This window comes from Pseudomonas sp. MF08875 (genome assembly GCF_059862525.1).
Genome location: NZ_JCBCUW010000038.1, coordinates 1 through 56,804, shown reverse-complemented (window position 1 = coordinate 56,804; position 56,804 = coordinate 1). Strand labels below are relative to the sequence as shown.

Here is a 56,804-nt window from a genome sequence, read left to right as displayed (position 1 = left end):
TCTCCAACACCACGCATTGCAACCCGATCAACCCAGGGTAAAACCCCAGGCTGTGATGTAGAGGCAAACTGTGCAGTTGCAAGGCCAAGTCGGCACAACCGGTGAAAGTGGCTGCGAGAACGACGCTGGCGGGCAGGCGCAGGCTTTCTGTCAAGCGTGGGCGTAGCCCTCTCATTGCTACGGCATAGGCCACGACGACTGTCAGCAGCATCAGCCCCCAGCTGAGGGCATTGACCAGGCTGCCAGTAACGCCTAGCAGTGGCGCCAGGAGCAGGCTGTTGCGCAGCGTCACGGCGTTAGTCATGGGCGCCCTCGCCAAGCAGTTGGGCTCTGTGCTCGTCGAAGTAGCGCAATGCGTCATGCACGGCGCTGACGGTGGCCCGGGAGGTGAGGGTGGCGCCGGCCAATTGGTCGAACTGGCCGTTGTCTTTCTTCAGGGCCCAGGCCGGCTCGGCCGGGTTGCCAAGGGATTTGCCGGCGAAGCTCGCCAGCCAGGGGTTGGGCGTCAGCGCAATCTGCGCGCCAAGCCCTGGGCTCTCGTTGTGGGCCAGGGGTTTGATGGCCAGCAATTTGCCGTTCGCGGCGATGGCGATCAGCAGCTGGATCGGGCCGCCGTAACCCTGGACCTGGCTGTGCAAAAGGATCGCGCTGGGTCGTGCGGCCCGGGTCGCTCGATACCCGGCCAGCAGCCGACTGGTGGCCAGTTGCGGTTCGGCCAGTGCCAGCGGTTGGTCGAGGGGCTGATTGTCGTAGCTGCCTGGGAGCAGGAGCGAAAGTATTTTCTGGCTTTGCAGGGCTTTTTGCTGGGTGGCGATCAGTGGGGTGGCGAATCGTTGCAGCCACGCAGTGGCCGCGATGCCCGAGCCCGCCAGCAGCAATAGAACCAGTACGCCCCGGGCGCGGCTCATGGGGCACTCGCCGGGGCGGGAAAGAGCCGGTCCAGAGCCGGTACGCCCAGGTTCATCAGCAGCACGGCGAAGGCCAGGCCATCGGGATAGCCGCCCCAGGTGCGGATCACGTAGGTGAGGATGCCGACGCCTGCGCCGAAACATAGCCGCGCCTTGGCCGTGCGCGGCCCCGACACTGGCTCGGTGACGATAAAAAACGCGCCCAGCACAGTGGCGCCGCTGAGCCAATGAAACAGCGGCGAGCCGTTGGAGTCCGAGCCTGTGCCGTTCCAGAACAGCAGGCCCATGACGAACAAACCTGCCAGCAGGCCCACCGGCGCATGCCAGGTGATGATCCGTTGTTGCAGCAAAAACGCGCCACCGGCCAGGAATCCAAGGTTGGCCCATTCGCTGCCTTTGCCGCCCCAATGGCCGAACGCCGGGTTGCTGGCGAACAATTCATCCACCGTCAGGCTGTTGTTGATACGCAGGCTGTCCAGCACTGTGGCCTGGCTCCAGGCATCGGCCAGCGGCGCACCGAAATCGATGCCGAACACCTGTTGCATTGCTACCGGTAAGCTCACGCTGGCGAGCCCGGGCCACTGCGTCCTGGCATGGGGGAAGCACACCAGCACCAGGGCATAGCCCAACATGGCCGGGTTGAACGGGTTTTGGCCGACGCCGCCGTACAGATGCTTGCCAAACAATAAGGCGCAAGCGGTGGCGCTGACCGTCAGCCACCACGGGCAGAAGGCCGGTAGGGCGATTGCCAGCAGGGCGGCGCTGACCAGGGCACTGCCATCGCTCAGCGCAGGCATGACTGCCCGTCGCCGTAGGCGCAGGACTAGCGCTTCGACCGCCACGGCGGTGGATGCGGCCAGCAGTAGGTTGATCGCCAGCCCCCAGCCGTACAGCCACAGCAGCACCGTGAGCCCAGGGATGGTCGCCAGTAGCACTCGCTTCATGGCGTGCTGCAGGCGCGGGTCAGCCGCTTCACGGGGCAACATGGTCTTGCACCTGGCGTTCTGCTTGGGTCAATCGCGCTTGGGCCTGGGCCAGTTGCTCGGCAGAGACGGCGGGTTGGCGTTGCAGTTTGTTCAGGGCGGCGCGGGCGTAGGCCAGTTCGGTTTTCAACTGGCGCAGGTGGCTGTCGATGGGGCGTTTTTCGGTGCGCTGCAACTGCGGCGCGGGGCGGTCATTCTGGTCTTCGGCTTGGTGCAGGGCGTGTTCGGCCTGGCCCAGAGTTTCCCGTAACGCTTGCAGGCGCTCGGCGGGTGCGCCGTCGGCCTGGGCTTTTTTCAGTTCGGCACGGCGGGTGGCCAATTGGATCTTGGCTTTTTTCAGTTCGACGTCCCGCGGTGCAGGGGCGGCGGGCGTGGCCGGTTGTATGTGGGCCAGGGCCAGTTCGGCGGCTTCGAATTGTTGGGCCAGCAGCCTCAGTTGGGTCTGTTGCTCGAAGGTTGGTGGGTGGCCGAAGGCTTTCAGGGTTTTGTGCAACTGTGCGCGGCTCATGGCCAGGTCGATCTTGGCTTTTTTCAACGCGGCGTCGGCGGCCACGGCTTTTTGCGCGAGCACTCGTTCAATCGCGGCGTGTATCGGGTTGTCAGGCGTTTCGGCCGTGATGGCGGGACCTTTGGCGCGGGTTTGCTTGCGTTCTTCATCACGGCGCAAACGGGCGTTGCGTTGTTCAAAGCGGCGGCGTGCGTGGTTGCGCTTGGCGCTACGGGCCTGTTGCTCTTGCGGGCTGTGGGCCAGCCCGCCGACGATGGGTACTACGGTGGTCAAGGGCAGCGGCAGCAGGTCGATGCAGTCCACCGGGCAAGGCGCCACGCACAGGTCGCACCCGGTGCACTCGTCGATGATGACCGTGTGCATCAGCTTGGCGGCGCCGACAATCGCGTCCACCGGGCAGGCCTGGATGCACTTGGTGCAACCGATACACTCGGCCTCGCGGATGTACGCTACCTGGGCCGGGGCGCTGCCACGCTCCGGGTCCAGTTGCAGTACTGGCACCTTGAGCAGTTCGGCGAGGGCGGCGATGGTTTCGGCGCCGCCCGGCGGGCACCGGTTGATGGCCTCGCCCTTGGCGATGCCTTCGGCGTAGGGCTTGCACCCGGGGTGGCCGCATTTGCCGCATTGGGTTTGCGGCAGTAGGGCGTCGATACGTTGAATCAGGCTCATGGGTTGAACAGTCCGGTAAAACCGAGAAACGCCACGCCGATCAATCCGGCGCTAATCAGCTCGATCGGCAGGCCACGAAAGGGCAGGGCGATATCGTTGTCGCGGGTGCGCTGGCGTAAATCATCGAACAGGCTTAATACCAGCCAAAAGCCCAAGCCGCCACCTAGGCCCAGCGCCAGTGTTGCGCCGAGCCCGCGCTCTGCCTGGCTGCTCAGCAAACCTGCGCCCAGTATCGCCGCATTGCCCAGCAACAGCGGCCAGAGCCCGGCAAGCGGTAGCCGTGGTAACACCCGCGCCAGCAGCTTCAGTACCGGGCCGATCAGGCCGACGGCCAACGCCAGCAAGACAAACAGGCGCAACCCGGTCAGGCCCAGGCGGTGCAGCAGCCATTCATACAGCAGGTGCCCGAGCAGGGCGTTGCTCAGCATCAGGCAAGTGGTGGCCAGGCCTAGGGCATGGATGCGCAGGCGATCGGCGTCGGCCAGCAGCGTGTCGCTGCCCAGCGGCCAATGCAGGATGAGGTTGTTAATCAGGGCAGCGCTGGCAAGCGTGAACAGGAGGTCGGTCATGGTGGTGCCGGGTTGGGCGAGCGGATTGCCTCAAGCCTAGGGCAAGCGGGCAGGGCCGGCCAGATAAGAAAATCCCACGGCCACCGGCAAGTGGTCGTGGGATCGGGCCTGCGCGGTGCGTTACTTGATGCGCTGGCCTGGCTTGGCGCCGCTATCAGGGCTGAGCAGGTAGATTTCTTCGCCGCCAGGGCCGGCAGCCATCACCATGCCTTCAGAGACGCCGAAGCGCATTTTGCGCGGCTTGAGGTTGGCGATCATCATGGTCAGGCGCCCTTCGAGCTTGGCCGGGTCTGGGTAAGCGCTCTTGATGCCCGAGAACACATTGCGTTGCTCGTCACCGATGTCCAGGGTCAGGCGCAGCAGTTTGTCGGCGCCTTCCACGGCTTCGGCCTTGAGGATCAGGGCCACGCGCAGGTCAACGGCGGCAAAGGCGTCGAAGTCGATCTCGGCAGACAGCGGGTCCTTGGCCAGTTCGCCGTTGCCTTGTGGGGCAGCGCCGGTGTCGGTCTGGCTGGCGACCAGGTCTTCTTTGGACGCATCGGTCATCGCCTGAACCTTTACCGGGTCGATGCGGGTCATCAACGGCTTGAACTCGTTGAGCTGATGGTTGCTCAGCAAGGTGGTGTGGTCGTCCCAGGTCAGCGGCGGCACGTTGAGGAACGCCTCGGCGTCGGCGGCCAGCAGCGGCAGCACAGGTTTGAGGAAGATCACCAGTTGGCGGAACAGGTTGATGCCCAGCGCGCAGATGGCCTGGACTTCATCCTGCTTGCCTTCCTGTTTGTTCAGCGACCACGGCGCTTTGTCGGCGATCCAGGCGTTGGCGCGGTCGGCCAGGGCCATGGTTTCGCGCATGGCGCGGGCAAAGTCGCGGGCTTCATAGGCCTCGGCAATGCTTGGCGCAGCGCTAAGAAAGGCTTCGGTCAGTTCCGGCGCGGCATTGCCTGCCACCAGCACGCCGGCATTGCCCTTGTGGATAAAACCTGCGCAACGGCTGGCGATGTTGACGACCTTGCCCACCAGGTCGGAGTTGACCTTCTGCACGAAGTCTTCGAGGTTCAGGTCCAGGTCGTCCACACCACGGCCCAGCTTGGAGGCGTAGTAGTAGCGCAAGTATTCCGGCGCGAGGTGGTCAAGGTAGGTTCGGGCCTTGATGAAGGTGCCGCGGGACTTGGACATCTTCTGGCCGTTGACGGTCAGGTAGCCGTGCACGTTGATTGCGGTCGGCTTGCGGTAGCCGGCGCCTTCGAGCATGGCGGGCCAGAACAGCGCGTGGAAGTTGACGATGTCCTTGCCGATGAAGTGATACAGCTCGGCGGTGGAGTCCTTGCCCCAGAACGCGTCGAACTCCAGCTCCGGGCGGCGTGCGCAGAGGTTCTTGAAGCTGGCCATGTAGCCGATGGGCGCGTCCAGCCACACGTAGAAGTATTTGCCTGGCTCATCCGGGATCTCGAAACCGAAGTACGGCGCATCGCGGGAGATGTCCCACTGCTGCAGGCCGGCGTCGAGCCACTCAGCGAGCTTGTTGGCCACGGCTTCCTGCAGGGTGCCGCTGCGGGTCCAGGCTTGCAGCATGTCCTGGAAGTCCGGCAGCTTGAAGAAGAAATGCTGGGAGTCCCTGAGCACCGGGGTGGCGCCGGAAATCGCCGATTTCGGGTCCTTGAGGTCAGTGGGCGCGTAAGTGGCGCCGCATTTTTCGCAGTTGTCGCCGTACTGGTCTTCGGTGCCGCATTTGGGGCAGGTGCCCTTGATGAAGCGGTCGGCCAGGAACATTTTCTTTTCCGGGTCGAAATACTGGGTGATCGAGCGCGTGGCAATGTGCCCGGCATCACGCAGCTTGAGGTAGATCTGGCTCGACAGCTCACGGTTTTCTTCGGCGTGAGTGGAGTGGAAATTGTCGAAGTCCACCAGGAAGTCGGCGAAGTCGCCGCTGTGCTCGGCTTGCACGTTGGCGATCAGTTGTTCCGGGGTGATGCCTTCTTTTTCCGCGCGCAACATGATGGCCGAGCCGTGGGCGTCGTCTGCGCAGACGTAGATGCATTGATTGCCGCGTTGCTTCTGGAAGCGCACCCACATGTCGGTCTGGATGTACTCAAGCATGTGGCCAAGGTGGATGGAACCATTGGCATAGGGCAGGGCGCTGGTGACGAGGATCTTGCGTGGCTCGGACATGGGGCTCGGCTACTTGATGAAACGGAGGTCGGCCACTATAAAGCGCCGGCGCAGTTTTTTCACCCTGTCTGCGGCGTTGCGTGGCGGGTGCGGCGCCCGGGCATGTCCGCCATGGCGCTTAAACGGGTAGGATAGCCACCTGATTTTCCCTGTCCCGCTATCGGAGTAACCCATGAGCGCCGTCAATCGCGCAGCGGTGGAAGCCGTCCTTCGCCAATACACCGACCCCTATCTGAACCAGGACCCGGTCAGCGCCGGGTGTGTACGCAGCATCGAGATCGAGGGGGACCGGGTCAGCGTCAAGCTCGAAATCGGCTACGCCGCCGGCCTGTTCAAGAGTGGCTGGGCGCAGTTGCTGCAGTTGGCCATCGAACAACTCGAGGGCGTGCTGACGGCGCGGGTCGAAGTCAACAGCGTGATCGCCGCGCACAAGGCGCAGGCGCAGATCCCGGGCCTGGCCAACGTGAAGAACGTGGTGGCCGTGGCCTCCGGCAAGGGCGGCGTGGGCAAGTCCACCACCGCCGCCAACCTGGCGCTGGCCCTGGCCCGCGAGGGCGCCCGGGTGGGCATTCTCGATGCCGATATTTACGGCCCGAGCCAGGGCATCATGTTCGGCATTGCCGAAGGCACCCGCCCGAAAATCAAGGACCAGAAGTGGTTTGTGCCGATTGAGGCCCATGGTGTCGAAGTGATGTCCATGGCCTTCCTGACCGATGAGAACACGCCCATGGTGTGGCGCGGGCCGATGGTTTCCGGCGCGTTGCTGCAACTGGTGACGCAAACCGCCTGGGGCGACCTGGACTACCTGGTGATCGACATGCCGCCAGGCACCGGCGATATCCAACTGACCCTGGCGCAGAAAGTCCCGGTGGCCGGTGCGGTGATCGTCACCACCCCCCAGGACCTGGCGCTGCTGGATGCGCGCAAAGGCGTGGAAATGTTCCGCAAGGTCCACATCCCGGTACTGGGCGTGGTGGAAAACATGGCCGTGCACATCTGCTCCAATTGCGGGCACGCCGAGCATCTGTTCGGTGAGGGTGGTGGCGAGAAACTGGCCACGCAGTTTGGCGTTGAGCTGTTGGCGTCGTTGCCGCTGTCGATGCTGATCCGCGAGCAGGCCGATGCGGGCAAGCCGACGGTGATTGCCGAGCCGGACAGCCAGATCGCCATGGTCTACCAGGAACTGGCCCGCCAGGTTGGTGCGCGGATTGTGCTGCAGGAAGCCGCATCGCCGGCGATGCCGAACATCACCATCAGCGACGATTGAGATTCAAACCTGTGGGAGCGGGAGTTCGCTCCCACATGAGTGTGGCGGCGCCTAGAGGCGCAAGCCGCCATCCAACTCCAGGATGCGCCCGGTGTAGTAGTCGTTTTCGAAGATGTACGCCGCCGAATGGGCGATTTCATCGGGCTTGCCCATGCGCTTGAGGGGGATGCCCGAGGTCATTTTCTCCAGGGCTTCGGGCTTCATGCCCAGGGTCATTTCGGTTTCGATAAAGCCCGGTGCGATGCCGGCCACACGGATGCCGTAGCGTGCCAGTTCCTTGGCCCAGGTCACGGTGGCTGCGGCGACGCCCGCCTTGGCCGCGGAATAGTTAGTCTGGCCGACGTTGCCGGCGCGGGAGATCGACGAAATGTTGATGATCGCGCCGCTGTTCTTCAGTTCGACCATTTTCGCCGCCACTTCCCGGGTGCACAGGAACACGCCGGTCAGGTTGACGTCGATCACCGCTTGCCATTGGGCCAGGCTCATCTTGGTCATTTCGCCGTCCTTGACCTTGAGCAGCAGGCCATCTCGCAGGATGCCGGCATTGTTAATCAAACCGTGAATCGCACCGAAATCCGCCGCTACTTGAGCGACCATGTGGCCCACCTGTTCTTCGTCGGCAACGTTGCACAGGTAGGCGCGGGCTTGGGCGCCGGCGGCCTGGCACGCCTGGACGGCGTCATCGAGTTTGGCCTGATTCAAATCCACCAAGGCCAGCTTCGCGCCTTTGGCAGCGAAATACTCGGCCATGGCCCGGCCCAAACCCTGGCAACCGCCGGTGATAATGATTACTTTGTCAGTGAGTTGCATTCGCATGCCCCGTTGGCAGGTCTGAGTGGTTTCCTAATCCAGGGCCATCCTGCGTGCCTGTGCGGCTTGGCTGCAGATGAGAATTGCCCTGCTGGCGACACTGGAACCGCTATCCGGTCGCCCGTCCGTTTTCGACGGTTTCTATATAAGGAGTCATAAGTTGAGCGTTGAAGCTGCCAAGCATGCCCGAGAATTGCTGCTCAAGGAATACCGTGGCGCATTGGCCACGCACTCCAAGTCCATGCCTGGTTTTCCCTTTGGTTCGGTGGTGCCTTACTGCCTGGACGAGCAGGGCTGGCCGCTGATTCTTATCAGCCGTATCGCCCAGCACACCCATAACCTGCAAAAAGACCCCAGGTGTTCGCTGCTGGTGGGCGAGCGCGGCGCCGATGACGTACAAGCTGTCGGCCGCCTGACCTACCTGGGCGAGGCACAGAAGCTCGACGACGCGGCCGCCATTGAAGCGGCCGCCGAACGTTATTACCGCTACTTCCCCGACTCGGCGAACTATCACCAGGCCCATGATTTCGACTTCTGGGTACTGAAACCGGTGCGCCACCGCTACATCGGCGGGTTCGGCGCGATTCACTGGGTTGACGACTTGACCCTGGCCAACCCCTTTGCCGGCAAGGCCGAGGTGAGCATGGTCGAGCACATGAACAGCGATCACGCCAAGGCCATCGCCCATTACGTCGAACTGGCCGGGTTGCCGACCGGCGAACCGGCGCAACTGGCGGGCATCGACACCGAAGGCATGCACCTGCGCATTGGCCAGGCCCTGCATTGGTTGCCTTTTGCGCAGCCTTGCAATACGCCGACACAAGTGCGCGAGGCCCTGGTTTTGCTGGCTCATGCCGAGCAATGGCCAAAAAAGGCACAGGCTCGGGCTTGAATTCACGAAACGGCGACGTCATCTAGGTTCTACTTGCAAGGCACTCTTGCGTTGAGGAACCATTTGATGCGCCCTTTTCTATTGCTCTTTCTGCTGTTTCCGGTGCTAGAGCTGTTCGTATTCGTCAAAGTCAGCGCCGCCATCGGCTTCTTCCCGGCGCTGCTGCTGATTATTCTCGGCTCGATGCTCGGTGTGTTCGTGCTGCGCATCGCCGGCCTGGCCACCGCCCTGCGGGCTCGTGAAAGCCTGAACCGCGGTGAGTTGCCTGCCCAGACCATGCTCGAAGGCCTGATGATGGCCCTGGGTGGCGGTCTGTTGATCGTTCCCGGGTTTATCAGCAGCGTGTTTGGCCTGGTGATGCTCCTGCCGATTACCCGCCGGCTGCTGGCCAACAAAATGCGTCAACGCGCCGAGGAACAAGCGATTCGCCAGCGTGCCTTCGCCGACGACCTGCAACCGCGCGGCGGCCCGACGCCCCGTCAACCCCTGGGGCGTGAGCCGACAGTGATCGAAGGCGAATTCGAGCACCGTGACTCCAAGTAATTGCTTCCTGCCCACGGCACCTTCGGGTGCCGTGTGTCATTTTCGTTGCCTGCGGGCAAAAAAAATTCACCTTCCGGCCCTTGTAATCAGCTTCTACGCCCTTATGTAACGGTCACCGCAAGGTTTCTGGTGACGATCACCAGACAGACTTCCGCGGTTCGCTTGCCGAGCCGCACCCGGCACTGCCGGATTTGCTAACCCGCCGGGACTACACCGGCCGCTGAAAACCACAAATTAGGAGAGATCGACAATGAAGCTTCGTCCTCTGCATGACCGCGTCGTTATCCGTCGCAGCGAAGAAGAAAAGAAAACCGCTGGCGGTATCGTTCTGCCAGGTTCGGCTGCTGAAAAAGCCAACAGCGGCGAGATCCTCGCTGTAGGCACCGGCCGAGTACTGGATAACGGTGAAGTACGTGCGCTGGCCGTAAAAGTGGGTGACAAGGTTGTGTTCGGCCCTTACTCCGGCAGCAACACTGTGAAAGTAGACGGCGAAGACCTGCTGGTAATGGCTGAGAACGAGATTCTCGCTGTTATCGAAGGCTGATTTCCCGCTCAATTTCCCGCTACTACAAAGTATTTAAGGAATATCGATCATGGCTGCTAAAGAAGTTAAATTCGGCGATTCCGCCCGCAAGAAAATGCTCACCGGTGTCAACATCCTGGCTGACGCAGTAAAAGCGACCCTGGGCCCAAAAGGCCGTAACGTGATTATCGAGAAGAGCTTCGGCGCTCCGACCATCACCAAGGACGGCGTTTCCGTAGCCAAAGAGATCGAACTGGAAGACCGTTTCGAAAACATGGGCGCGCAGCTGGTCAAAGACGTTGCCTCCCGTGCCAACGATGACGCAGGCGACGGTACCACCACCGCCACCGTACTGGCTCAGTCGATCGTTAACGAAGGCCTCAAGGCCGTCGCTGCCGGCATGAACCCGATGGACCTCAAGCGCGGCATCGACAAGGCGACCATCGCTGTTGTTGCCGAGCTGAAAAACCTGTCCAAGCCATGCGCTGACACCAAGGCTATCGCTCAGGTAGGCACCATCTCCGCCAACTCCGACAGCTCCATCGGCGACATCATTGCCGAAGCCATGGAAAAAGTCGGCAAAGAAGGCGTAATTACCGTTGAAGAAGGCACTGGCCTGGAAAACGAACTGTCGGTTGTAGAAGGCATGCAGTTCGACCGTGGCTACCTGTCCCCATACTTCGTTAACAAGCCAGAAACCATGGTTGCCGAGCTGGAAAGCCCGCTGATCCTGCTGGTCGACAAAAAGATCTCCAACATCCGTGAAATGCTGCCAGTACTGGAAGCCGTGGCTAAAGCCGGCCGCCCACTGCTGATCGTTTCCGAAGACGTTGAAGGCGAAGCCCTGGCGACTCTGGTTGTGAACAACATGCGCGGTATCGTTAAAGTCGCGGCCGTCAAGGCTCCAGGCTTTGGCGACCGTCGCAAAGCCATGCTGCAGGACATCGCCGTGTTGACCGGCGGTACCGTTATCTCCGAAGAGATCGGCCTGAGCCTGGAAAGTGCCACCCTGGAAAACCTGGGCAGCGCCAAGCGTGTGACTATCTCCAAGGAAAACACCATCATCGTTGACGGTGCTGGCGTTGAAGGCGACATCCAGTCGCGCATCAACCAGATCCGCGCCCAGGTTGCCGAGACTTCCTCGGACTACGACCGTGAAAAACTGCAAGAGCGTCTGGCCAAGCTGTCCGGCGGCGTTGCAGTCATCAAGGTTGGCGCCGGTTCCGAAGTTGAAATGAAAGAGAAAAAAGCCCGCGTTGAAGACGCCCTGCACGCAACCCGCGCAGCCGTTGAAGAAGGCGTGGTACCTGGCGGTGGCGTTGCACTGATCCGTGCTCTGGAAGCTCTGGTTGACCTCAAAGGCGACAACGCTGACCAGAACGTAGGTATCGCTGTTCTGCGTCGTGCCGTTGAATCGCCACTGCGCCAGATCGCTTCCAACAGCGGCGACGAGCCAAGTGTTGTGGTTAACGAAGTCAAGAACGGTAAAGGCAACTACGGCTACAACGCTGCCACCAGCGAATACGGCGATATGGTCGAAATGGGTATCCTGGACCCAACCAAGGTGACCCGTTCGGCACTGCAAGCAGCCGCTTCGATCGCTGGTCTGCTGTTGACCACCGAAGTTGCGATTGCTGACAAGCCGAAAGCTGAAGGCTCTGCTGGCGGCGGTATGCCAGACATGGGCGGCATGGGTGGCATGGGCGGCATGATGTAACCCAGCTTCACCCCGCACGACAAAACCCCGCCGGCCTCAAGCCGGCGGGGTTTTTTATGGCCTGCACAATCGTGTGCAACCTCGTGGCAGCAAACCTGTTCTAGCCCTCAACAGGTAGACCTTTAGTGTTGGTCGACGCACTCGCTCCTTCAACCGCCGAGGCCGGCCGATACAGAACGTAGTAATACGACCCCAGGCAAATCAGCCAACAGAAAATCGCCGTCCACAGGTTGTGGGAGAAGAAGTGCGCGCCTTGCATCATGCGTCCCACAGAAAACACCGTGCCCAGGGTGAAAGCAAAGGCCAGTGCATAACGGGCCACACGTGGGCGGCGGTCGCGCAAAACAAAAAACAGCGCAAACAGGGTGAAGCCGGTTGCCGCATGGCCGCCAGGCCAGCAGCGCCCGGGTTTGTCGGTGGCCGGGCGTGGGCTAAGTAGCTCGCTGTAGGTTTCCTTGCCGCCAAACTCTTTCAGGCTCCAGGGGCATTGCACGGCGGTCACGGCTTTTATCGGCGTGACGAAGGATGTGGCCAGGGCCAGCGATAGCACCAGGCAACCCAATTCCCGTTTGAATGGCTTGAGCCGGGCGACAAAAAACGAGGCGATCAGGCCCAGGATGGCAAACACCGAAAAGGCGATGACCAATTGCTTGGCGCGGTCATGGAGGATGTTTTCGAGGAAGTAGCTGTGCTTGCCGATGAATTCGCCACTGGCCGAATCGTAGAAGTACGACGCCAGTGCCATGTCCAGGGAGGTCAACTCCAGCAGGACCAGGGCCAGCGCCACAACGGCGGGAGCGCCCAGGCAAACCCAGAGGTTCAGGGGGCGTGAAACGGGGCGGGCAAGGCTGGCGGGCATGGGAGTCCTTGGCGAGTGGAGATTGATTGCGCGCAGACTCTGCGCCGCGGGCCGTCGCCAGGGTGTGAACGGGGGGTGAAAAACTCGTCAAGCCCAGCGTTTCGCGCAAGCCCTAGCCGCAGCTGGCACTTGGCTTTAAGCTGCGCGAGCCAAACGGCCGTTACCCTGGACGCGGAGAGTGCCCATGCGAATTCTATTGGTTGAAGATAACCGCGATATTCTGGCCAACCTGGCCGACTATCTGGGCCTTAAGGGCTACACCGTCGATTGCGCCCAGGACGGCCTCTCGGGCCTGCACTTGGCCGCCACTGAACACTATGACCTGATCGTGCTCGACATCATGCTGCCCGGTATCGACGGCTACACCCTGTGCAAACGCCTGCGCGAAGACGCGCGCCGTGACACACCGGTCATCATGCTCACCGCTCGCGATCAATTGGACGACCGCCTCCAGGGTTTCAAGTCCGGGGCGGACGACTACCTGGTCAAACCCTTTGCCCTGTCGGAACTGGCGGCGCGGGTCGAGGCCGTCATGCGCCGGGCCCAGGGCGGCGGCCGCCGGGCCTTGCAGGTGGGCGACCTGAACTACGACCTCGACACCCTGGAAGTGACCCGCGAAGGGCGCTTGCTCAAGCTCAACCCCGTCGGCCTGAAACTGCTGGCGGTGCTAATGCAGAAAAGCCCCCACGTGCTGCGCCGCGAAATCCTCGAGGAAGCCCTGTGGGGCGACGATTGCCCCGACAGCGACAGCTTGCGCAGCCACGTTCACCAATTGCGCCAGGTGATCGACAAACCGTTCGCTAAACCCTTGCTGCAAACCGTTCACGGCGTGGGCTACCGCTTGGCCGAAGGTCGCGATGGAGTTTAGGCAGAGCCTTGCCCAACGGATCATCATCGCCTTTGCCTTGATGAGCGCGTTGGTGGCGGGGGCGTTTGCCATGGGCATCGTGGCGACGGTGCACCTGGTCGAAGAAAAACTCATCTCTGCCGGCCTGGGCGGTGACCTGCAACGCCTGTTGCTGATGGACAACATGGAAGACTGGCGCCATCGCCCGGAACCGGACCAGTTGTTCTACTTCAGCGGCGGGCGCGGGGACTTCGCGCTGCCCAAGGACCTGCGGCACTTGACTCCGGGCTTCCACGAAGTATTCCGCGAGCAGTTGTCCTACCACGCCATTGCCGAAGTGGTGGACGGGCGCCGCTATGTCCTGCTGCAAGACCAAAGCGATTTCGAGGAACGCGAGCGGGTGCTGTTCGCCGTGGTGCTGGTGGGCTTTGTCCTGAGCCTGGCGCTGGCGGTGTTCCTGGGTTGGGTGCTGGCGCGCAAAGTGATGGCGCCGGTGGTGCGCCTGGCCCGCCAGGTGCGCCATCGCGACCAATTGCTGGGCCTGGCACCGCCGCTGGCGCCGGACTATGCGGCCGATGAAGTCGGTGAACTGGCGGTGGCTTTTGACGCCACCCTGGGCCGCTTGCGCCAGGCGCTGGACCGCGAGCGCCTGTTCACCAGCGACGTCAGCCACGAACTGCGAACACCGCTGATGGTGCTCGCCAGCTCCTGTGAACTGCTCCTGGAAAACCCCGGCCTCGACCCGCGCGGGCGCGCCCAGGTCGAGCGCATCGCCCGGGCCTGTGAAGAAATGCGCGAGCTGGTGCAAACCTTCCTGATGCTCGCCCGTGCCCAGCATGAAGACGCCAGCATGTCGCCGAGGCTGACCCTGGGCCAAGTGGCCGAAGGCCTGATCGCCCTCTGGCGCGAGCCGATCGAAGCCAAGGGGCTGCGGCTCATCTACGACGGCGGCCACCCGCTGAGTACGCGTTACCACGCCACGTTGCTGCATGCAGTGATGGGCAACCTGCTGCGCAATGCTTTGCACTACACCGACCATGGCTTTATTCGCCTGACCCTGGAAGCCAGCGGTTTCGTGGTCGAGGACAGCGGCGTGGGCATTCCTGAAGAAAAACGCGAAGCCATGTTCGAGCCCTTCGTGCGCGGCCACGACAAACGCGGCGATGGTTTGGGCCTGGGCCTGTCGCTGGTGCAGCGGATCTGCGAGAACCAGGGCTGGACCGTCAGCCTCAGTACCATGGAGCCCAACGGTTGCCGGTTCCGGGTGGAGTTGGCGCCGGTTCTGGAGTGAGTGATCGAGGCTGAGAGGGTGTGCGTAAAATCTTGAAATACAACCCTCGTGGACCGGACGAAGTTTTCACAAAGGGATGACCTGACACCAACATTCCGACGCCTAAGGTGACGCCATCGACTCTGGAGACCCCGACGATGGCTACCCCGATCAAACTGGAATTTTCCAACAAGTACACCCCCAAGCACGCCCAGGAGTACCTGCAAAAGCATCAGGACGGCTTGGCCCGCAAACTTTCCCACCTGCGTGATGAGCAACTGGCCCGCAAGGCCCTGGCCCTGGCCGGGGAGCCCGGCTTGGTGCTCGACTTGCCCTGCGGCGCCGGGCGTTTCTGGCCGTTGCTGGCGGAAAAAACCAACCGCGTGATTATCGGCGCCGATAATTCGCCCGCTATGCTCGATGTCGCCATGGGCTCGCAACCGGCCGATGTGGTGAAACGGGTACAACCCTTGCACACGTCTGCGTTCGACATCGACTTACCTGATAACGCCGTCGATAGCATTTTCTGCATGCGCTTGCTGCACCACATCGGTGACGCCGCTCACCGCATCGCTCTATTGCGCGAGTTCCAGCGCGTCAGCCGCGACAGTGTGATCGTCTCGCTGTGGGTCGATGGCAACTTCAAGGCCTGGAAACGCAAGCGTCTGGAGCAAAAGCGCCAGGAAAAAGGTGGGCAGGGCGGTTACCAAAATAGATTTGTGTTACCTGTTGTTACTGTTGAAGATGAGTTCCGCCAGGCTGGCTTCCGCATTCAGGAACACCTGGATTTCATACCGTTATATGCCATGTGGCGGGTTTACGTACTACGCAAGGAGTAGCAGATGGCCGTTGACTATGCGTCGCCGGTGGGCCACCAGGATGTGGACCGGTTCGAGCATTTCTGGAACCAGCGCGGTGAGTGGGTCGAAGAGCCTAATGAGCGCCGTGGCGGGCAAAGTGGCGTGCAGCGCATTGTCAGCGCGCACGGCCGCTTGCTCTACGCCAAGCGTCAGGTCGGCCACTTGTACCGCAGTTGGCTGTACCCCTTTGGCCGGCCCACCGTGATGCGCGAACGCGACGCCCTTAACGGCTTGCGGATGTTGGATGTAGGCGTGCCGGAGCTTGTGTTCTGCGGCGCGCAGCAGGATCAGCACCATCAGTGGCAAGGTTTGCTGGTCACGGCAGCGCTGGAAGGTTACGTGGATATCGAGCAGTGGTACGCCGCCGGCGAGCGCGAGCGGCACGGCGAGGAAGTGCACGAACGCCTGCTCAAGCAACTGGCCGGGAACCTGGCGCGCATGCACAACGGCCGCTGGCAGCATGGCTGCCTGTACGCCAAGCATATTTTTGTGCGGGTGGTGGACGAGCAGGTGGACGTGGCCCTGCTGGACCTGGAAAAAGCCCGCCAGCGCCTGAACCGCACCCGTGCCGCGCGGCACGACATGCAGCAGTTACGCCGCCATTCGTCGTGGAGCGGGGCGGACTGGCAGAAGCTCAGCTACTTTTACGAGGCGGCGTTTGGCAGCGCTATCAAGGGTTTAACCTAATGAAGTTAGAAATTGCACGAGGTTTGTTCCTGGCAGGAGCCTTGGCAGTTGCAACCTGGGCGGTGGCGGCGTGGGAACAGCCGCGGATGCAGGTGCTCAGCGCGGCCAATGGCGATGCCCTGTGCACCCAGCCGCGGGTGGCCAAGGCCTCAATGGCCAACGAGCCCGACCACGACCTGCTGCTGTTCATGTTCGGCATGGCCCAGGGCATGCGACCGCAGAGTTGAGCTGTTAGGCACTGAAAAAAGACCTCGCCGATGCGAGGTCTTTTTATGCCTGCCGGTTCAGGCCTTTGCCTTGTCCGGCGCGGCCAGCAGGGTGTAGACGCACGGCAGCACGAACAGGGTGAACAGGGTGCCGATGGACATGCCGGTGGCGATCACGGTGCCGATATCGAAGCGGCTGACCGCCCCCGCGCCGCTGGCCAGAATCAGAGGCACCATGCCGAACACCATGGCCGCTGTGGTCATCAGCACCGGGCGCAGGCGAATGGCCGCCGCTTCTTCCACCGCCTCGCGGGCGCTCAGGCCTTTGTCGCGGCGTAGCTGGTTGGCGAACTCGACGATCAGGATGCCGTGCTTGCTAATCAGCCCAATCAACGTCACCAGGCCGACCTGGGTGTAGATGTTCAGGCTCGACCAGCCGAGAAACAGCGGAATCAACGCACCGCAGATCGACAGCGGCACCGTCACCAGGATCACCAACGGGTCGCGAAAACTCTCGAACTGCGCCGCCAGCACCAGAAAAATGATCGCCAGGGCCAGGGCGAACGTCACCCACAGGGCGCTGCCTTCCTGGACGAATTGCCGCGAAGCGCCGCCGTAGTCGAAGGCGTAGCCGGGGCCGGCTTCTTCCTGGGCGATCTGGCGCACGGTGTCGATGGCCTCGCCCATGCTCACCAGGGGGAAACCGGAAATCTTCGCCGCGTTCAATTGCTGGAACTGGTTCAACTGCCGAGGGCGGGCGCGGTCGCTGACGCTAATCAGGGTGGACAGCGGCAGTAACTGGCCCTGGGCGTTCTTCACGTAGTAAGTGTTCAGCCAGTCAGGGTTGTCGCGGTAGGCCCGCTCGACCTGGGCGATCACCTTGTAGCTGCGGCCCTCGATGGTGAACCGGTTGATTTCGGCTTCGCCCAGCAGGGTCGCCAGGGTGCCGCCCAGGTCCTGCATGGACACGCCCATCTGCGCCGCCTTGGCGCGGTCGATATCCACCACCACTTCCGGTTTGTCGAAGGCCAGGTCGATGTCCATGAAGGCGAACTTGCCCGACTCCAGCGCACGTTTTTTCACCCGGTCGGCGATTTGCAGCAGGGAGGCGTAGTCGTTGGCCGAGTTGATGATGAACTCGAACGGCAGGCCTTCGCCGGTGCCGGGCAGGGACGGCAGGTTAAAGCCGAAGATCTGTAGCCCCGTGATGGCGGCGAGTTTGCCCTGCACCTCGGGCAGGATCTGCATTTGCGTGCGGTCCCGTTCGTTCCAGGGCTTGAGCAGGAAACCGCCGATGCCCGATTGCACGCCGTTGTAGCCGTTGATCTGGAACGAGGAGTAGTACTCGGGGAACGCTTTGAAGATCGTGATGAATTCGTCGGTGTAGGTGTTGAGGTAGTCGAGGTTAGTGGGCTGCGGCGCGTTGGCCATCATGAAAATGATGCCCTGGTCTTCGTCTGGCGCCAGTTCCGTCTTGGTGAACTTGAGCAGCACCGGGATCAGGCACAGCACCATCACGGCGAACACCAGCACCACCGGCCGGGTGTTCAGGGTGCCGTGGAGCAGGCTTTGGTAGCGGCGCTTGAGGCCGTCGAAGATCAGGTCCAGGCGATGGGCCAGCCCAGACGGGTTCTCATCGTGGCGCAGGAGCAGGGCGCACATCATCGGCGAGAGGGTCAGGGCGACGATGCCGGAAATCACCACCGCCCCGGCCAGGGTCAGGGCGAACTCCTTGAACAACGCACCGGTCAGGCCTTCGAGGAAACCGATGGGGGCGTACACCGCCGCCAGGGTGATGGTCATCGATACCACCGGCATGGCGATTTCCCGGGCACCTTCGAGGGCGGCGTCCCGCGGCGTCTTGCCCTCTTCGATATGGCGGTGGATGTTCTCCACGACCACGATGGCGTCGTCCACCACCAGGCCGATGGCCAGCACCATGGCCAGCAGCGTTAGCAGGTTGATCGAGTAGCCCATCAACTGCATGAAGAACATCACGCCGATCATCGACAGCGGGATGGTAATCACCGGGATCACCACCGAACGCAGGGCGCCGAGAAACAGGAACACTACGACAATGACAATCAGCACCGCCTCGAACAGGGTCTTGACCACCTCGTCGATGGAGGCCTGGATAAACAGCGTCGCGTCGTAGGCTATTTCCGACTTGAGGTTGGGCGGTAGCTGGGCTTCCAGCTCGGGCATGATCTTGCGCACTTCCTTGATGACGTCCAACGGGTTGGCGCCAGGCGTGGCCTTGATGCCGATGTACACCGACGGCGTGCCGCCGAAGGAGCTGATGGAGTCGTAGTTTTCGGCACCCATTTCTACCCGCGCCACGTCGCGCAGCAGCACGCGGCTGTCGCCGTCGATTTTCACCGGGATCGCGGCAAAGGCTTCGGCGGACTTGAGTTCGGTGTTGGCGTTGATGCTGGTCACCGTGTACTCGCCCTTCACCTCGCCCGCGGCGGAAAGGAAGTTGTATTGGCGCACGGCGTTGGTCACGTCGGCGGCGCTCAGGCCGAAACCGGCGAGCTTGACCGGGTCCAGCCACAGGCGCATGGCAAACACCTGGTTGCCGAGGATTTCGGCCTCGGCCATGCCCGGCAGGGTGGCGAGCTTGGGCTGAATGACCCGCGACAGGTAGTCGGTGATCTGCGGGTTGCTCAGTTCCTGGCTGAAATAGCTGATGTACATCAGCGCCGAGGCGTCGGCGGCCTCTTTGCTCAGCACCGGGTCTTCGGCGTCCTGGGGCAGCTTGTTCTTGACTTCGTTGGCCTTGGCCAGCAGCTCGGTGAACAGGCGATCGCTGTTGGCGCCGATGCGCGCGTAGATGGAAATCACCGAGAAGTTCTGGCGGCTGACCGAGGTCATGTAGTCAATGCCTTCGGCGCTGGCCAGGCTTTGCTGCATCGGCTGGGTGATGTAGCCCTGGATGGTTTCGGCGTTGGCCCCGGGGTAGGCGGTGGTCACCGTGATAAGGGCGTTTTCCATTTGCGGGTATTGGCGCAGCGGCAACTTGCTGAAGGCCTGGAACCCCAGCAGCACAATCAGCAGGCTGACCACGGTGGCGAGCACCGGGCGGCGGATGAACGGGTCGGTAAAGGCCATGGGGGTTCCTTGAATCAGTCGGCGCGCGGCTGGCTGCTCTGTTCGTCAGGCAAGGTCTTGTCGGCACTGATGGCAAGGGTGGCGTTGTTGTCGAGCTTGATCTGCCCGGCGCTGACCACTTGTTCACCGCTTTTGAGGCCCTTGCTGATGAGCACCAGGCCATCACGGCGCTCGCCGGTCTCAATGAAACGCCGCTCGGCGATCAATACCGGTTGGCCGTTGGCGTCTTTTTCCACCTGGCCATCGGCGTTCTTTTTTTGCGCCACCACAAACAGCGAGTTGCCGTACAGGGTGTAGGTGATCGCGCTTTCCGGCACGACGATGGCGGGCTGCGGGTCGGGAAGCAGCACCTGGAGGCTGGCGAACATGCCGGGCAGCAACTGGCCGTCCGGGTTGGCCAGGGTGGCGCGTACCAACACATTGCGCGTGCTGTCCTCGACCTTGGGGTTGATGGCGCTGACCTGGGCAGTGAAGTCCTGTTGCGGGTAGGCCGAGACTTTAAGCTGCACCGATTGGCCCACGGTCAGTTTCGGCACCCATTGCTCGGGCACGTAGAAGTCGACATAGAGGCTGCTCAGGTCTTGCAGGGTGGCGATCACCGTGCCGCTGGCCAGGTAGTCGCCCACGTCCACCTGGCGAATGCCGATGGTGCCGCTGAACGGCGCGAGGATGCGCTTCTTGGCCAGGGACGCCTTGAGTTGGTTGACCGTGGCCTTGTGCTTTTGCAACTGCGCCGAGAGGCGGTCGAACTCGCCCTTGGAAATCGCCTGGCTGCCCACCAGTTGGCTGCCGCGGCCGTAGTCAAGTTTGGCCAGGCCCAGGTCGGCCTCGGCGGTTTCCAGCAGGGCGGCTTCCACGGCGCTGTCCAGTTGTACGATGGGTTGGCCGGCCTTGACCTTCTGCCCGGACTTGAACTGCACCTCTTGTACGGTGCCGGCGATCTCCAGGCTCAGGTTCACCCCTTGCAGGGCCTTGAGGCTGCCCACCGTCGGCAAACGACCCTGCCACGGCTGTTCGCGGGCCGTGGCCACCGCCACGCTGATGGGCGGCGGCGGCGCGGAAAACGCCTGGATCTGCTGATAAATGGAGAACGCCTTGTAGCCCGCCAGCAACAGGACGATCAGCAGGACAAGGCCCAACATGATAAGCATGCGGCGGCGCAGCATATTCCGGTTCCTTGGAGGGCGTTTGGCGAAATTGTCTGACAATCAGCGTGGCAGATTACTCCCGTTGCCGGGGAGATGACCAGATGTGTTCCGGCCATCCCCCGCCGTGTATCCGTGGGTACGCGGTTTGCCGGCGATGGCGATCTTGTGACCGTCATCGCGAGCCAGCTCTGCTCCTACAGGTAGGGGCAGTGGCCGTAGCGTTTCAGGCCATCAGGTGCAAGTGGTTGTCCCACAACCCGGCGGGCAGTTCCAGGGGCTGGGCCACCAGGTTGGGCTGGCGGCAGTCGTAGAAGCGGCAGCGGCCCTGGCCCGATGTGACGACAAAGCCATCGGCCACCGCACCCACGCCGGCACAGTCGGGCAGGGGCGCGTCGAGGCGCACCTGGGCGGTGTCCAGATCCCAGATAAAGAAGCGGTTGCCCCGTGGCGCCGTCAGGGCCACCAGGCGCAGCTCACTGTGCACGGCGACGCTGGCGGTGTAGTGCCCCATGGCCTGCAACTGTTCATCGGCCACCGGGAAGGGCACGAATGCCTGGCCGGGGCGCTTGATCGCCAGTAACTCGGAGCGCTCGTGGGACGGCCCCATGAACTGCTGCCCGGCGACGATGGTGCCGTCGCTGGCGATACCCAGGTGGCGCACGCTGTTCATCGGCTGGGCGAGGGTTTCCTTGCTCAGCAGGGTGCCGTCGCGCTGCATCAGCACCAGGCTGGGTTCCATGGCGTCGAGGTTCATCTCGACTCGGCTCTCGGCCTCGGTGCGGATGCCGCCGTTGGCCACCACCAGGGTTTCGCCGTCGGGCAGCCACGACACCTGGTGCGGGCCGATGCCGTGGGTGGAAATTTCGCCGCTGTGCACCAGGCGTTCACCCTCGAAGTGGTATACGCCGAGCAGGCCGCGCCCGGGGGCGGTGGTGTCGTTTTCCGTGGCGTAGAGCCACTGGCCGTCCTTGTGGATGACCGCGTGGCCATAAAAGTGCCGGTTCGGCTGCGAGGCGAGGGTTTGCAGCAGGGTGCCGTCGCGCAGGTCGATCAGGTAGCTTTCGGTGCCGGGGCGCCGCGCCACGAACAGCGCGATGGGCAGCGTGGGGTGGTTGATGATGTCGTGGCAGCGCTGGGTGACGCGGGTGGCGAACACCCGGGTGCCGTCCAGCCGATAGCCGACGGCGTAGTGCGCGCCGTCGCCGTCATCGCGCGCCGAGAGCAGCAGCGGGCTGCGGCCCTGGCGCTTGAACAGAGTCCAGCCACCCAGGGTCACCGCGCCGAGCAGCGCGCTGCCCAAGGCTAAAGCCTGACGTCGCAACATGGCACTTACCCTCATCAGTCACCGTCGTTGGCGTTGAAGCCCAGTTGAATGCCCAGCGCTTTGGCCAGTTCGCCTTCGTGCAGGCGATGGACCACGTTGAGGCTGTCGTAGAGGTCGTTGAGCTGCTGGCGGCCGGCATCGTCGCCGAGCATTTCGGTCAGCGAACGCTGGCTGCTGGCGAACAATGTCAGGGAGGCGGCGTAGGCGGCGTCGATCTTGTCGGCCAAGGCCTTCTGCTCGGCCGGCAACAGGCCGCGCAGGCCTTTGTTGTCCACCCCGGCCCACACGGTCTGGGCGGCGCTGAGGCTGGCTTCCAAGCCTTGCAGCGACGACTGGCTGCGCCACGCATCGGCCTGGAACGGCTGCGGGATGCCCTTGGTCTGGCGGCCCATGGGCGTGCCGAGTTTTTTCTTCAGGGTGTCCAGGGCGGTGACCTGGACGCGCAGCAGGTCGGCGATGGCTTCGTGGGAGTCGGCGTAGCGCTGGTTGGGGAACTTGCTCATCTGCGCGAGCATGCCGTCAGTGGTGTTCCAACCGGCGAGGATCTCTTCGGCCAGTTGCTTCTGGCGCTCGCCAATGGCCATCAGCAGCGGGCAGTAGCGCTCTTTTTGCGCGGCGTCGGCGAGGTCAACCTTGGCGTCGAACAGGATGTACTCGTAGGCCGACAGGCCTTGCACCACCACGCTGGATTTGCTCAGGGCCGCGGCATCGATCTGCGGCTGGGCGCTGACCAGTTGCTCGACCTGGCGGCCCACCAGGTTCTTTTTGTCTGGCCAGAACTGCACCTGCCAGGCGCGGTTGCCCTCGGCCAGTGGGCCGATCAGCAGCGGTTGCAACTGGGCCCAGGCTTTTTGCGCGTGGAGGAAATCGGCGCGGGCGGTGTCCAGGCTTGCGTTACCTTGGCAGTAGGCCAGGGCACTGGTAGCCAGTTGCCGGTCGGCGTCGACCCAGCGGCTGTAGGTCGGCAGGATCACCTGTTTGGCGATGGCCGCCGAGGTCACTGCTTGCGGGTCTTGGGGCGAGCACGCGCCGAGGGCGAGGGCGGCAAGGCTGGTGAACAACAACTTGGGACGGAACATGTCGGGCTCCCTTTGGGTGGGCAAGGCGTTTAAAGAGAATTCAGGAAGGCCAGCAACGCGGCGCGCTGCTCGGCATTAAAAGTCAAAACCTGTTGTTGTGCAGCCTGGGCCTCGCCGCCATGCCAAAGCACGGCTTCGAGCAGGTTGCGGGCGCGGCCGTCATGCAAAAACTGGGTGTGGCCGCTGACGGCCTCGGTCAAGCCGATGCCCCACAACGGCGGCGTGCGCCAGTCGCGGCCACCGGCGGTGAATTCTGTGCGGTTGTCGGCCAGGCCTTCGCCCATGTCGTGCAACAGCAGGTCGCTGTAGGGGCGGATCACCTGGTTGGCCAATTCGGGTTCGGCCGCGTTGGCTGCGGTGGTGTACTGCGGTGTGTGGCAAGACTGGCAACCGGCCTGGTAGAACAGGTTCTTGCCGGCCAGCACCTGCGGCGCCTCGACGTCGCGGCGCGCCGGCACCGCGAGGTTGCGGGCGTAGAACAGCACCAGGCGCAGGATGTTGTCGCTGACCTCCGGCTCGTCGTCGGGGCCATTGCCATTGGGCGCCTGCTTGCAGGCCACTTGGGTGTCGGTGCAGTCATCGACGGTTCTCAGGGAGGTGGTCAGGCCCATATCACCCGAAAACGCGTGAACGTTTTGTTGATTGAGGTTCGGCTGCCCGGCCTTCCAGCCAAATCGCCCGAGCACGGTTTTTTCCAGGGCGTCGTCCCACACGTAGTTAGGCCGCCCGGCGATGCCCTTGGCGTCGCGAGCCTGGGCCTGGGCGTTGGCCAGAATATCGGCCTCGGGGATGGCTTCGAGCAGGCCCAGGCCGATCATCGGCGGGGCGATGCGCGCGGAGAACCGCGTGTCCGGGTGCATCGGCCCGTAGCCCAGTTGGCTGAAGTTGAGCCGGGGCTTGCGCAACTGCACTTCGGTGCCGTCCTTGAAGCGCACGCTCAGCGGTTCGTAATCCACCCGCACCTTGCCTTCGGGGGTGACACCGGGTATCGCCATGTCCTGGAACTGGCCGCCGTACACCGGCTCGGGCACTACGCCCAGTTGCTCGATGACCTTGGCGTAGGCCGGATCATTGGGGATCGACAGGCGCACCAGCATCGACACCGCGTTGCTCGCGCTTGGCGTGGGCGGGTGGCCGCGGCCGTCCTTGATGTGGCAGTTCTGGCAGGCGTTGGTGTTGAACAGCGGCCCCAGGCCATCGCGGGCGGTGGTGGTGGACGGGGCGATCACCCAGGGGTTGCGGAAAAAACTGTTGCCCACGCTGAAGTCCAGGCGCCGGGTGGGCGACAGGTTGGCTGACGGCAGGGAGAAGGCGTTCTGGTCGCGCTTGTTCACCGTGGTCGCGCCGCCGGAGCGGGCCTCGCCAGGTTCGGCCTGGGTAAAGCGCGGGGCGTCATCGCAGGCACTCAAGCCCAGGGCCAACAGCAGAGTGGACAAGCGAAGCGGCAGCGAAGGCATCGGGTTTCCTGGGGGACGAGCCAAAAAGAAGGCGCAAAGTCTAACAGGGCGGGGGGATTTGAATAAGAGGAATTATCGTTTGCTTGACCCACAGCAGGGTTCTGCACGTGGGGGCATTCATGTGGGCGCGGGGCGGTTCGCGATGGCGGTGTGCCAGCGCCCAATAGGCGCTGGCTGTGAAACCACTATCGCGGGCAGGCCCGCTCCCACAGCGGTGGGTGTTGACTGAGGGGGGTTAGCCCCTCAGTGGTGCAGGCGCGATCAGAATTCGTGATCGGCGTTGTCTGGGTTCAGGTCGGTGATGCCCAGTTTGCCGGCGGCCTGTTCGATCGAACCGGTCTGCTTGACCAGGGCGGCGATGGCGTCGCGCACGATCTGGTTGCCCGCAGTGTTGCCGGCGCCGATCAGTTGGTCGTAGTGCTCACCCTTGTTGGCGTGGTCGACGATCACTTGCATCTTCGCTTCGGTCGCTTCTAGGTCGGCCTTGAGGGCGCTGTCGGCGGCCGGGTCGGCCTTGGCCACCAGGGACGAGAGGCTGGCGCCGCTCATTTTGGTGCCGTCGGTGCGGGTGTACTCGCCCAGGTAGACGTTGCGGATGCCCTTGGCGTCGAAGAACTGCGAGTTGTGGGTGTTGTCGCTGAAGCAGTCGTGTTCGTCTTCCGGCGAGTTGGCTTCCAGGGACACCTTCATGCGTTCGCCCGCCAGTTCACCCAGCGACAGGCTGCCCATGCCGAACAGCATCTTGCGCAGGCCGGTGCCCACCGGTTCGGCTTGCAGGGTGGCGCGGTAGTTGTCGGCCACGTTGGGCTTCCAGTTGCCGACCATTTCTTCCAGGTCGCTGACCAGCAGTTGGGTCACGGCTTTGAGGTAGGCGCGGCGGCGCTCGTTGTGGCCACCGGTGGCGCCGGCGCCTTCGAGGTAGTCAGTGGCTGGGCGGTTGCCGGCGCCCGGGCCGGTGCCGTTGAGGTCCTGGCCCCAGAGCAGGAATTCGATGGCGTGGTAGCCGGTGGCGACGTTGGCTTCGGAACCGCCCAGCTCATTGAGGCTGGCCAGTTTCTCGGCGGTGATGTCCTTGACGTCGATCTTGTCTTCGCCGACCTGAATCTCGGTGTTGGCGATGATGTTGGCAGTGGCGCCGGGGTTGCCCAGGGCGTGCTCGTAGCTCTTGTCGACGTAGTCGATCAGGCCTTCGTCCAGGGGCCAGGCGTTAACTTGGCCTTCCCAGTCGTCGATGATGGTGTTGCCGAAGCGGAACACTTCGCTTTGCAGGTACGGTACGCGGGCCGCAACCCAGGCAGCCTTGGCGGCGCTCAGGGTGTCGGCGTCGGGCTTGGCCAGGAAGGCGTCGATGGCGGTTTGCAGGGTCTTGGCGGTGGACGCCGAGTCGCTGTAGACGGCGTAGACGATGTCGGCGTAGTGGGCGACAACGGCCTTGGCGGCGGCTTCGTCAACCGTGCCGGCGCTAGCGGCAGCAGGGGCGGCGGGCGCGGTGGCGGCGGGCGTCGGGGCTTGCGGCGCGCCAGGCTTGTCTTTGCCTTCGCCGCAACCGGCGAGGGAAATAGCGATGGCCAACAGACTGGCGGTAGCCAGAGGCATACGAATCATGGCGAACATCCTGCTTTTAAGAGAGGGGGCTGGCGCGGTGCGCGCGCGAAACTGCGACATAATGCAAATCTTTCGCATTATGTGTAAAGGGCCACTGTTGCAAATAGTTTTCCCCTGTGGGAGTGGGCTTTGCCCGCGAAGGCGGCCTGCCAGCCGCTGCAGAGGTAGCGAATGTACTGGTCCCATCGCGGGCAGGCCCGCTCCCACAGGGTGGGGCGCGGTTACAGGATCGCTGCGTTGCTGCGCTGCGCCTGCTTGAGGTAGGCGGCCAGTTCCCGGGCCGGCAGGGGTTTGCTGTAGTGGTAGCCCTGGCCCTCGTGGCAGCCCTCGGAAATGATGTACGCCTCCTGCTCGGCGGTTTCCACGCCTTCGGCGATCACCTGCATGCCCAGGCTTTTGCCCAGTTGGATGATGGCCCGCACGATGGTGGCATCGTCGTCGTCATCGAGCAGGTCCTGGACGAAGCTCTTGTCGATCTTGATCTTGTCCAGCGGCAGGCTCTTGAGGTAGCTCAGGGACGAGTAGCCGGTGCCGAAGTCGTCGATGGCGATCAACGCCCCGGAGCGGCGCAGGCTCAGTAGGTGCTGGGCGGCGGTGCTGATGTCTTCCATCAGGCCGGTTTCGGTGACTTCCAGCTCCAGGCTGCGCGGCGGCAAGCGGTATATCTGCAGCAGGTTGTTGACCACCCGCGGCAGCTCGGCGTGGTGCAGTTGCACCGTGGACAGGTTGACCGCCATGCGCAGGTCGGCGAACCCCTGGTCGTGCCATTCGCGCAGTTGGCGGCAGGCCTGGTCGAGCACCCATTCGCCGATGGCGATGATGCTGCCGTTCTGCTCGGCCAAGGGGATGAACAGGTCCGGCGGGACCAAACCGTGTTCCGGGTGCTGCCAACGGATCAGCGCCTCGACCCCCACCACGCGGTGGTCGCGGTAGCTGATCTGCGGCTGGTAAACCAGATACAGCTGGTCGCGGGCCAGGGCCTCGCGCAGGTCTTTTTCCAGCTCGCGGCGCCGGCGCATTTCGCTATCGACGCTGGCGATGTAGAACTGATAACGGTTGCGCGAGCGGGTTTTGGCCAGGGTCATGGTCTGCTCGGCCTTTTGCAGCAGCTTCTCGGTGCTGTCGCCGTCCTCGGGGAACAGGGTGATGCCGATGGTGGCCCGCAGGCGGATTTCCTGGTGGTCGAGGGCGAAGGGCGCTTCCAGGTCATCGAGAATGCTTTGTGCCAGCTCGGCGGCTTCGTAGGGTTGTTCGATATCGGCCTGGACCAGGGCGAACTGATCGCCACCCAAGCGCGCGAGCGCGCCGAGGCGGCCGCTGTGGGCCCGCAGGCGATCGGCCAGGGCCAGCAGCAATTGGTCGCCGGCCTGGTAGCTGAACTGCTCGTTGATGCTCTTGAAGTCGTCCAGGCCTACGCAAATCACCGCCACGCGGCGTTGCAGGCGCCCGGCGTCAACCAGGATCTTGTCCAGTTGCTGCTGCAACTGCTGGCGGTTGGGCAGGCCGGTGAGGAAGTCGTACTGGGCCATGCGCAGCAGGCTGTTTTCTGCTTCGTGGCGCAGATGGGTGTTGCGCTCGATGGATTCGAGCAACTGGTTGGCGGTGTTGATCCACATCCCCAGTTCGTTCTTTTCATGGCCCTTGAGCTGCGGGATTTTGTGCTCGCTGGGGCGGTCGGGGTTGATGGTGGTCAGGTGTTCGATGATGCGCGACAGCGGCTTGGTCAGCAGCCAGTGGTAGACCAGGTACAGCACCAGCCCCATGGCCAGGGCGCGCAACACGCCGGAGATAAAAATGATGACCGAACTGATGATGAAACTCTGGCCATAGGTGGCGGTGTCGAGGGTGATGCTCAGGTCGCCGTAATACTCGCTGTAGGGCCCGCGGCCCACCAGTTGGGTGGTGAAGGTGCGCTCCTGGCCCAGGATCAGGTCGGTCAGCCAGCGGCTGGGGGACTGCTGCAACTCGCGGCTTTTTTGCGCCAGCATGGTTTCGTTGGGATGGCCGATGGAGGCCATACGCACCGCGTCGTCCTGGAACAGCCCTTCGATCACCTGCATGCCCATTTCCCGGTCCAGGCTATAGACAGCCTGGGTCGAAGGGTCGCGGAACATATCGAGGATACGCTGGGCGTCGTTGGCGACTGCCTGGCGGGTTTTGTAGGCATCGAACACGATTTGCGCGCAACTCAGGACCACGCCGACGGTCAACGCCGACAACAGCACCACCCGGAGCAGCTTCACCGACAAGCTGTTTTTGAGTTCCAGCTTCAAAGGGTAATTCCTTGTTCCGTGCGGATAGCGTCAAGATGCCATGAGTATTGGCAATCCCGTGGTGGCAGTCAAAGGGACATTCAAGCCTGAGGTGTTTTGTCCGTCGTGTGCCCGGGGTGCAGTCGGACGCTGATGACTGTGGCGGTCGTGGCTCGGCACGACTTGAGACACGCCTGCCGATTTCCCTGGGGGTTGATGTTAGCGTGCCATGACGCGCAGGCAAGGCGCAATTGGTAGGCCGGCCTGGGTTCAGTGGGGCGCAAAATGCAAAAAACCCGGCAATGCCGGGTTTTTTGTACTGCAAGCGAGCTTAAGCGGTGAAGGTTTTGCCTTCGAACTGCTCAGCCACGAACTTCCAGTTGACCAGGTTCCAGAACGCTTCCACATACTTTGGACGCACGTTGCGGTAGTCGATGTAGTAGGCGTGTTCCCAGACGTCGCAGGTCAGCAGCGGGGTGTCGCCGCTGGTCAGCGGGTTGCCGGCGCCGATGGTGCTGGCCAGGGCCAGAGAACCGTCAGCCTTTTTCACCAGCCAGCCCCAGCCGGAGCCGAAGGTGCCGACGGAAGTCTTGGTGAACTCTTCCTTGAACTTGTCGAACGAGCCGAAGGCAGCATTGATGGCTTCAGCCAGCGCGCCAGTCGGTTGACCGCCGGCGTTTGGCGCCAGGCAGTTCCAGTAGAAGGTGTGGTTCCACACTTGGGCTGCGTTGTTGAAGATGCCGCCCGAGGAAGTCTTGACGATTTCTTCCAGGGTCTTGCCTTCGAACTCGGTGCCTGGCACCAGGTTGTTCAGGTTCACGACGTAGGTGTTGTGGTGCTTGTCGTGGTGGAATTCCAGGGTTTCCTTGGAAATGTGCGGCTGCAGGGCATCGTGTGCGTAGGGCAGCGGCGGCAATTCGAAAGCCATGTTGATTCTCCTAATCAGGTCTGTTGCGGTGAGCGCAAGGCCGATCACGGGCGGCCAAACAAGCGCCGTGGAGTTTGTACTCTTTGCGGCGCAGGGGCTGGATCATAGCACCGGGGGGGCGGCATAACCACGCAACAACTGTGTGGGATAGAGGTTCCAGAGCGTTTGGGAATAAGTCATGCGGCGCTTATCAGCTGGTACGCCACGCCGAACATCATCGCCGCCACCAGCAGGTCGAGGATGCGCCAGGTGGCCGGGCGCGCCAGCCATGGGGCCAGCCATGCCGCGCCCAGGGCCAGGGCGGAAAACCACAGGAACGAGGCACTGGCGGCGCCCGCCACATAGGCGCCGGGTTCGGTCTGCTGGGCGCCGAGGGAACCGATCAGCAGCACCGTGTCGAGGTAGACGTGGGGGTTGAGCAGGGTCACCGCCAGGGCACTGAGCATCACCGCGCGCAGCGAGCGCACCTTCTGCCCTTCGCCCTGGCCCAGGCTTTGCCGCGAGCAGGCGCGGCGCAGCGCCAGGGTGCCGTACCACAACAGGAACGCCGCCCCGCCCCAGCGTGCCACCGCCAGCAGTATGGGGTTGTGTGCCAGCACCGTGGCCAGGCCGAACACCCCGGCGGCCACCAGCAACGCATCGCACACCACGCACAACGCGGCCACCGGCAGGTGATGTTCGCGGCGCAGGCTTTGCGCCAGGACGAAAGCGTTCTGCGTACCAATGGCCATGATGAGCCCTAGCGCGACCAACAATCCGTTCACATAGCTTTGCCACATAAGGTTTACTCCGCGCCCGCCGCCAGTTGCTCAAGCACCGTCATGGCGCGCTCGGCATCGGCCTGGCCGACGAACAGATGGTCATGGAAGTACCCGGCGATCACATTGCAACTGATCCCGGCGCGGCCCAGCGCACTGGCGAACGCGGCGGTCAGGCCGACAGCGGCGAGGGCCGAGTGCACGTTGAGGGTGATCCACGCAGCTACATAGTCGAAGTTGAACCCGGCGCGCACGGCCTGGCGCCGCTCCAGAATCACCGTCAGGCCTTCGCGCTCGCGAAAACTGCCGATCACTTCGCAACCCTGGGGCAGTTGGCCATCGCGGATGGTGCAGAACACGTACTCGCCGTCGTTCAGGTGTGGGCTCATGCTGCGCAGCAGCGTGTCGAGGGCGGTTTCGCCGGCCATGGGAAGTGTCCTTGAAGATTGAGGTCGATATGCCGCGCGCGCCTTGGCGAGCAGGCTTGGGGCATTGCGCAGCATCGGATGGCTCGCATTCTGCGGTGCAGGCCTGTATAAGAAAAACCAATATTGCTGATCGCCCATTAGGAAAACTGATGTTCGACTACAAATTGCTATCGGCCCTCGCCGCCGTGGTCGAACAGGCCGGGTTTGAGCGCGCGGCGCAGGTGCTGGGCTTGTCCCAATCGGCCATTTCCCAGCGCATCAAACTGCTGGAGGCGCGCATCGGCCAACCGGTGTTGGTACGGGCCACGCCGCCGGCGCCGACGGAAATCGGCCGACGCCTGCTCAACCACGTGCAGCAGGTGCGTTTGCTCGAACGCGACCTGCAAACCCTGGTGCCGGCCCTGGATGAAGAAGGCTTGCCGGAACGGCTGCGCATCGCCCTCAACGCCGACAGCCTGGCGACCTGGTGGGCCGAGGCGGTGGGGGATTTCTGCGCCGAGCAGCACCTGTTGCTGGACTTGATCGTGGAAGACCAAACCGTGGGCCTCAAACGCATGCGCGCCGGCGAAGTGGCCGCGTGCGTGTGCGCCAGCGAGCGCCCGGTGGCCGGTGCGCGCAGCGTGCTGCTGGGGGCAATGCGCTACCGGGCCCTGGCCAGCCCGGCGTTTGTCGCCCGGCACTTCCCCCAAGGGGTGAAGGCCGAGCAACTGGCCCGCACCCCGGCGCTGGTGTTCGGCCCGGATGACTTTCTCCAGCATCGTTTTCTGGCGTCAGTGGGCGTCACAGGCGGTTTCGAGCACCATTTGTGCCCGTCCTCCGAAGGCTTTATCCGCCTCGCCGAAGCGGGCCTGGGCTGGGGCCTGGTGCCCGAGTTGCAGGTGCGCGAGCAACTGGCCCGGGGCGTGCTGGTGGAACTGCTGCCAGATAAGCCCATCGACGTGCCGCTGTACTGGCATCATTGGCGCAATGGCGGCCAACTGCTGGGCCTGCTCACCGAACACCTCGTACGCTCAACCAAACAATGGCTGGTGGCTTGAACACCCATGCCAGCGTCAACAACAACCCAGTAGTAGCTGCAAGCTCAAAGCTAAAGCCAAGGCTTGAGGCTTGAGGCTTACAGCTCAAAGCTTGCAGCTGCTTTTTAAGGAATATGAATGAAAATTCTGGTCACCGGCGCAAGCGGCTTTATTGGCGGGCGTTTTTCCCGTTTTGCCCTGGAGCAGGGCCTACAGGTGCGGGTCAACGGGCGTCGGGCCGAAGCGGTCGAGCATTTGGTGCGCCGTGGTGCCGAGTTCGTCCAGGGCGATTTGAGCGATGGCTTGTGGGTGCGCGAGTTGTGCCGCGACGTCGATGCGGTGGTGCATTGCGCCGGTGCGGTGGGGCTGTGGGGGCGTTATCAGGACTTTCACGACGGCAACGTGCTGCTGACCGAAAACGTCGTCGAGGCGTGCCTCAAGCAAAATGTGCGGCGCCTGGTACACCTGTCTTCGCCCTCGATGTACTTCGACGGCCGCGATCACTTGGGCCTGACCGAAGAGCAAGTGCCCAAGCGCTTTAGCCACCCCTACGCGGCCACCAAGTACCTGGCCGAGCAGAAAGTCTTCGGCGCCCAGGAGTTCGGCCTTGAAGTGCTGGCCCTGCGCCCACGCTTTGTCACCGGCGCCGGCGACATGAGCATCTTCCCGCGCCTGCTCAAGATGCAGCGCAAGGGGCGCCTGGCGATTGTCGGCAACGGCTTGAACAAGGTGGACTTCACCAGCGTGCAAAACCTTAACGAGGCCTTGCTCGCCAGCCTGCTGGCCAACGGCTCGGCCCTGGGCAAGGCGTACAACATCAGCAACGGCGCGCCGGTGCCGCTGTGGGATGTAGTCAACTACGTGATGCGCCAGATGCAGGTGCCCCAGGTTACCCGTTACCGTTCCTACGGCCTGGCCTACAGCGCTGCGGCGCTCAACGAAGGGCTGTGCAAACTCTGGCCCGGGCGCCCCGAGCCGACGCTGTCGCGCCTGGGCATGCAGGTGATGAACAAGAACTTCACCCTGGACATCAGCCGCGCCCGGCATTACCTGGGTTATGAGCCGAGCGTCAGCCTGTGGTCGGCCCTTGATGAGTTTTGCGCCTGGTGGCAAGCCCAGCACCCTGCCTGAAAACCGCCGCGCCCGCTCAACGGGGCGGCTTAGGGGTTTATACTCGCGCCATTCATTCCGGCCGCTCACAAAGGTTGCCCCATGCGTAACGATGCACACGACGACTTCGATGATGTTCCGAGCCTGCGGGCCGACCCCCTCGATGACGACTTCGCCCCCAACCCCGCCGCCCGCGAACGCACCAGCGTGCACTCGCGGCCCGTACCGGCGGCCAAGGTCAAGGTGCCGAGTACCGGGCCGCTGTGGGCGTTGGTCGGCGCGCTGTTCTTCGCCTTTGTCGGCCTGGCCTGGTGGAGCTTCCAGCAAATCTCGCTGATGGAGCAGCAACTGGTGGCAACCCAGGAAAGCTTTGCGCGCATCAGCGAAGAAGCGGCAGGGCGCTTGCAGGCGATCTCCGGCAAGGTGGTGGCCAGTGAGTCGAACGTCAACAGCGGCAGCGAAGCGCTGAAACTGCAAATCAAGCAACTGGAAAGCAAGTTGCTGGAGCAGAACAACCAGTTGCTCGAACAGAACAAGCAACAACAAGGCGTGGCGGGGCAGGCCACCGACCTGGACAAACGCCTGGCGCAGATCAGCAGCCAAGCCAACACCCACGCCACTGAATTGCAAACCGCCACCAGCCAGTTGCAGGCGCAGGTCAAGGCCCTGGGCACCGAACTGGCCGCCCTCAAGAGCGCCCAACCGGACACCAGCAAGGTCGATGCCCAGCTCAAGAGCCTGGGCGGTGAGATCGCCGCGCTGAAAAAACAGGGCAACCCGAGCGCGGCCATCGAACGCCTTGAACAAGACCTGCTGGTGCTCAAAAGCGAGCAGGACAACCGCCCGGCCAGCCCGGCAGGTGGAGCCAGTACGGCGGAGTTCGACGCCTTTCGCGGCCAGGTCACCCGTAACATCAACACCTTGCAAAGCCAGATCCAGAACCTGCAACAACAGATCAGCGCCCGCCGCTGACCTCTGGCCCACCCGGGCGGCGATGCCGCCCCGACCCTACAAAACCTGAATACCCTCCCATAGCCGCCAACCCGTCTACGCTGTTCACACGTCAACAGGAGCGAGGAATGGGCAATGAAGTACCTGCACAAAATGGCATGGTTGGGCTGTTTGCTGATGTTGCCGCTGGCGCCGGCCCACGCGGCCGATGATGGCCAAGCCGCGCGGGCCTTGCTGGAAAAGGCCCTGGCCTACTACCACGACAACGGCGACAAGGCCTTCGCCGCCTTCAGCCGTCAGGGTGAGTTCGTCGACAAGGATCGCTACGTATTTGTGGTCGACACCAAGGGCACGATGCTCGCCAGCGGCGGGCCGTCGTCGGCGCTGATCGGCCGCGATGTCAGCGAAGTGCTCGGCCCAGACCTGCAAAAAACCTTCAAGGACGCCCTGAAAATCCCCGAGGGCAATGGCATCCAGCAAGCCGAATACCGCTGGCGCAACTGGGCCGACGGCAAGGTCGAGCGCAAGCATGTGTACTACCAGCGCATCGGCCAGCGCATTCTTGCCGTCGGCTACTACCTGCCACGGGCCTCGGCCGAACAGGCCAAGGCGCTGCTCGACAAGGCCGCCGCCGACCTGGCCAAGGACGAAAAGGGCACGCTGGCGGCCATCAACACCCTCAAGGGCGGTTACCTGGAAGATGACCTCTATGTTTTCGTCGTCGACCTCGACACCCGCCGCTACGTGGCCCACGGCACCCAGCTGCGGCTTATCAACACCGACTTTGGCAAGGTCGTAGACCCTGAGGGCAAACCCGTGGGCGAGCCGATCCTGGCGTTGATCGCGGGGCAGGATGAGGGCGAATACCAATACCGCTGGAAAAACCCGGTCACCGCCAAGGTGGAAAACAAACACGCCTACCTGAAAAAGGTCGGGCACTTCCTGGTGGCCGTGGGGTACTACAGCCCTTGAGGTCACCCACCAAGCGCTGTACCTGACAAAGCCGCCCCACGGGCGGCTTTGTTCATGGGGCCGTCAGACGTTGCCTTGAGAAAAGGCTGAACTGGCGCCCAATGCTTGCATTTTGGCCGTGGCTCCCCTTCAAATGCAGGAGCAATGATGGGTAACCCGCTCAGCGGTATGTAAACCGCTCCACTCCCAGAGGCCTGGATGCAGTTATGAACAAGCCTGCCCTACCTTCCATCCCGGTGTTCACGCTCTATGGCGAAAGCCTCGGCTGGCCGACCCCGGACCTGCTGCACTGTGAAACCATCTCCCACCGCAGCCGCGAGCACCAATGGGAAATCAAACCCCATCGCCACGCCGACCTGTGCCAGTTGTTGTTTGTGCACAAGGGCCAGGCGCAGATCGAGGTCGACGGCCAGCACTGGCAGGTGGACGAGGCGGCGATCCAGATCCTGCCACCGCAGAGCGTGCACGGTTTTCGTTTCAGCGAAGAGGTCCAGGGTTATGTGCTGACCCTGGCCGCGCCCTTGCTCGCCCATTTGCAGGCGCAACTGGGCCAGGCCCTGGGCACCCTGACCGTGGCCGAAAGCTACCCGGTGGGCGCCGACGGCGATTACCTCGAAGGGTTGTTTGGCGCCTTGCAGCGTGAGTACATCGGCCATCAACCGGCGCGGGACATGCTCATGCATTCACTGCTCAGCGTGATCGTGGTGTGGCTGGGGCGCCAGGTGCAGCAGCGGCGCCAGAGCGAACAACGCCCGCAACGGGCGCGCGAGTACCTCAACGGCTACCTGCAACTGGTCGAAACCCACTACCGCGAGCATGTCAAAGTCGAAGACCTGGCCCATCAACTGGGCATCTCGGTGTCGCACCTCAACGGCACTTGCCGCGAACTGGCGGGGCAACCGGCGTTGCAGATCATGCACGAGCGCCAGTTGCTCGAAGCCAAGCGCCTGCTGACCTACACCAGCATGACGATCTACGAAATGTCCGAAGCCCTGGGTTTTTCCGACCCGACCAACTTCACCCGCCTGTTCCGCCGGCGCGTGGGCATCTCGCCCAAGGCTTTTCGCGACCGCCTCAAAGCCGGCCCGCGCGGCTGACTACCTCAGCGCATTGAGGGTTGCGGTGTGTGGGATGCAATGCTCGGCACCGCAACTGGCGGCAATGCGCGGCTCCTGGCGTGCCTGCTCGACGCGATAGGCCGCGGCGCCGTACAGCGCCAGGGTGAACGTGCAGGTGACAAAAATGGCGAAGAATCTTCTTGTTTTGATGTTCATGGCAGCGACCTCTGAACGAATACCCGGGGGGTACTGGTTTGAGCATAGGCCAGCCGTGGGTAGATGCCATGAGATTGCTATCGGGGTATTCAGGCCGCTGATGGGCCTGTTGTTTCTGTAGCAAGCGGGCAAGCCCGCTTGCTACAGGCCCACGTCCCAAATCGGTTCCTGGGGAAAGCGCAGCACCAGAAAATCCAGCACGCTGCGCAGCGCCGCCGGCATGTGTTTGCGCGAGGCGTAGACCGCGTAGATGTTCATCTGCCGCGGTTCGGCTTGCGGCAGCAGGCGGATCAACTCGCCGCTGTGCACATGCACGCCGGCCTGATAGCTGGGCAGCATCGCAATGCCGGCGCCGGCCAGGGTGGCGCGTAACAGGGTGCTGGCCTCGTTGGCGCTGATGTTGCCCTGTACCGGCACCGACAGCGGTTCGCCGCCCTGCTCGAAGTGCCACAGGCTCTTGCCGAAGTAGGAATGGGTCAGGCAATTGTGCTGGCTCAGGTCCTCGACCCGCCGGGGCGCCGGGTGTTCGCGCAGGTACGCCGGGGCGGCGCACACCAGCGAGCGGCACACCGTCAGGCGCCGGGCGATGAGGTTGGGGTCCAGGTCGTTGCTGGTGCGGATCGCCAGGTCGATGCGCTCGTCCACGAGGTTCACCGTACGGTCGAGCATTTGCAGGTCGATGCTCACCCCGGGGTAGCGCTTGACGTACTCGGCCATGGCGTCGGCCAGTTGCGCCTGGCCGAACGAGGTGCTTACGCTCAGGCGCAGCAGGCCGCGCGGGGCGTCATCCGGCTCGCTGACGGCGGCTTGCATGTCGGCGCTCAATTCCAGCATCTGCCGGCAGCGCGGCAGGATTTCACTGCCGGCGGCGGTCAGGCTCAACTTGCGCGTGGTGCGGTGCATCAGGCGCGCACCGACCCAATCTTCCAGTTCCGCCAGATACCGCGACACCACCGGCCGCGACAGGTCTAGGTGCTCAGCGGCGGCCGACTGGCTGCCCAGGTCCACCACCGTGACAAACACCCGCATTGCGTGAAGACGATCCATGATTTGCCCGCTTTCAGAAACAAACTATGTTCGAGCATCGCATTTTTCAGTGCCAATGACCTCACTAAGCTGCACCGATGCCATTCCCGGCCACCGCCTTCTGGAGCACTGCCATGATCGGATTTTCCACCCTCAAGCGCCTGTTACTGGCCACCGCCGCCCTCGGTTTTGCCGCCCACGCCGCCGCCAGCGAACCGGCCCTGAAGCTGGACGTGTACAACCCCGGCGAGGCGGCGATCTTCCCGGTCAGTTCGGTGCTGGTCAGCGGCCAGAAGGACGCCATCCTGGTCGATGCCCAGTTCGGCAAGGCCCAGGCCCAAGCCGTGGTAGACAAGATCCGCGCCAGCGGCAAGCACCTGACCACCATCTACATCAGCCACGGCGACCCGGATTACTACTTCGGCCTGGACACCCTGGTCGCCGCGTTCCCCGAGGCCAACGTACTGGCCTCTGCGCCGACCGTGGCCCACATCAAGGCCACCGTGGCCGGCAAACTGGCCTTCTGGGGGCCGCAGATGGGCGCCGACGTGCCGCACAAAACCATCGTGCCCCAGGTGCTTGAAGGCAACAGCCTGACGCTCGAAGGCCAGTCGTTGCAGGTCATTGGCCTGGACGGCCAGCAGCCGGACCGCAGTTTTGTGTGGATCCCCTCGATCAAAGCCGTGGTCGGTGGCGTGGTGGTGGCCGAGAACATTCATGTGTGGATGGCCGACACCCAGAGCGCCCAGTCCCGCGCCGATTGGCTGGCGACCCTGCAACGCATCGAAAGCCTGCAACCGGCTACGGTGATTGCCGGCCACTATTTGGGCCAGGGCAGCCGTTCATTGGCGGCGGTGCGCTTCACTAGCGACTACATTCAAGCGTTCGACCAAGAGGCCGCCAAGGCCAAGGACGCCGCGCAACTGATTGCAGCAATGAAAAAACGCTACCCCGACCTGGGCGATGACAGTTCCCTGGAGCTGAGTGCCAAGGTCGCCAAGGGCGAAATGAAGTGGTGAAGCGAGTCCAACCAACGGAGAACGTCATGAGCACAATCGCAATTATCGGGGCCACCGGCCGCGCCGGCAGCCAATTGCTGGAAGAGGCCTTGCGCCGGGGCCATAGCGTCACAGCCATCGCCCGCAATACCGCCAGCCTTGGCCAGCGCCCCGGGGTGGTGGCCAAGGAGGTCGACGTACTGGACGCCAACGCCCTGCAAGCGGCCCTCGCCGGGCACGATGCGGTCATCAGCGCCGCACACTTTGCCACCATCCCTGCCAGTGCCATCCTCGGCCCGGTCAAACAGGCTGGGGTCAAGCGCCTGCTGGTGGTAGGTGGCGCCGGCTCATTGCTGCTGCCCGGCGGTGGCAAAGTCATCGACAGCCCCGGTTTCCCCGAGGAGTACCGCGCCGAGGCCAGCGCTGGCGGCGTCTACCTCGACACGCTGCGCCAGGAGAGGGACTTGGACTGGACCTTCCTTTCGCCCTCGGCGGAGTTCGTCGAAGGCGACCGCACCGGTAAATTCCGCCTGGGCCAGGATGAGTTGCTGATCGACGCCCAGGGCCGCAGTTGGATCACGTTCGCCGACTTTGCCATCGCAATGATCGACGAACTGGAAAACCCCAAGCATTCGCGGCAGCGGTTTACGGTGGGGTATTGAGCCCCTGAGCCGGTAGCTTTCATGTGGGCGTGAGCCTGCTTGCGATAGCGGTGGTTCAGGTACATCGCTATCGCGAGCGGGCTCGCTCCCACAGCGGTTCACGCCTACACAAAGTCCTCAGGAGCGCAGCCGCGCCAGATCCCGCAACGGGGGCGCGCCGAACAGGCGGCTGTATTCGCGGCTGAATTGCGAAGGGCTTTCATACCCCACCCGGTAACCCGCCGCCGAGGCGTCCAGGCCTTCGGCCAGCATCAGGCGGCGGGCTTCCTGTAGGCGTAATTGCTTCTGGTACTGCAACGGGCTCATGGCCGTCATGGCCTTGAAACGGTGGTGCAGGGTCGACACGCTCAGGTTCACCGTGCGCGCCAGGTCGTCGATGCGCAGCGCTTGCTGATAGTTGCCGTTAAGCCATTTGATCGCCTGGCCGATGCGGTGGCTCTGGCTATTGGCGCTGGCGATTTCATACAGGCGATAACCCTGGGGGCTGCGCAACAGGCGATAGAGAATTTCGCGCTGCACCAGGGGCGCGAGCATGGCCACGTCCTTGGGCGTGTCCAGCAGGCGTGCCAGGCGCAGCACCGCGTCCAGCATCGCCGGGTCCAGGGGTTCCACGTACAACCCGCGGCCCGTGGGCCGGGCGGGCACGCCCAAGGGGCCGGCGTCGGCGATCAATGCGGTGATTTGTGCCGGGTCGATGTCCAGGCGCAAAGCCAGGATCGGCTCCTCGCTTGTGACATTGACCACCCGCCCGCTCAGGGGCATCGACACCGAGACCACCAGGTAATTGAGCGGGTCGTAGTTGAACAACTCGTCGGCCAGGCGCACTTCCTTGCGGCCCTGGGCGATGACGCACAGCGCCGGTTGCGCCAGCACCGGGGCGAACTCATGGCAATGGCTGTGGCGCGACATGAACAGCGAACCGATGGCCGTGGCGTAGGTGCCGTCCTGGGCGGTGTTGCGGGCGATCAGCGCGGCCAGCTCGGCGCGCTGTTTTTCCCGGTCGGCGTCCAGCGGGGCCGGGGGGTTCTGGGGCGACAGCATGGCGGGCATCCTCGGCGGCGATCGGGGGAAACCCGCACAGCTTATGTTTGTGCAAGGCCAGCGGGTAGATCATTGCTGCACAAAAGTTGCCTGATCCTGCCGGGTTTTGCGCCTATCGCCGCCGCCCAGGACCCGCCAGCGGTAAAACTTGCTTGAAACCGCGACCCTCGCGGCCTTCGAAGGCCGACCGCCGGCACCAGCACGAAAAAACGCCCGGCGCAGGATCGTGCAATAAACCGGCAGAAATCGACTAACGGCCCTGGCCCGCGCCCCTTAACCTTTGATCCTGCCGTCACCCGGCTCCGGGTGGCGCATCGACACCTGCGGAGGATCTCCCATGACCATGCCTTTACCCGTCAGCCACATGGCCCTGGTGCGTGCCCGCGCCGGGCGCTCGATGGACCTGGGCGCGCGCCTGAGCAGCCTGATCGAACCCACCCTCGGTGCCCCTGGTTGCCTGCACTTTGCCTTGCAGCATTCGCTGTGCGACCCGGACTTGTGGCAGGTCTGCGGGTTTTGGCGCGACGCGCAGGCCATGACCGCCCACTTCAACTCGCCCGCCCTGAACGTGTTCGCCCAACTGGTGCAGGACGGCGTGGTCGAGCGCCTGGATTTCCACACCTTCAGCGAGGTGTCCCGCCCACAGGACATGCAGCGCCTGGCCGGTTGAGCCGCTAGAATGGCCGCTTTTCATTTGCCCAGGAGCAGTGACATGGCACGTAGAGAGTTCGCACAATTCGAGGCCGTTTCGGCCGCTGTACGGGGGGAGGAGGGCTACCACGCCGCCATCGCGGTCAAGGGCCTGGGCGCTTCGGGGGCGCCGCGTTTCCATAAGGTGCTGGCCGAGCAGACGTTCAACACCGCCCTGGCCGCCGACGAAGCCGCCGAGCAGTCATTGGCGTTGCTGGGCGATGTCGACGACGAAGGCGAACTGGTCTGGCGCGCTATTTGACCGCGCCGGGTCGGTACATCTTGAACAGGGCCTCGGGGCCTACCTGGAAGTAATCCGCCGGGCCGCCGCCGCGCAGAATCGGCTCGGCGGCGGCGGTGTCGTAGACGCCGTCCTTGAGCAACCACTTGGCGATATGCACCGCCACCACTTCGCCCAGCACCAACCAACTCGGCACCAGCGCCTGGTCGGCCCGTTGCAGTTGAATGATCTGGGTGACCTTGCATTCAAACGCCACCGGGCTCTCGCCCACCCGCGGCACCGCGATCACCTTCGACGCCACCGGCGTCAACCCCGCCAACGCGAACTCATCCACCTCGGCCGGCACGCTGGCGCAGCTCTGGTTCATCTGTTCGGCCAACGGCCGCGTGGCCAGGTTCCAGACGAACTCGCCGGTCTGCTCGATGTTGTTGAGGCTGTCTTTGCGCCCGACGCTGGAGAACCCGATGATCGGCGGAATGTAGTTGAAGGCGTTGAAAAAACTGTAGGGCGCCAGGTTCAGGCGGCCGTCGCGGTCCTGGGAAGAAATCCAGCCAATGGGCCGCGGGCCGACGATGGCATTGAACGGGTCGTGGGGCAGGCCGTGGCCGTGGGCGGGTTCGTAGAAATGGATGTCGTCCGGCATGGGCGGGTTCCTGCTGGGTGGCTCGGGGAGGCGCCATAGTGCTATCGGGGGCGGCGCAATTCCATGGGGAACATGGAATTTTCATACATCGGCCACCTATTTTTCACAGCGCCCACTTCAGTCTGCGCCCTAGCTCGACACCTTTGCGGTGAACACGCTGCCGCAGATCACCCTAGTGTTCTGGATCATGAAGAACAGCGCCACGACCCTGGGCGACTTCCTGACCCAACCCCATGAAAAGGGTGGGCTGGATTTCGGCACCATCGGTTCGTCGGCGGTATTGGCGTTGGTGCTGGTGGCGATGATCGCCGGGGCGTCGTATGCGCAGCGCCGCTATGGGCGCCAGGTGGCGCCTGAGTTGAGCTGAAATCGGTTAACCGTGGGTGTAGCAAGCGGGCTTGTGTGGGAGCGGGCTCGCCCGCGATGGCGATGGCACATTCACAGTGAATGCCGGCAGTTAAACCGCCCTCGCGGGCGGGCCCGCTCCCACAACAAACCCATGGCTACAACAGGTCAGTCTGTCTCGATCCGCGAGTGGGTGCGGGTGTCTTTCATCGTGGCGTACACCGCCAGGGAGATGGCGATGCACCCGGTCACGTACCAGTAGTAGCCGGTTTCCATGCCCACGCTCTTGAACCACAGGGCGATGTATTCAGCGGTGCCGCCGAAGATCGACACGGTCAGCGCATACGGCAGGCCCACGCCCAGGGCGCGGATTTCGGTGGGGAACAGCTCGGCCTTGACCACGGCGTTGATCGAGGTGTAGCCGCTGACAATAATCAGCGCCGCCATAATCAGGAAGAACGCGCCCCACCAGGTCTGGATGGTGTGCAGGGTGGTGAGGATCGGCACGGTGAACAGGGTGCCGAGCACGCCGAAGGCGATCAGGATCGGGCGCCGGCCCACTTTGTCCGAGAGCCCGCCGATGATCGGTTGCAGGCACATGAACAGGAACAGCGTCGCTGCCGAAATGGTGGTGGAGTCGGAGATGCTCATGCCCACCGTGTTCACCAGGTACTTCTGCATGTAGGTGGTGTAGGTGTAGAACGCCAGGGTGCCGCCCATGGTCAGGCCGACCACGGTCATCAGTTCCTTGGGATGGCGCAGCAAGGTGCGCATGGAGCTTTCCTTGGCTTTTTTCTTCTTGGTGAACGACTCGGTTTCTTCCATGCCACGGCGCAGGTACAAGGCCACTACCGCGCACAGCGCGCCGATGGCGAACGGAATGCGCCAGCCCCATGCGTACAGTTCTTCGGTGGTCAGCACTTGCTGCAACACGATCAGCACGCCCAGCGCGATGAGCTGGCCGGAGATCAGGGTCACGTACTGGAAGCTGGAGAAGAAGCCGCGACGTTCCTTGGTCGCCATTTCGCTCAGGTAAGTGGCCGAGGTGCCGTACTCGCCGCCCACGGACAAGCCTTGCAGCAGCCGCGCGAACACCAGCAAGATCGGCGCGCCGACGCCAATGGTCTCGTAGCCGGGGGCCAGGGCAATAATCAGCGAGCCGAAGCACATCAGCAGCACGGAGGCCATCAGCGCTGATTTACGGCCCACACGGTCGGCGTACAGGCCCATCAGCCAGCCGCCGATGGGGCGCATCAAAAAGCCCACGGCGAAAATCGCGGCGGTGTTGAGCAACTGCGCGGTGGTGTCGCCCTTGGGGAAGAAGGTCTTGGCGAAGTACAGCGAGAACGCGGCGTAAACGTACCAGTCGTACCACTCGACCATGTTGCCCACCGAGCCACTGAAAATCGACTTGATGCGGCTGGAGGTGGTTCTTTCTTTTGCGGGCGCAGCGGTCGCCCCGCCAGGCAGGGTATTGGAGTTATCCATTGAAGGATCCTTCATCGTCATTGTTGTTGTGGAGCGCGTCGAAGCGCAGCCTGGCAGGGCTATAGCAGAACCCGTGCCAGCAACCGAAGGCCCGGGCTAGAGGGGTTTGACAGGTTTTGTGAGCGGTAAACCGCTGACGGTGGGAGGTGGATGAGCGGAAAACCGCCTATGCCGAACGGGTGACAGGCCGATGTTGGAGGGGGCAAGCCTTTGTGGGAGCGGGCCTGCCCGCGATGGCGGCAACCGGGGCAATGAAGAGGTTGGCTATTAGGGCCCTATCGCGGGCAGGCCCGCTCCCACAGTTGAACTGGGGTGTGGGTGGGATTTTCATTTTCCTCTGTGGGAGCGAGCCTGCTCGTGATGGCGGTGACGAATGGCAGGGGTAAGACAGTTGCCCCACAGCGGCCCGATCTTTTTACGCAGGCTATGGCCCTAGAAACATCTCCCGGGTCAGCCCGTGGCGTTGCATTTTTTCGTTGAAGGTACGCCGGGGCAGTTGCAGTTCGGCGAGGACGGCTTTGATGTCGCCGTGATGGCGGGTCAGGGCGGCGCGCAGGCATTGGGCCTCGAAGGCTTCCTGGCGGGCGGCGAGGGATTGATTGGGCTGCGGCTCGTCCTCGGCCGGGGCTTGCAGGCCCAGCACCTGGCGCTCGGCGACGTTGGCCAGTTCGCGCACGTTGCCCGGCCAGTCGTGGCTGAGCAGGCGGCTCAGTTGCGCGCCGCTGCTAGGGGCGGCGTTGCGGCCCAGGCGTTGGGCGGCGGCGTGAAGGAAGTGCTCGTAGAGCAGGGGAATGTCTTCGCGGCGCTCGCGCAGGGGCGGCAGGCGCAGTTCGGCAATGTTCAGGCGATAGGCCAGGTCTTGGCGAAAGCGCCCCGCGCGGGCCTCATCCAACAGGTCCGGTTTGGTCGCGGTGATGATGCGCAAGTCCACGCTGATGCTCTGGTTCGCGCCCAGGCGTTCAAGCTTGTGTTCCTGCAACACCCGCAGCAATTTCACTTGCTGGGCCAAGGGCATGCTCTCGATTTCATCGAGAAACAGCGTGCCGCCGTCGGCGTATTCGAGCTTGCCAATGCGCTTGCCCTGGGCGCCGGTGAACGCGCCGCTTTCATGGCCGAACAGCTCGGCCTCGAACAGGTGCTCGGGGATCGCCGCGCAGTTGAGCGCCACGAAGGGTTTGTCGGCGCGCGGGCCGAAATCGTGCAGGCAACGGGCGATCAGTTCCTTGCCGCTGCCGGTTTCGCCACGGATCAGCACATTCACCGGCAGCGCCGCCAAGTCCAGCACCTGGCGGCGCAGGGTCTGCATGCTTTGCGACACACCCAGCAGGCGCGCATCCAGGCGTGCACGGTGGTCGGCCTGGGTGTGCAGGCTGCGGTTTTCCAGCACCAGGGCGCGTTTGTCCAAGGCGCGGCGCAGGCTGGCCAGCAGGGTCTCGGGGCTGAAGGGTTTTTCCAAAAAGTCGTAGGCGCCGTCGCGCATGGCCTCCACTGCCATCGGCACGTCGCCGTGGCCGGTAAGCAGGATCAGCGGCAGGTCCGGGTCCAGGGCGCGCACCTGCTCCAGTAACTCCAGGCCGCTCATGCCGGGCATGCGCACATCGCTGAGGATCACCCCGGGAAAATTCCGCGGCAGTTGTTCAAGGCATGCCTGCGCACGGGCAAAGCACTGCACCGCGAACCCCGAAAGCCCCAGCCATTGCTCCACGGCGTCGCGGATACTGGCCTCGTCATCCACCACCATCACGGCGTTCAACATGGCGCGCTCACCTCAAGGGCAATCGGCAGGGTCAGGGTGAACAGCGCACCGCCCGGAATGTTGGCCACGCTCAAGCGCCCACCGTGTTCATGGACAATGGCGAACGACACCGCCAGCCCCAGGCCCAAGCCATCACCTACCGGTTTGGTGGTGAAGAAGGGGTCGAAGACGTTGTTCAGGTTCTCGCTGGCGATGCCACCGCCGCTGTCGGCCACGGTCAGGCGCCACAGGTGCTGGTCGGCTTCGATGCGGATTTCCAGGTGTTTGAGGGGTTTGTCGGCCATGGCGTCGAGGGCGTTGCGCAGCAGGTTGATAAGCACTTGTTCGAGGCGGATTGCATCGCCCTGGACCCACGCTGGGCGGGCCAGGTGCAACGTGGTGCTGATCTGTTCATCACGCAGGCGCGCTTCGAGCAGGTGCAGGGACTGGTCCACCACCGCGGCCAGGTCGAGGCGTTCGCGCAGGCCGCTGGGGCTTTTGCGGGCGAAGGTCTTGAGGTGGCCGGTGAGCGCGGCCATGCGGGTGAGCATGGCGTCCAGCGGCCCCAGGGCTTTATGGGCGTCATCGACGCGGCCGTGGTCCAGCAGCAGGCGCAGGGTGGCCAGTTGGGTGCGTTGGGCGGTCAGCGGTTGGTTGATTTCGTGGGCCAGGGCGGCGGACATCTGCCCCAGGGCCGCCAGTTTGGCCGATTGCACCAGGCCATCCTGGGCGGTGCGCAGGTCGCGGGTGCGTTCTTCGACCAGTTTCTCCAGCTCTTCGCGGCTGCGTTGGCGCAGGCGGGCCAGGCGCCAGCGCTGGTTGAGGAACAGCAGCAGGAACACCAGGGCCAGCCACGCCCCGGCGGCGGCGAGCCCGGCGTTGCGGCTGTCTTCCAGGGCGGCTTGCGGTTTGCGCAACAGGTGCAGGGTCCAACCCTCGGCGGTCAGCGGCAAGGATTCCCACAGGTAATCCTGCTCGCCGTCCGGGCCATCGACCCGCGCCAGGTAGCTGTTGTCGTCAAAACGTCGCACCGCTTGGTAGGCCAGGGGCGTGAGGGGTTGTTTGTCGTATTGGCGGGTGGCTTGCAGCTCGGCGCGGTCGGCGTCCGACAGGGGTTGCAGGTAGCGGTAGCGCCAGCCGGGCTGGTTGGCGATAAATACGATGCCGCGTGCGTCGCTGACCAACAGGGTGTCGCTGCCCTGGCGCCATTCGCGTTCCAGCTCGGGGAATTCGAGTTTCACCACCATGGCCCCGAGAAACTCACCGGCGCCGTTGTGCACCGCGCTGGCAAGGAAGTAGCCGGGAATGCCGCTGGTCACGCCCACCGCGTAGAAACGCCCGGTGCCCTGGCTGCGGGTTTGCATGAAGTAGGGGCGAAAGCCGTAGTTGTGGCCCACGTAGCTGCTGGGCAGGCGCCAGTTGCTGGCGGCCACGGCCAGGCCGGTGCGGTCCAGCAGTTCCAGGGTCGAGGACTGCGCCGCGCCGTTGATTTTTTCCAGTTTGCGGTTCAGGGCGCCTTGCTGTTCGGTGCCCAGCGGGCCGTCGAGGGCGGCGATCAGTTCCGGGTCCAGGGCCAGCACGGCGGGCAGGGCGCGGTAGCGTTCGATCAGGGTGTGCAGCGAGTTAGCGTACAGGGCCAGTTGTTCATTGGCCCGGGCGGCGTCCTCCACCAGCGCCTGGCGCTCGGCGTGGCGCATGGCAAACCCGGCCGCGAGGGCGGCGCCGGCAAGAATCAGCAAGGTGTAGAGCGTCAGGCGCAAGGGGCGAGAGGTCAGGTTCATGCTGTCGGAAATAGGCAGGAATGGGGGCGGGCACCATACCATGGAGGCCCGCGTGCTTCATTGATCCGGCGACGTTGCGTGGTGATCGGGCGCTCTGGCGGATGAGTGAACTCAAGTGGGTGGACGCAACACATCTATCGCCCGCCCTATTGACACAATGGGCCTGGCGAACGTTATCAAGTCGTCATGGCTCAGGTGCGCCTCATGCATTCGGTTGGCCCCTCCGGTCTGGTTGTAGGGGCTGAAGTCAGGTGTTTGGTCGAGATGTTTGAGCAGCGGTTCGTTGTTCAACACCATGTTTTCAAGCAAGGACACGCCGCGTACATCGGTGGCGTCAATTTCATACAGGTAGTACTGGGTGGGGTGGTAAGCCGCGTACTCCAAAACCCCCGTCAGGGATTCGGCCACTATCAAGGCATCGCCGCCGATCATTTTGGGGATGGCGGTAAATTCGTCCGAGGGCTTGAAGCCCTCGCGCGCCACTTCGGCGGGTGTGCGCCGATCCGCCCGGTAGACCTTGCCGCCAAAGTTGCCGCGGGCCAGCAGGTTCCTGTTGTTCAGGCTGTATTGGAACTGAGGCGTGTGAGTGTTTAAACGCTCTAAAAGGCTGTGTTGCTCGGCGGTCGGTGGCGGCGGGTTCAGGCTTTCGGGGGTTGCCGGGTTACTGGTGTCGGAGGGGGGCGGCGAGCCTTGGCTTTGCAGGGACGCCGGCGAGTCCTGGGTCTGCATCGCCTCCTCGTCATCGCTGTGTTCCGAGGCCGGGGAGGCGATGGGGGGCAAGCCATATTGGTAGCGCAGGCTTTGTTCGTGTTCGACGAACTCGTCCAGTACCCGATCCAGCGCCGGGTCATCGTCCTGCCACATGCGCCCGTCGGGGTCGGTGCGGCTGATGGGGTTGCTGCCACAGAAGCCGTAGAGGTTCAGCCCATCCACCGCCCCCGCCGGGTCGGCGCTGGCCCAGCGCTGCAACCACGGCGCGTAGTAGCGGGCGCCGTAGTAATAGAGGCCGCTGCTGTCGCGCTCCTTGCCTGAGTAGCGCACCGTTTTGTACTCGGCCTCTACCTGGGAGCGGGCCGCTTGCCACGCGGTGCCGCCGAACGGGTAGTAGCCCTCGCGGCTTATCACGTGGGCCTGTTGGTCGAGTTCGGTGTCCAGGGAGCCTAAGGGGTCGGTCAGGCTGTAGCGCAGTTGATCGGCGTCGATGCCGTCGGGTTTGCCCGCTGCCCAGTGCAGGCAGCGCACATGGATGTGGCCTGCTTGCAGGGTGACCACGTGCAGCACCTGCTGCTCACCGTCCACCGTGCGCACTTCTAGGCCCGTCAGGTAGCGCACTTCGCGGATGTGTTCGACCGCCGCGGCCCTGGCCCGTTGCCAGGTGCGCAGGCGTTGGCCGGTGCTGTCGTAGACGTAGCACTCGCGATCATCGTCGCCGTGGGCGCGGGACACTTGGGTCAAGCCTTGTAATTGGTTGCGCACGGTCCAGGCCAAGGCCTGCCCGCCCGGTTGCAGGGTGAGCAGGTTGCCAGCGGCGTCGTAGGTCATCTCCAACTCAGCGCCCTGGCCTTTTTGCCAGCCCAGGCAGCGGTTGCTCTGGTCGTGCGGGCGCATGTGCACGGTGTGGGACTGGCCGGGCAGGGCGCTGACGTGGGTGAGGCGGGTCAGGTTATTGCCGTTGTCGTACGCGAACGTTTGCGTGTAGCCGCCCAGGCGCGTGAGGTCGATGGGGCTTATCAATGGCGGCAACTGCGGCTGGGTGCTGGCGCCGGGGCCCTCCAGGCCGGTGGCGCTGGCCAAGCGATAGAGGCTGTCGTAGGTGAAGGCGCGGCTGCCGTCCAGGCGTTGGTTGGCGGCGTAGCGGATGGCTTGGGTGTGGTCGGTGAGGGCGATAACGTTGCCGACCGGGTCGTAGGCCTGGCTCAGGTGTTGAAACACCGTGCTGCCCTTGAACGCCTTGAGTTGCCTGAGGCGGCCATCGGCCGGGTCGAAATCGGTGACGCTGACCACGCCGTTCCCCGCCACTTGCGCCTGGATCTGGCCATCGGCGTTGTACTCGATGCCTTCCACCAGGGTTTGCACGGTGGCTGCACCGTGCAGTTGCAAGGCCAGGCGCTTGGGGCGGCCATCGAGGCCGTAGGTCAAGTGCTGGCGATGGTTGCGGGCGTCGGTTTGCTCCAGCGGGACGCCGCTGGCGTTGTAGCGCCATTGGGTCAGCCAGGTGTCGGGTTCCAGCAACGCTTCCTGGCCGGCGGCGGTGGGTGGCCAGTCGGGCATGTCCAGGCCCTTGAGAAAGCGTCGGCCCTGGCGTAGGGGCGCGCCATTGACGGCGTACTCATCCATGCTCAGGCGCCCGGCGCTGTCGTGCTCGGCTACCAGGCGCCCGCATTGGTTGTGCTGGGCGTAGGCCGCCGAGCCGTCGCCATAGGTCAAGCGCTGCACGGTTTGGGCGGGGCCGGCGCGGGCCTGTTCGACGATGGCGGTGGGCCGCAGCAGAGGGTCGAATGTACTGCGTTGGTGGCTGCCACGTTGGTCCCAACGTTGCAACGCCTGCCCGGCCACACCCGGCAGGTCGATGCGCCAGCCGCTGTCGACGCTGATACTGCACAACACCGCCCCACCCAGGCTGTACAGGTTGTTCAGGTTGGCTTGTGGCCCGTTGTGGCGTGGGTCGTATTGCGCCACCACGTGTGCGGCGGCGTCATGGTGCTGGCGGCTGACTTGGGCTTGCGGTGCATCGGCCGCGGTGGCGCGCAGGTACTGCACCTGGCGCACCACCAGGCCCCGGCCGTCAATCGCGGCCAGGGTCGGGGTGTGGTGATGCACGCCGGGGTTCATGCCTTGGCGTCCTTGGCCTTGCGTGCCATGACGTCTTCATAGGTGTCGTTTTTGTCTTCGGCAATGGTGTACCAACCCAGGTAGGTTTGGCGGTCTTCCAGGTCGTCCTTGGCGGCGACGGTGCGTACCAGGCGCCCAGGTGCGTCGTAGTAGAGCCGGTCGCAGTAGCCGTGCTGGCGAAAGGATTGGTCGTTGATGTAGCGCGTCTGGTCGGCGAAGTACGGGCGATAGACCCGTACTGTCACGCCCTTGTTGTTGTATTCGACCCGTTCGCTGACTCGCCAGCGCCGTGCGGCCTGCTGTTGCACGGGTTTGCCGTCGGCGCCCAGTTTCAGCGCGCCGTTTTCGTCCACCACGTAGGCCAGGCCCGGCTCGACTTCCTGTTTGGTTTGCAGGGTGCGGGCAAAGCCGTCGAAGCAGGCGATAGCGATGCGTACCTGGGCCTCGGGGTCGCCGGGGTAGCGGTCGGCTTGCAGGGTGGCGACGTGCACTGGCTCACGCTGGGCAGCGTCGAGTTGCTGTTGCAGGATCACTTCGTTGGGCGAAGGGTTTTGCAACCCCAGCATATGCTGGCGGGCACGGTCGCACAGGTGCCCGCTGGGCAGGATGAAGCCTTCGGCCCTGGCCCAGGTGCGCCACGCCTCGGGCGGCGGCGAGGCCTGCGAGATCCGGCCCATCCAACTGAATGGGTCGGAAAATATCGCAGTGGCGTACTCGCCGATCGCGGCCACCGGGTTGGCAATGGCGGTTGCCGGGCTGCGGTCGGCGGGGGGCACGTAATCGGCTAGGGGCTTGAAGCCCACCGGTAGGCCCAGTTCGGTGCCATGGAAGCTGCTGACCTGCATCTCGCCCAGGGCGTTGTAGCGCGCCTCCTGGATATTTTCGTTGGGGTCTTGGATGCGCCCGGGCAGGAAGGTGCGGTAGTCGATGTCCCGCACCTGCGTGGCGCAGCCATCGGGTAATTGCACGGCCGTTTGCAGGCACCAGTAGGGGTCGTGGGTGACCTGGGTGATGCCGTGGCTGAGGGTCTGTTGCACGTGGGTGATGCTGTAGAAATCCTCCAGCTTGGCGTAGGTGGCAAAGCCCTGGCGCACCGACCACAGGTTGGTCTTGTTGTCTTCTTCCTGGTCGTACGGCAGGAACAGCTTCATCGGCTGGTAGCCGACCTCGGGTTCGAGCAGACGCGCCTTGAGGTCGAAATTCGGGTCGATGTCTTTGACCCGGTCATAGGCGCTCAGCGCGGTGGCATCGAGTTCGGCGTGCTCTTCGTAGTCGGGCAGGGCCTCGAAGGTGGCCGCGCCCACGGGCAGGGTAATGCCGCTGTCCGGGTGTTTGTAGCGCTGCAGGCTGAGGCCGGTGAGCACGGCTTTTTGCGCCCAGGGGCCGCCGTCCTGGCTCAGTTCGAGGAATTTTTCGTGGCACAGGTCATTGGCGTGCAGGTCGGTTTTGGCCAGCACCAGGGCATTGCTGCGCGAACGGTACGCCAGGCCCAGGCGCCAGGCTTGTGGGTCGCTTTGGTGGATGAACCCGACCTTGGCCTGGGTCAGGTACCAGGCCTGCTGGGCCTCGTCATGGGTATCGCTCCACCAGGTGTTTTGGTAGGGGTCGCTGAAGGGCGGCGCGTCGCTGCGGGTTTTACGTCGCGGGCAGTAGACCACCCAGCCGTGGGTCAGGGTGCCGTAGTCGTCCCACTCCAGGTTGATGCTGTGCTGGCACAGCGGGTCATCGGCGACGGATTGTTCGTAGTGCAGGCTGCGCGACTCCAGTGTCAGTGGTTGCACCACGGCGTAGGGCTGGTGCTGCCCCGCCGGGCGCAAGAGGCGCACCAGGTAGCGGTGCTGCTGCACGCCGTAGGGCACGGCGGGAGCGTCAGCGTTGTAGATTTCGCTGCGCAGCACCGAGCCGCTCAGGGCCCGGGCGACTTCCCGGGCCAGGGTGTCGTCGATGGGGTCGAGCCCTTCGCTGGCATGGTCGCGGCTGTGGTAGCGCTGCACCAGGGTCGGGCGCAGCGCCGCGGCGCCAGGGTCGCCGGCGTAGCCGTCGCTGGGCGGCATGTCCACGGCCCGGCCGGTGTGGAACCAGGTTTTGCTCAGCACGGGGGCGGTAAAACCGTCTTCCAGGCGTTGGGCCGGGGCGCCTTCGGTATCGGTTTGCAGCAGCAGGCCGAAGCCGCGGAACTCACGCTCGTGGCGGTCGTAATAGCCCTGGCGGTAACTGAAGTGCTGGCTCAGTTGCTGGCCGCTGATTTCATCCAGTTGGGTCTGCTGGCTGACCAGGTGCAGGGCGAAGGGCAGTTCGCATACAGGCTCTTGCTGGGCGGCGCGCAACTGGGCTTTTTCGTCGAGCCATTCCTGGGCTGAACTGCGATAGCTCACGCCGTTGCGGGCGCCCATGTTGTTGTTGGCGCGGCTGAGCAGGTAGGGCTTGGCCTGGACGAAGTCATAGCGCCAGTGCCGCGGCGACATGTGCGGTACGCTCAGCACCAGGCTGGAACAGCCCAGGCCTTGCAGGTCGGCGAAGCTGACTTCGCACAAACGGTCGTAGCGCACACCCTCGGGCCAGGGTTGGGTCTGGGGCGTGTCGGGGTAGCCGTTGCCGGCGTGGTTCATGAACACCTCAAAGCCATCGCTCTTGAGGTAAATCAGGTCGGCGGCGCCGGAGCCATCGAGGTCGGCCAGGCGCACCTGCGCCGCCTCGAATTCTTCGTAGGCAAACGGCAAGGTACTCAGTACAAAACCTTTGCCGAAGCGCCCGTGGCCCAGGTTGGGCCAGCATTTGACCTCGTTGTGGCGGATGCGCACCAAGTGTTGTTGGCCGCTGCCCAGCACATCGCTGAAGGCCACCAGTTCCGTGGGGGACGGGCTGAGCAGCGGGAGGGCATCGTCGTCGTCCCGGCGGGGCACATCCACACCCCGAGCAAAGCCATCCTCGCGGCGGCTGGCGTAGAGGCGCACGCTGCGGCTGCCGATCAGGGTCAGGTCCGTGAGGCCATCACCCACCAGGTCGGCCAGTTGGGCCTGGGGGTGGAAAAACTCCGTGGGAAAGGCGTTGAAGGGCACGAATTGGGACCAGGTGCGGTCCGGGTTGAGGGTGAAAAAACCACTCATGCCGGGCATCGCCACGACCCAGTCGAGCTTGCCGTCGCCGGTCATGTCGCTCAGGGATTGGCGCACCGCTTTGCTGCTGTCGGCCGCGGGCAAGTGGGGCAGCAATTTCCATTCGTCATAGCGCACTTGATCGCCGCCGTCCGGGCCGCGCTGGGGTTCGCGGTAGTACCAGGCCTGGTCGATGCGGTACAGCACACCGGGCAGGCCTTCGCCGTAAAGGTCCACCAGTTGATAGGCCTGGCCGTCATTCAAACCGGGCATCGACGGGAATGGCGTATAGCCCTGGCGGTCGGCCACCAGGGCAAAGGGGTTGTAGCCGTATTCCATGGGCGGGCGGCTCTCTACCTGGCCTCGGCCGTCATAGGCTTGCAGGTGGGCGGCCGTGAGGTGGTTGTAGCCCAGCGCGTCGCTGCGGTGTTCCAGCAGCAGGCGTTGTACCAGCACCGGGTGCTGCCCCAATTCGGGGAACTGGTGGAACAGCAGCACCTGCCGGCACAAGCGCCGCGTGCCCAGTTCAAAACCGTAGGCGTAGTTCCAGAACGGGTCGCTGCGCACCTTCCAGGGCCCGAACACATCGCCTTCAAGCCCATAGGGCGGGCCATAGGCGGGTTTTTCCGTCAGCTCGGCGCTGCGCTCGCCGTAGTCGAACAGCAGGTGGAAATGCCAGCGCACGGTTCTCCAGCCGTCGGTGCTCCATGAGTAGAGGTCGGCGCTGGCGACCTCGTTGCCGTAGCACACCCGTTTGAGATAGCGCTGGGCGCGGTAGTCGCGAAACTGCGGGCCAACCGGCGCTTCGGTTTCGGCCAGGTACTCATACACCACATGCTCACCCCGGCTGTTGAGGCTTTCGTCCAGCAGCCACACGCCGACCCGTTCGTGGGCGTTGGGGTCGGCGCGGCGTGAGGCGAGGGTCTTGCCGTACAAGTGCAGGCTGCCATCGGCACCATGCAGCAGCCAGAACCCGGCTGCGTCGGCGTTGGTGGCCCAGTGCTCGATCAGGGTGAAAGCGCCTTCGACTCGTGGGTGGTAACGCACCACCCGGTGTTCGCCCACCGTGACGCCGCGATACTCGGACACCGTGCGGGCCACGGGTTGGCCATCAGTTTCATTGCGCTCGGGCATCCACACGTCGCCGTCGGGGCCGACCGCCAGGTCGCTGCCGTCATAGCGCGGCACGCCTTTGGTGGTGCGCAGGGTGATGGCGTTGGAGCTCATCCGCCAGCCGATGCCGAACGGGCTGTTGCCCACGTCGCTGCTGTAGCCCAGGCCCAGGTTCGGCACCAGGCTGCGGTTGGGCGCCCCGGAAATCGGCAGCGGCAGCTCCAGCGACGCCGCGCCGCTGGTGCCCACCGCCCCCCAGCCCTTGCCGATGCTTTGAATCGCCCCGCCGCCCTTGGGCAGGGCGGGGGCGTTGACTTCCAGCGCAGAGGTAGTGGGTTCGTTCATCACTGGCCTCCGCGGCGGCTGGTGTAGCTGAACTTGACGATGATGTCAGTCAGGGATTCGAGCATGGCTTTTTGCGTGCCGCCGTGGCCGGGGAACGTCAACTGCCACTTGGACACGGCGCCGGTGTACTCGAAGGGCAGGTACTGCTCGTCCTGAAAGTTGAGGCTGAACATCCCCGAATCGTCGATGCCGCTAGACAGCGCGATCTGTTGGCTGGCGCGCAGGTTTTCCTTGGCCACCGTGCCGGCTGCGTCCATCTGCACCGTGCTGTAGGTCTGGGCCAGGGTCGCCCGTACATCTTCGTAGGGCCCCAGCAGCACCGGCAGGAATACGCTGATGGTCTTGATCCGGCGCAGGTAGTGGCCGGGGTAGTCGGCCTCGAACATTTTCTGGGTCAGTTCGAATTCACAGCTGCCGGTACTGAGCAGATCCGCGAGGATGTCCGCCCAGGGCTTGTTGATCGTCGAATCGCTGTCCTTGTCCTTGAGTTGGCGCAGGGACACGGTTTTGCGGATCTCCAGGTCGCGCTCGTTGCTCAGCAAGCGGCGGGTGTTGAGCTCCAGCAAGCCGAGCTTGAGGCTTTCACCCGCGCCCAGGCCGCGGTAGCTGGCGTTCCAGGCCGAAGCATTGAACACGGAAGGGCGCCGGTAGTCAGCCTGCTCGTAGCGCCACGCCGCCTCCGTGGCCTGGCACAACGACTGGGCAAAATTGAACGCCTGGCCGTACAACCGGGTGAACTGGTTGTTGAGCCAGTCGTAGGTCTGGCTTTTGCCAAAGCGCTTGTTGCCGAGCAGGTAGTCGTGGGTGGCCTTGGCCTGTTCCAGGCTGGTCTGGGCCATACGCAGTTGCAGGCGGGTGGCTTTTTTCTGCTCCTGGAAGGCGTCGAGTTGGGCCTGTACCTGGGCGGCTTCCAGGGTGGCCTGGTCGAGGGCTTGTTGCCATTCCTGGGCGCGGCGATCGAATTGGGCTTTGTACGAGAGCGTGTCAGCCGTGTCGCTCGCCACCATCGCAGTGCTGCTAGTGAGGAGGGCGGCCGCTCTCGCAGCTGCTTCGCTACGACTACCTCCGGCAGCCACGCCAAAAATGTTAGGCAGCAGCTTCAGGAGTTCCCCCCCCGACTCTATTGTCATGGCAGTAATCCTTGCGACCCGAGAGGACAGGGAGGAGGCGCCGGCCGATATCTCTTCAGGGAACATGGTCAAATTTTGGTAGTAGCCAACCCGCTGCTGGATGATGTTCTGACTCGCCTTCAACGCCAGCTCGTTCTTGTTATCGGTTTCCCCAGCCTGCACCTGAATATCCACGGCGATTTTCGCCAGGTTCCACGCCTGTTGCTGTTGCAGCTCCAGGTACTCGGCCTGTTCCTTGCGCTCGATCAGCGACAGCAGGGTGGCGCCGAACTGGATCACCACCTCTACCGCGTTCATGCAATGGGCGTAGAGGAAGTTGAAGCGCGTGGGCGCGATGCTCGGGTTCAGGTATTGGTTGAGCGCCGCGCCCGAGAGCCCTGCGGCGCGGGCAGCGAGCAGGGCGCGCGGGTCCAGGGGCGGGGCGAACAGCGGCAGGTGCAGGGCGTTGCCGGCCATGTCCAGGTTATGGCGCAGGTTGTACAGGCGGCTTTCGGCCAGGTCCCAGCGCTGCACCAGTTCAGGGTTGAAGGGCAGGCGCAGGTAGGGGTTGTCCACCGTGGGCAGCGACGGGTCGTCGGCCCAGGGGCGCAGGCACAGCTGCGGCACCACTTGCGGGTGCGGCCCGCCAAACTGGGGCCGGGGGTTTTCCAGCAGGTATTGCTCACGCATCAGCAAGCGCTGCTCGAAGTTGCGCAGCTCGGGGTTGGTGGCATCGCTTAGCGCCTTGAGTTTGATAGGGGCCCAGGTGTCCACCGTTTGCACATCCGGGCGCGGCCCCAGCAGGTCCAGCACCTGTACGTAGCCGAGCTTGGCCACCACCAGGGCATCGGGGGTCAACTGGCGGTAGGCGCTGTCGGCGCGGCTGAGGAGGATATCCAGGTATTGCAGATACAAGGCCTTGCGCAGGTGCACCGGGTGGCTGAGGCCGATTTGGTGCGGGTCGTTGGGCGCTCGAGTGGCGTGGCTCACGTCTTCTTCGGTATCCACCAGATGGGGCACCAGCGGCACGGCATTCCAGAACGGCGGATGGCCGCTCTCGCCCTGTTGGCGCATGGGGTCGAAGAGGTAGGCCAACCAGTGCAGCGCCTCGTCGAACTGTTCTTCCTTGTTCAAGCGATAGGCCACCAGCCAGGGCAGGTACAGGAACAACTCCAGGAAATACAGATAGTAGGCCCCGGCGAAATCCATCAGATCGTCACCGCTCAAATGTTCAATGGGTGGTTCTTTAAGGTGCTGGGTTTCCCAGGACAGTAGGCTGTCCATGCCTTCCTCCGCGCGCTGGATCAGGCTGCGAGCGAAGGTGGTGTTCATCCGGATGGGTTGGCGATAGTCCGTTTCACTACCGTCGGAAAACTCGATGCTTGAGCCGAAGAAGTCGATGGACTCGGCGTCGCCCAGTGTCGTACTGGGGTTATGCAAAATCATCGGGGCGATTTGCTCGGGGGTCTCGGAACTTTCGCTCCAACCCATTTCGACTATTTTGAATGCACTGCCCAGATAGATAGGAACCCCCAAATAATAGGCGCTGTAAACGGCGATACCATGAATCAACCGAATCGAGTTATGCCCGTCTGGCCAGTCAACAGGCCAATCTTCCGGTAATAGCGTATCGCGGTTAATTGGGAATGACAGAGAGAGGGCGTCGTTCTTTTCTATGGTCTGGCTAATAGTGGATCTGGCTAGTTGACGTAGATCGTTGAAGTTTTCTGGAATGTCAGAGGGTTTGAGTGGGTGCAGAATTAGATGGCTATATAGAAGCGGCCCTGTTATCTCGACTGTGGTGCGGCTGATTTTTATCTCATTTATATTGTTGGCGGCCGCAAAAACTGAGTGCAACACCTGACCTTTCCGGTACGGTGCTGCCACTATGTCCTATCACGAACTCAGTATCCCCGAACGTGCGACCCTTCAACTCGGCCTTGCCCAAGGTTTCAGCCAG

The 56,804-nt window shown here is 63.6% G+C and carries 47 protein-coding genes and 1 pseudogene (1 of these 48 running past the window's edge); 20 read left to right on the top strand and 28 right to left on the bottom strand.

Annotated features, from left to right (window positions below):
* The 6 genes from AC19YT_RS20485 to metG all read right to left on the bottom strand — a co-directional run.
* Positions 1–304, bottom strand: partial view of an Rnf-Nqr domain containing protein gene (locus AC19YT_RS20485; RefSeq protein ID WP_500610903.1) — the 5' portion only. It extends 314 nt beyond the left edge of the window; only the first 304 of its 618 coding nucleotides appear in the window; the start codon lies at positions 302–304; the stop codon falls past the left edge of the window.
* The gene (locus tag AC19YT_RS20480; RefSeq protein WP_500610902.1) at positions 297–908 is read right to left on the bottom strand and encodes an RnfABCDGE type electron transport complex subunit G; all 612 of its coding nucleotides are present in this window, start codon (positions 906–908) and stop codon (positions 297–299) included. Before AC19YT_RS20480 ends, AC19YT_RS20485 begins: the two co-directional genes overlap by 8 nt.
* Complete coding sequence (locus AC19YT_RS20475) at positions 905–1,894, bottom strand: RnfABCDGE type electron transport complex subunit D (protein WP_500610901.1); 990 nt, start codon at positions 1,892–1,894, stop codon at positions 905–907. Before AC19YT_RS20475 ends, AC19YT_RS20480 begins: the two co-directional genes overlap by 4 nt.
* Positions 1,881–3,068: an electron transport complex subunit RsxB gene (gene rsxB, locus AC19YT_RS20470; RefSeq protein WP_500610900.1), complete on the bottom strand. Its 1,188-nt coding sequence runs from the start codon at positions 3,066–3,068 to the stop codon at positions 1,881–1,883. Before rsxB ends, AC19YT_RS20475 begins: the two co-directional genes overlap by 14 nt.
* Positions 3,065–3,637: an Rnf-Nqr domain containing protein gene (locus tag AC19YT_RS20465; protein WP_500610899.1), complete on the bottom strand. Its 573-nt coding sequence runs from the start codon at positions 3,635–3,637 to the stop codon at positions 3,065–3,067. The genes rsxB and AC19YT_RS20465 overlap by 4 nt, the downstream gene beginning before the upstream one ends.
* Positions 3,638–3,757: 120 nt before the next feature.
* Positions 3,758–5,806 carry a methionine--tRNA ligase gene (gene metG, locus AC19YT_RS20460; protein ID WP_095106477.1) on the bottom strand — a complete coding sequence of 683 codons (2,049 nt, stop codon included), beginning with the start codon at positions 5,804–5,806 and terminating at the stop codon, positions 3,758–3,760.
* Positions 5,807–5,978: 172 nt separating this feature from the next.
* Here metG and apbC point away from each other — a divergent pair, with 172 nt between their 5' ends.
* Complete coding sequence (gene apbC / locus AC19YT_RS20455) at positions 5,979–7,073, top strand: iron-sulfur cluster carrier protein ApbC (protein ID WP_095106479.1); 1,095 nt, start codon at positions 5,979–5,981, stop codon at positions 7,071–7,073.
* A 51-nt stretch (positions 7,074–7,124) separates the two neighbouring features.
* Here apbC and AC19YT_RS20450 read toward each other — a convergent pair whose 3' ends face one another.
* Positions 7,125–7,883 carry an SDR family oxidoreductase gene (locus AC19YT_RS20450; protein ID WP_095106480.1) on the bottom strand — a complete coding sequence of 253 codons (759 nt, stop codon included), beginning with the start codon at positions 7,881–7,883 and terminating at the stop codon, positions 7,125–7,127.
* A gap of 160 nt (positions 7,884–8,043) precedes the next feature.
* On the opposite strand from AC19YT_RS20450, the gene AC19YT_RS20445 reads away from it, so the two are divergent.
* The 4 genes from AC19YT_RS20445 to groL all read left to right on the top strand — a co-directional run bounded on the left by AC19YT_RS20445 (position 8,044) and on the right by groL (position 11,558).
* The gene (locus tag AC19YT_RS20445) at positions 8,044–8,775 is read left to right on the top strand and encodes a HugZ family pyridoxamine 5'-phosphate oxidase (protein WP_500610898.1); all 732 of its coding nucleotides are present in this window, start codon (positions 8,044–8,046) and stop codon (positions 8,773–8,775) included.
* A 66-nt stretch (positions 8,776–8,841) separates the two neighbouring features.
* Positions 8,842–9,318 carry an FxsA family protein gene (locus AC19YT_RS20440; protein WP_095106484.1) on the top strand — a complete coding sequence of 159 codons (477 nt, stop codon included), beginning with the start codon at positions 8,842–8,844 and terminating at the stop codon, positions 9,316–9,318.
* Positions 9,319–9,568: 250 nt separating this feature from the next.
* Positions 9,569–9,862: a co-chaperone GroES gene (locus tag AC19YT_RS20435; protein ID WP_019827816.1), complete on the top strand. Its 294-nt coding sequence runs from the start codon at positions 9,569–9,571 to the stop codon at positions 9,860–9,862.
* A 49-nt stretch (positions 9,863–9,911) separates the two neighbouring features.
* A complete protein-coding gene (gene groL / locus AC19YT_RS20430; RefSeq protein WP_095106486.1) occupies positions 9,912–11,558 on the top strand; it encodes a chaperonin GroEL in 1,647 nt (548 codons plus the stop codon).
* A gap of 100 nt (positions 11,559–11,658) precedes the next feature.
* On the opposite strand, the gene AC19YT_RS20425 is transcribed toward groL, so the two are convergent.
* Positions 11,659–12,417, bottom strand: a complete 759-nt coding sequence (locus AC19YT_RS20425) for a phosphatase PAP2 family protein (protein ID WP_500610897.1) — start codon at positions 12,415–12,417, stop codon at positions 11,659–11,661.
* Positions 12,418–12,601: 184 nt separating this feature from the next.
* Here AC19YT_RS20425 and colR point away from each other — a divergent pair, with 184 nt between their 5' ends.
* The 5 genes from colR to AC19YT_RS20400 all read left to right on the top strand — a co-directional run bounded on the left by colR (position 12,602) and on the right by AC19YT_RS20400 (position 16,308).
* Positions 12,602–13,285 (top strand): two-component system response regulator ColR, encoded by a 684-nt coding sequence (gene colR / locus AC19YT_RS20420; protein ID WP_095106492.1) that lies wholly within the window; start codon positions 12,602–12,604, stop codon positions 13,283–13,285.
* Positions 13,275–14,555 (top strand): sensor histidine kinase, encoded by a 1,281-nt coding sequence (locus AC19YT_RS20415; protein WP_500610896.1) that lies wholly within the window; start codon positions 13,275–13,277, stop codon positions 14,553–14,555. Before colR ends, AC19YT_RS20415 begins: the two co-directional genes overlap by 11 nt.
* Positions 14,556–14,692: 137 nt before the next feature.
* On the top strand, positions 14,693–15,373 hold the full coding sequence (locus AC19YT_RS20410; protein ID WP_095106496.1) for a class I SAM-dependent methyltransferase: 681 nt from the start codon (positions 14,693–14,695) through the stop codon (positions 15,371–15,373).
* A 3-nt stretch (positions 15,374–15,376) separates the two neighbouring features.
* The gene (locus AC19YT_RS20405; RefSeq protein ID WP_095106498.1) at positions 15,377–16,081 is read left to right on the top strand and encodes a lipopolysaccharide kinase InaA family protein; all 705 of its coding nucleotides are present in this window, start codon (positions 15,377–15,379) and stop codon (positions 16,079–16,081) included.
* On the top strand, positions 16,081–16,308 hold the full coding sequence (locus AC19YT_RS20400) for a hypothetical protein (protein ID WP_095106500.1): 228 nt from the start codon (positions 16,081–16,083) through the stop codon (positions 16,306–16,308). The genes AC19YT_RS20405 and AC19YT_RS20400 overlap by 1 nt, the downstream gene beginning before the upstream one ends.
* Before the next feature lie 57 nt (positions 16,309–16,365).
* Here the strand turns inward: AC19YT_RS20400 and AC19YT_RS20395 are convergent, their stop codons facing one another.
* The 10 genes from AC19YT_RS20395 to AC19YT_RS20350 all read right to left on the bottom strand — a co-directional run bounded on the left by AC19YT_RS20395 (position 16,366) and on the right by AC19YT_RS20350 (position 30,377).
* Positions 16,366–19,398, bottom strand: a complete 3,033-nt coding sequence (locus AC19YT_RS20395; protein WP_500610895.1) for a multidrug efflux RND transporter permease subunit — start codon at positions 19,396–19,398, stop codon at positions 16,366–16,368.
* A 14-nt stretch (positions 19,399–19,412) separates the two neighbouring features.
* A complete protein-coding gene (locus AC19YT_RS20390; RefSeq protein ID WP_095106504.1) occupies positions 19,413–20,564 on the bottom strand; it encodes an efflux RND transporter periplasmic adaptor subunit in 1,152 nt (383 codons plus the stop codon).
* 205 nt (positions 20,565–20,769) lie between these two features.
* The gene (locus AC19YT_RS20385) at positions 20,770–21,870 is read right to left on the bottom strand and encodes a DUF1513 domain-containing protein (protein ID WP_500610894.1); all 1,101 of its coding nucleotides are present in this window, start codon (positions 21,868–21,870) and stop codon (positions 20,770–20,772) included.
* A 14-nt stretch (positions 21,871–21,884) separates the two neighbouring features.
* A complete protein-coding gene (locus AC19YT_RS20380) occupies positions 21,885–22,949 on the bottom strand; it encodes an imelysin family protein (RefSeq protein WP_095106508.1) in 1,065 nt (354 codons plus the stop codon).
* 29 nt (positions 22,950–22,978) lie between these two features.
* On the bottom strand, positions 22,979–24,406 hold the full coding sequence (locus AC19YT_RS20375; protein WP_095106510.1) for a di-heme oxidoreductase family protein: 1,428 nt from the start codon (positions 24,404–24,406) through the stop codon (positions 22,979–22,981).
* A gap of 261 nt (positions 24,407–24,667) precedes the next feature.
* Positions 24,668–26,011: an imelysin family protein gene (locus AC19YT_RS20370; RefSeq protein ID WP_095106512.1), complete on the bottom strand. Its 1,344-nt coding sequence runs from the start codon at positions 26,009–26,011 to the stop codon at positions 24,668–24,670.
* 221 nt (positions 26,012–26,232) lie between these two features.
* Positions 26,233–28,284 carry a putative bifunctional diguanylate cyclase/phosphodiesterase gene (locus AC19YT_RS20365; protein WP_500610893.1) on the bottom strand — a complete coding sequence of 684 codons (2,052 nt, stop codon included), beginning with the start codon at positions 28,282–28,284 and terminating at the stop codon, positions 26,233–26,235.
* Between the two features lie 310 nt (positions 28,285–28,594).
* Positions 28,595–29,191 carry a superoxide dismutase gene (locus AC19YT_RS20360; protein ID WP_010452821.1) on the bottom strand — a complete coding sequence of 199 codons (597 nt, stop codon included), beginning with the start codon at positions 29,189–29,191 and terminating at the stop codon, positions 28,595–28,597.
* Between the two features lie 176 nt (positions 29,192–29,367).
* Entirely contained in the window at positions 29,368–29,970 is a 603-nt protein-coding gene (locus AC19YT_RS20355) for a LysE/ArgO family amino acid transporter (RefSeq protein WP_095106516.1), read from the bottom strand.
* 5 nt (positions 29,971–29,975) lie between these two features.
* A complete protein-coding gene (locus AC19YT_RS20350; protein ID WP_095106518.1) occupies positions 29,976–30,377 on the bottom strand; it encodes an ACT domain-containing protein in 402 nt (133 codons plus the stop codon).
* 149 nt (positions 30,378–30,526) lie between these two features.
* On the opposite strand from AC19YT_RS20350, the gene AC19YT_RS20345 reads away from it, so the two are divergent.
* From AC19YT_RS20345 to AC19YT_RS20325, 5 genes are all read left to right on the top strand, one after another.
* Complete coding sequence (locus AC19YT_RS20345) at positions 30,527–31,414, top strand: LysR family transcriptional regulator ArgP (protein ID WP_095106520.1); 888 nt, start codon at positions 30,527–30,529, stop codon at positions 31,412–31,414.
* A gap of 117 nt (positions 31,415–31,531) precedes the next feature.
* A complete protein-coding gene (locus AC19YT_RS20340; protein WP_500610892.1) occupies positions 31,532–32,524 on the top strand; it encodes an NAD-dependent epimerase/dehydratase family protein in 993 nt (330 codons plus the stop codon).
* A gap of 81 nt (positions 32,525–32,605) precedes the next feature.
* Positions 32,606–33,475, top strand: a complete 870-nt coding sequence (locus tag AC19YT_RS20335) for an ATPase (RefSeq protein WP_095106524.1) — start codon at positions 32,606–32,608, stop codon at positions 33,473–33,475.
* Between the two features lie 114 nt (positions 33,476–33,589).
* Positions 33,590–34,426: a cache domain-containing protein gene (locus AC19YT_RS20330; protein WP_095106526.1), complete on the top strand. Its 837-nt coding sequence runs from the start codon at positions 33,590–33,592 to the stop codon at positions 34,424–34,426.
* A 206-nt stretch (positions 34,427–34,632) separates the two neighbouring features.
* On the top strand, positions 34,633–35,523 hold the full coding sequence (locus AC19YT_RS20325) for a helix-turn-helix domain-containing protein (protein WP_500610891.1): 891 nt from the start codon (positions 34,633–34,635) through the stop codon (positions 35,521–35,523).
* Here the strand turns inward: AC19YT_RS20325 and AC19YT_RS20320 are convergent, their stop codons facing one another.
* Both AC19YT_RS20320 and AC19YT_RS20315 read right to left on the bottom strand, forming a co-directional pair.
* A complete protein-coding gene (locus AC19YT_RS20320) occupies positions 35,524–35,700 on the bottom strand; it encodes a hypothetical protein (RefSeq protein WP_176465026.1) in 177 nt (58 codons plus the stop codon).
* A gap of 141 nt (positions 35,701–35,841) precedes the next feature.
* Positions 35,842–36,747: a LysR family transcriptional regulator gene (locus tag AC19YT_RS20315; RefSeq protein ID WP_095106530.1), complete on the bottom strand. Its 906-nt coding sequence runs from the start codon at positions 36,745–36,747 to the stop codon at positions 35,842–35,844.
* A gap of 113 nt (positions 36,748–36,860) precedes the next feature.
* On the opposite strand from AC19YT_RS20315, the gene AC19YT_RS20310 reads away from it, so the two are divergent.
* Positions 36,861–37,745: an MBL fold metallo-hydrolase gene (locus AC19YT_RS20310; RefSeq protein ID WP_500610890.1), complete on the top strand. Its 885-nt coding sequence runs from the start codon at positions 36,861–36,863 to the stop codon at positions 37,743–37,745.
* A gap of 26 nt (positions 37,746–37,771) precedes the next feature.
* On the top strand, positions 37,772–38,386 hold the full coding sequence (locus tag AC19YT_RS20305) for an NAD(P)-dependent oxidoreductase (protein WP_500610889.1): 615 nt from the start codon (positions 37,772–37,774) through the stop codon (positions 38,384–38,386).
* Between the two features lie 117 nt (positions 38,387–38,503).
* On the opposite strand, the gene AC19YT_RS20300 is transcribed toward AC19YT_RS20305, so the two are convergent.
* Complete coding sequence (locus AC19YT_RS20300; protein ID WP_095106537.1) at positions 38,504–39,427, bottom strand: AraC family transcriptional regulator; 924 nt, start codon at positions 39,425–39,427, stop codon at positions 38,504–38,506.
* Between the two features lie 337 nt (positions 39,428–39,764).
* On the opposite strand from AC19YT_RS20300, the gene AC19YT_RS20295 reads away from it, so the two are divergent.
* Positions 39,765–40,097: an antibiotic biosynthesis monooxygenase family protein gene (locus AC19YT_RS20295; protein WP_095106538.1), complete on the top strand. Its 333-nt coding sequence runs from the start codon at positions 39,765–39,767 to the stop codon at positions 40,095–40,097.
* 42 nt (positions 40,098–40,139) lie between these two features.
* Positions 40,140–40,379 (top strand): hypothetical protein, encoded by a 240-nt coding sequence (locus tag AC19YT_RS20290; RefSeq protein ID WP_095106540.1) that lies wholly within the window; start codon positions 40,140–40,142, stop codon positions 40,377–40,379.
* Here the strand turns inward: AC19YT_RS20290 and AC19YT_RS20285 are convergent.
* On the bottom strand, positions 40,372–41,001 hold the full coding sequence (locus AC19YT_RS20285) for a flavin reductase family protein (protein WP_095106541.1): 630 nt from the start codon (positions 40,999–41,001) through the stop codon (positions 40,372–40,374). The two genes, AC19YT_RS20290 and AC19YT_RS20285, sit on opposite strands and share 8 nt — an antisense overlap.
* A gap of 172 nt (positions 41,002–41,173) precedes the next feature.
* On the opposite strand from AC19YT_RS20285, the pseudogene AC19YT_RS20280 reads away from it, so the two are divergent.
* Positions 41,174–41,368 (top strand): annotated as a pseudogene (locus tag AC19YT_RS20280) (hypothetical protein); the annotation flags it as partial.
* Positions 41,369–41,514: 146 nt separating this feature from the next.
* Here the strand turns inward: AC19YT_RS20280 and AC19YT_RS20275 are convergent.
* The 6 genes from AC19YT_RS20275 to AC19YT_RS20250 all read right to left on the bottom strand — a co-directional run bounded on the left by AC19YT_RS20275 (position 41,515) and on the right by AC19YT_RS20250 (position 56,335).
* The gene (locus AC19YT_RS20275) at positions 41,515–42,834 is read right to left on the bottom strand and encodes an MFS transporter (RefSeq protein WP_500610888.1); all 1,320 of its coding nucleotides are present in this window, start codon (positions 42,832–42,834) and stop codon (positions 41,515–41,517) included.
* Positions 42,835–43,258: 424 nt separating this feature from the next.
* Positions 43,259–44,590 (bottom strand): sigma-54-dependent transcriptional regulator, encoded by a 1,332-nt coding sequence (locus AC19YT_RS20270; RefSeq protein WP_095106545.1) that lies wholly within the window; start codon positions 44,588–44,590, stop codon positions 43,259–43,261.
* Positions 44,584–46,392, bottom strand: a complete 1,809-nt coding sequence (locus AC19YT_RS20265) for a sensor histidine kinase (RefSeq protein ID WP_500610887.1) — start codon at positions 46,390–46,392, stop codon at positions 44,584–44,586. Before AC19YT_RS20265 ends, AC19YT_RS20270 begins: the two co-directional genes overlap by 7 nt.
* A 69-nt stretch (positions 46,393–46,461) precedes the next feature.
* The gene (locus tag AC19YT_RS20260) at positions 46,462–49,182 is read right to left on the bottom strand and encodes an RHS repeat-associated core domain-containing protein (RefSeq protein WP_500610886.1); all 2,721 of its coding nucleotides are present in this window, start codon (positions 49,180–49,182) and stop codon (positions 46,462–46,464) included.
* The gene (locus tag AC19YT_RS20255; protein ID WP_500610885.1) at positions 49,179–53,735 is read right to left on the bottom strand and encodes a SpvB/TcaC N-terminal domain-containing protein; all 4,557 of its coding nucleotides are present in this window, start codon (positions 53,733–53,735) and stop codon (positions 49,179–49,181) included. Before AC19YT_RS20255 ends, AC19YT_RS20260 begins: the two co-directional genes overlap by 4 nt.
* The gene (locus tag AC19YT_RS20250; RefSeq protein ID WP_500610884.1) at positions 53,735–56,335 is read right to left on the bottom strand and encodes a Tc toxin subunit A-related protein; all 2,601 of its coding nucleotides are present in this window, start codon (positions 56,333–56,335) and stop codon (positions 53,735–53,737) included. Before AC19YT_RS20250 ends, AC19YT_RS20255 begins: the two co-directional genes overlap by 1 nt.
* Between the last annotated feature and the right edge of the window lie 469 nt (positions 56,336–56,804).

Excerpts from the sequence above, each read along its gene's own strand:
- AC19YT_RS20405 (WP_095106498.1), top strand. The coding sequence starts at position 15,377 with ATGGCCGTTGACTATGCGTCGCCGGTGGGCCACCAGGATGTGGACCGG.
- groL (WP_095106486.1), top strand. The coding sequence starts at position 9,912 with ATGGCTGCTAAAGAAGTTAAATTCGGCGATTCCGCCCGCAAGAAAATG.
- AC19YT_RS20415 (WP_500610896.1), top strand. The coding sequence starts at position 13,275 with ATGGAGTTTAGGCAGAGCCTTGCCCAACGGATCATCATCGCCTTTGCC.
- AC19YT_RS20295 (WP_095106538.1), top strand. The coding sequence starts at position 39,765 with ATGACCATGCCTTTACCCGTCAGCCACATGGCCCTGGTGCGTGCCCGC.
- AC19YT_RS20310 (WP_500610890.1), top strand. The coding sequence starts at position 36,861 with ATGATCGGATTTTCCACCCTCAAGCGCCTGTTACTGGCCACCGCCGCC.
- metG (WP_095106477.1), bottom strand. The coding sequence starts at position 5,806 with ATGTCCGAGCCACGCAAGATCCTCGTCACCAGCGCCCTGCCCTATGCC.
- AC19YT_RS20425 (WP_500610897.1), bottom strand. The coding sequence starts at position 12,417 with ATGCCCGCCAGCCTTGCCCGCCCCGTTTCACGCCCCCTGAACCTCTGG.
- AC19YT_RS20350 (WP_095106518.1), bottom strand. The coding sequence starts at position 30,377 with ATGGCCGGCGAAACCGCCCTCGACACGCTGCTGCGCAGCATGAGCCCA.
- AC19YT_RS20465 (WP_500610899.1), bottom strand. The coding sequence starts at position 3,637 with ATGACCGACCTCCTGTTCACGCTTGCCAGCGCTGCCCTGATTAACAAC.
- AC19YT_RS20290 (WP_095106540.1), top strand. The coding sequence starts at position 40,140 with ATGGCACGTAGAGAGTTCGCACAATTCGAGGCCGTTTCGGCCGCTGTA.
- AC19YT_RS20260 (WP_500610886.1), bottom strand. The coding sequence starts at position 49,182 with ATGAACCCCGGCGTGCATCACCACACCCCGACCCTGGCCGCGATTGAC.
- AC19YT_RS20385 (WP_500610894.1), bottom strand. The coding sequence starts at position 21,870 with ATGTTGCGACGTCAGGCTTTAGCCTTGGGCAGCGCGCTGCTCGGCGCG.
- AC19YT_RS20300 (WP_095106537.1), bottom strand. The coding sequence starts at position 39,427 with ATGCTGTCGCCCCAGAACCCCCCGGCCCCGCTGGACGCCGACCGGGAA.
- AC19YT_RS20435 (WP_019827816.1), top strand. The coding sequence starts at position 9,569 with ATGAAGCTTCGTCCTCTGCATGACCGCGTCGTTATCCGTCGCAGCGAA.
- AC19YT_RS20390 (WP_095106504.1), bottom strand. The coding sequence starts at position 20,564 with ATGCTGCGCCGCCGCATGCTTATCATGTTGGGCCTTGTCCTGCTGATC.
- AC19YT_RS20370 (WP_095106512.1), bottom strand. The coding sequence starts at position 26,011 with ATGATTCGTATGCCTCTGGCTACCGCCAGTCTGTTGGCCATCGCTATT.
- AC19YT_RS20395 (WP_500610895.1), bottom strand. The coding sequence starts at position 19,398 with ATGGCCTTTACCGACCCGTTCATCCGCCGCCCGGTGCTCGCCACCGTG.
- AC19YT_RS20265 (WP_500610887.1), bottom strand. The coding sequence starts at position 46,392 with ATGGTATGGTGCCCGCCCCCATTCCTGCCTATTTCCGACAGCATGAAC.
- AC19YT_RS20475 (WP_500610901.1), bottom strand. The coding sequence starts at position 1,894 with ATGTTGCCCCGTGAAGCGGCTGACCCGCGCCTGCAGCACGCCATGAAG.
- AC19YT_RS20330 (WP_095106526.1), top strand. The coding sequence starts at position 33,590 with ATGAAGTACCTGCACAAAATGGCATGGTTGGGCTGTTTGCTGATGTTG.
- AC19YT_RS20285 (WP_095106541.1), bottom strand. The coding sequence starts at position 41,001 with ATGCCGGACGACATCCATTTCTACGAACCCGCCCACGGCCACGGCCTG.
- AC19YT_RS20320 (WP_176465026.1), bottom strand. The coding sequence starts at position 35,700 with ATGAACATCAAAACAAGAAGATTCTTCGCCATTTTTGTCACCTGCACG.
- AC19YT_RS20340 (WP_500610892.1), top strand. The coding sequence starts at position 31,532 with ATGAAAATTCTGGTCACCGGCGCAAGCGGCTTTATTGGCGGGCGTTTT.
- AC19YT_RS20450 (WP_095106480.1), bottom strand. The coding sequence starts at position 7,883 with ATGCAACTCACTGACAAAGTAATCATTATCACCGGCGGTTGCCAGGGT.
- AC19YT_RS20375 (WP_095106510.1), bottom strand. The coding sequence starts at position 24,406 with ATGCCTTCGCTGCCGCTTCGCTTGTCCACTCTGCTGTTGGCCCTGGGC.
- AC19YT_RS20275 (WP_500610888.1), bottom strand. The coding sequence starts at position 42,834 with ATGGATAACTCCAATACCCTGCCTGGCGGGGCGACCGCTGCGCCCGCA.
- AC19YT_RS20360 (WP_010452821.1), bottom strand. The coding sequence starts at position 29,191 with ATGGCTTTCGAATTGCCGCCGCTGCCCTACGCACACGATGCCCTGCAG.
- AC19YT_RS20440 (WP_095106484.1), top strand. The coding sequence starts at position 8,842 with ATGCGCCCTTTTCTATTGCTCTTTCTGCTGTTTCCGGTGCTAGAGCTG.
- AC19YT_RS20255 (WP_500610885.1), bottom strand. The coding sequence starts at position 53,735 with ATGAACGAACCCACTACCTCTGCGCTGGAAGTCAACGCCCCCGCCCTG.
- AC19YT_RS20325 (WP_500610891.1), top strand. The coding sequence starts at position 34,633 with ATGAACAAGCCTGCCCTACCTTCCATCCCGGTGTTCACGCTCTATGGC.
- apbC (WP_095106479.1), top strand. The coding sequence starts at position 5,979 with ATGAGCGCCGTCAATCGCGCAGCGGTGGAAGCCGTCCTTCGCCAATAC.
- AC19YT_RS20305 (WP_500610889.1), top strand. The coding sequence starts at position 37,772 with ATGAGCACAATCGCAATTATCGGGGCCACCGGCCGCGCCGGCAGCCAA.
- AC19YT_RS20250 (WP_500610884.1), bottom strand. The coding sequence starts at position 56,335 with ATGGGTTGGAGCGAAAGTTCCGAGACCCCCGAGCAAATCGCCCCGATG.
- AC19YT_RS20380 (WP_095106508.1), bottom strand. The coding sequence starts at position 22,949 with ATGTTCCGTCCCAAGTTGTTGTTCACCAGCCTTGCCGCCCTCGCCCTC.
- AC19YT_RS20355 (WP_095106516.1), bottom strand. The coding sequence starts at position 29,970 with ATGTGGCAAAGCTATGTGAACGGATTGTTGGTCGCGCTAGGGCTCATC.
- AC19YT_RS20335 (WP_095106524.1), top strand. The coding sequence starts at position 32,606 with ATGCGTAACGATGCACACGACGACTTCGATGATGTTCCGAGCCTGCGG.
- AC19YT_RS20315 (WP_095106530.1), bottom strand. The coding sequence starts at position 36,747 with ATGGATCGTCTTCACGCAATGCGGGTGTTTGTCACGGTGGTGGACCTG.
- colR (WP_095106492.1), top strand. The coding sequence starts at position 12,602 with ATGCGAATTCTATTGGTTGAAGATAACCGCGATATTCTGGCCAACCTG.
- AC19YT_RS20345 (WP_095106520.1), top strand. The coding sequence starts at position 30,527 with ATGTTCGACTACAAATTGCTATCGGCCCTCGCCGCCGTGGTCGAACAG.
- AC19YT_RS20410 (WP_095106496.1), top strand. The coding sequence starts at position 14,693 with ATGGCTACCCCGATCAAACTGGAATTTTCCAACAAGTACACCCCCAAG.
- AC19YT_RS20270 (WP_095106545.1), bottom strand. The coding sequence starts at position 44,590 with ATGTTGAACGCCGTGATGGTGGTGGATGACGAGGCCAGTATCCGCGAC.
- AC19YT_RS20480 (WP_500610902.1), bottom strand. The coding sequence starts at position 908 with ATGAGCCGCGCCCGGGGCGTACTGGTTCTATTGCTGCTGGCGGGCTCG.
- rsxB (WP_500610900.1), bottom strand. The coding sequence starts at position 3,068 with ATGAGCCTGATTCAACGTATCGACGCCCTACTGCCGCAAACCCAATGC.
- AC19YT_RS20400 (WP_095106500.1), top strand. The coding sequence starts at position 16,081 with ATGAAGTTAGAAATTGCACGAGGTTTGTTCCTGGCAGGAGCCTTGGCA.